We start from the raw sequence: 57,671 nt of genomic DNA, 5'->3' as shown, positions 1-57,671 counted from the left end.
TTGGAATTGGCGGTGCCGAAGAAGGTGCAGGTGCCGGGCGAATGGTAGCTTGCCATCTCGCTCGCCAGCAGTTCGGCCCGCGTCGCCTTGCCCTCGGCATAGAGCTGGCGCACGCGCTGCTTTTCCTTGTTGGGGAGACCTGAGGGCATGGGGCCGGATGGCACGAAGATCACCGGCAGGTGGCCGAAGCGCAAGCTGCCCATCAGGAGGCCGGGCACGATCTTGTCGCAGATGCCGAGCATCAGCGCGCCGTCATACATGGCGTGCGAGAGCGCGACGGCGGTGGAAAGCGCGATCACGTCGCGGCTGAACAGCGACAGCTCCATGCCGGCTTCGCCCTGGGTCACCCCGTCGCACATCGCCGGGGTGCCGCCCGCCACCTGCGCGGTGGCGCCGACCTCGCGGGCATAGAGCTTGAGCCGCTCGGGATAGCGGTAATAGGGGGCGTGGGCCGAGAGCATGTCGTTATAGGCGGTGACGATGCCGATATTGGGGCCGCGCGCCGCCACCAGCGCGGCCTGATCCTCGGGCGTTCCGGCAAAGGCATGGGCAAGGTTGGAGCAGGAGACCGCGCTGCGATCCCCCATGCGATCGGCCTCGCGGGCGATGAGATCGAGATAGGCCGTGCGCGTGGGGCGCGATCTTTCGATCACCCGCCGGGTGACGCGGTGCAGGGTGTCGTTGAGAGTGCTCATGCCCAGTTACTCATGGCCAGTCATTGATGCCCAGTCACTCATGCCCAGTTACTCATGCCCAGTTACTCATGCCCAGTTACTCATGCCACGTCACGCCGTCGCGCTCGGCAAGCGCGATCGCCGCGCTCGGGCCCCAGGTGCCCGCGGGGTAGGGCTTGGGCTTCAATCCTTCCTCGGCCCATTGCTGGCGGATCGCATCGATCCATTCCCACTGGGCTTCGACCTCGTCGCGGCGCACGAACAGGGTCTGGTCGCCCTCGATGAGATCGAGCAGCAGGCGTTCATAGGCGATGCGCCTGACCGCGCCGGTGAAGGCATCGGGCATGGCGATGTTGAGCGGCACCTGGCGCAGGCGGATGCCCTCGCGGTCAAGCCCCGGCACCTTGGCCATCAGCGAGAGGGTGATGTTCTCCTCGGGCTGGATGCCGATGACGAGGCGGTTGGGCTGCATGGTGGCGCCCTTCCCGGCGAAGATCGAATGGGGCACGCAGGCGAACTGGATGATGATCTCGGTCACGCGCTTGGGCAGGCGTTTCCCGGTTCTGAGGTAAAAGGGCACGCCCTTCCAGCGCCAGTTGTCGACATGGGCCTTGATCGCGACGAAGGTCTCGGTTTCGGAAGGCTTGCCCAGCTCCTCGTCATAGCCCGGCACCGGGGAGCCGTTGATGGCGCCGGCGCGGTATTGCCCGGTCACGGTCTCGCCCGCGCCCACGCGCCGCAGGGCGCGCAGCACCTTGACCTTCTCGTCGCGCACCGCGGTGGCATCGAAATGCGCGGGCGGCTCCATCGCCACGAGGGCAAGCAGCTGGAGCATGTGGTTCTGCACCATGTCGCGCAAGGCCCCGGCATCATCGTAGAAGGCGACGCGCCCCTCGAGCCCCACGGTCTCGGCCACGGTGATCTGGACGTGGTCGATATGCGCCGCGTTCCACAGCGGCTCGAACATCAGGTTGGCAAAGCGCAAGGCGAGGAGGTTCTGCACCGTCTCCTTGCCGAGATAGTGATCGATGCGGAAGATGCGGCTCTCGGGGAAGGCCCCGGCCACGGCATCATTGATCGCCCGGCTCGAGGCCAGATCGCTGCCGAGCGGCTTTTCCAGGCACATGCGCACGCTCTCGCCGGTGAGCCCGGCGGCGGCGAGGCCGGCGATGGTGGGGCCGAACAGGCTGGGCGCGGTGGAAAGGAAGATGGCAAGGCCGCGGCCCGGCTTGCCGACCTTGCGGGCAAGCTCGTCATAGCCTTCGCGCTTGGTGGCATCGAGCGTCTGGTAGGAGAGGCGGTTGAGGAACCCCGCCATCTGCCCGCGGCGCTCGGCGGGCAGGAACTTCTCCAGCGCCGCACGTGCGAAGTTCCGGAATTCGCTGTCAGACAGGCTGCTGCGCGCGGTGCCGATGATCTTGAGGTCGCTTGCCAGCAGCCTGTCGGCATCGAGCGCAAACAGGCTCGGCAGCAGCATGCGCTGGGCAAGGTCGCCGGTGGCGCCGAACAGCAGCAGGCGATCAGCGGTGAAGCTCATGACAGCGGCCTTTCCCTCGTGCGCCCTACCTAGGCGCGCACGGGATCATCCGCCAGAGGGCGCATACTTATTCAGATAGGGCGCTTGCCTGTCACGCCTCTGCGGCAGGCCGGCGGGCGAAGATGCCGAAGCCGGCGATGATCGCATAGCAGGCCGCGGGCAGCACCAGCGCAAAGGCAAGGCTGGTTGCGTCCGCGAGCGCGCCGAACATGGGCGGGATGATCGCCCCGCCGCAAATGGCAACGTTGATGATCCCCGATCCATCCGCCGCCCGCGGTCCCAGCTTCTCGCAGGCAAGGCTGAAGATCGTCGGGAACATGATCGCGTTCATCAGCCCCACGGCGAGCAGGCTGTAGCCCGCAAGCGCCCCGGTGGCATTGGCCGAGATCGCAAGGAGGCAGATCGCCCCCGTGGCCACGCTGGCAAGCGCGAGGCCGGGGCTGACCAGGCGCAGCACCGCCGAGCCGATGAAGCGCCCGATGAGCGCCCCGCCCCAGTAGAGCGAGATGAGCTTGCCCGCTTCCTGTTCAGGCAGGCCCAGCACCTGCGGCTGCATCAGGTAATTGACGATGAAGCTGCCGATCGCGACCTCGGCCCCGACATAGAGGAAGATCGAGGCCGCGCCATAGCCGAAGCGCGGGCGCTTGAGCAGCGCGAGGCCCTCGGCGAGGCTGGTGTGCTCGTGCCGCTCGCCCTTGAGTCGGTTGCGGAACAGCCACACCACGCCCGCCACCACCGCCAGCGCCGCGGCGAGGCCGAGATAGCCCTTGACGATCGCCTGGCTCTCGGCGGTGCGATAGGCGGCAAGCTCCGCCCCCGAAAGCTCCGCCGCGCTCACCGTGGCAAGGCTGCCGAGGATGAGGATCGCCCCGAAATATGGAAAGACCGTGGTGCCGAGCGAATTGAAGGCTTGCGCAAAGGTCAGCCGGCTGTGGGTGGTGCGTTCCGGCCCCAGGAGGCTGATCAGTGGGTTGGCGACGATCTGCACCAGCACCACCCCGGTGGCGAGGATGAAATAGGCAAACAGGAACATCGGGAAGGCCGCGGTTTGGCTTGCCGGGATGAACAGCAGGCAGCCCGCCATCATCGTCAGCAGCCCGGCCACCGCGCCGCGCATGTAGCCCAGCCGCTTCACCAGCCGCGCACCCGGGATGCCGACGACGGCATAGGCGATGAAGAACCAGAACTGCACCAGGCTCGCCTCGAAGAAGCTGAGCGTGAAGAGCTCTTTCAGCTTGGGGATGATCACATCGTTGAGGCTGGTGATCCCGCCGAAGATGAAGAACAGCGCAAAGACGAAATAGTTGAGACCCGGGGCATCGACCTGCCCCGCTTGCGCCTCGTATGCGCTTGTCCCTGCGGCCGAAGCCGCGCCTGCACCCGGTGCCAATGCCATTGCTGCTCTCTCTCCCCTTGTCGCGCCCTGTGTCGCGATTTGTGTTGCGAACGTTCACAACGTTGCGCGCGCCTGTCAACCTGCAAGAGCCGCGCGGTGATTTCCAGAGGGAATAGGAATGCAAGCCTCGCGCTTGCGCGCGGAGTGACTTGCGCCCTAGAGAAGCGGGCATGAGCGGGGGTCAAAAGCGGCGACCGACATCCTTCGATGTGGCGGAACTGGCAGGCGTCAGCCAGCCGACCGTCAGCCGCGCCCTGTCGGGCTCGCCCGCGATCGCCGAGGCAACCAGGCGCAAGGTGATCGCCGCGGCAGAGGCGCTGGGCTATTTCGTCGATGAACGCGCCGCGCGCCTCAGGCGCGGCTCCACCGGCACACTCGCGGTGGTGGTGATCTGCCGCGAGGATGACAGCGCCGCCACCATCAATCCCTTTGCCTATGCCCTGCTCGGCAGCGTGTGCGTTGCCGCCTCGCAACGCGGGCTGGAGACGCTGGTGAGCTTCCAGGCCCGCGGCGAGGCCTTCTTCGGCCACTACCAGGAACAGGGCCGCGCCGATGGGCTGATCGTGATCGGCACCACCACCAACGAGGCCGCCTGGGAATATTTCCGCGCGATCGAGGGGCCGGACCGGCGGGTGGCCTATTGGGGCTCGCCCTTCGACGATCTCGATTGGGTACGTTCGGACAACCACGCCGCCGGGCACCTCGCGGTCGAGCACCTGCTCGCCCAGGGCTACCGCCGCCCCTGCTTTCTCGGCGCTCTCAATACCCCTCAGGTGCAGTTCACCGAGCGCTATGAAGGCTATGCCGCGGCGATGCGCGAGGCCGGGCTCGAGCCGTGCCTTGCGCCCACGGTCAAGGCGGCGAGCCGCGAGGAGGAAGGCCGCCGCGCCGCGCGCCGACTGATCGAGCGCGGCGAGGAGGTCGATGCCGTCTTTGCCGCCTGCGATGCCATGGCGCTGGGGGCGATGGAGGCCTTTGCCGATGCTGATATTGCGGTGCCGCATCAGATCGGGGTGATGGGGTTTGACGATCTTCTCGCCGGGCGCTTCAGCCGCCCGAGCCTCACCAGCATCGCCCCCGATCCGGCCGAGGCCGGCGCGGCGCTGGTCGAGGCGGTGCTCGACCAGGCCGGCACCAAGGCGCGCCGCCGGGTGCCGGTGCGGCTGATCGCCCGGGGCAGCACCGCGCGCTGATCCGTCCCCCCTCAAGCGGGCAGGGCAATCAACCGTGGGCGCCGAACTCGTTGGCGATCGCGGTGCCGATCCGCAGCATCAGGCCCTGCGCGCGGGCGATCGGCTCGATATAATCGCGCGCAATCGCGCCATAGCCTTCCTCGCCGCCATCGGGATAGTCGCTCGGCTCATCGAGGGGAAAGTCGCGCGGGCCGGGCAGGCGCACCGGGAAGGCGCGGCGCAGCTGCGCCAGGGCCTCGTCGATCCTGAGGCTGAGCACCATGTCGATGACATCGCGGCGGCTGATGTCGTTGGCACGGCTGAAGGCGGGCACCGCCACCACCTTGAGGAACATGTGCTGGAGCAGCGCGAGGCGCAGCGCCTGAAGCACGCCGATGCGGCGGCGCACCGCCTCGCGTCCCTCGCCCGCGGCCTCACCAGGCATCAGATCGGTGAGGCGGTGGAGCTTGAGCGCATCGATCCTGAGGCGCGAGGCGAGGCGGCGGAACACCCCGGTGCGATCATCCCCCACCAGGTATTCGGCCAGCGCCGAACAGGCAGCGGCAATATGGCTCTCGGTGCCGCGATAGGTCCGGCTGGCCCAATAGGCCGAATTGAACAGCTCGCCATAGGCCGCCACGGTCTTGATGCTGGCGAGTGCATTGGCAGCCAGCACCAGCCGCATGATCTGCCGCCCGCGTGGCGATTCGGCGAGCAGCGCGGCGATCTCCTCGCGGTTGGTATCGGCGGCGGTGCCGATCCCGGCGATCACGTTGACCGGATAGCCAAGCTGCTGGAGGATGGCGTTGTGCGGGATCGCGCGGATCTGGCGCAGGCTCATCTCGCGTTCGGCGGCGATGTCGCTCTGGCGGCGCGAGACCCGGCTGCCGGTGGGATTGAGCAGGCCAAGGCCAAAGGCGGTCACTGCCCGCGCATAGGTGCGGCTGGCAAGGTGCGCCTTCTGGTGCTCCTTGATCGCGCGGTAGAAATCGAGGCTGAGATCGGTGCGGTGATAGAAGGGATCGGCCGGGGCCGAAAGATCGGCCTCGGCCGGGCGCGCCTCGGCAATGCGCAAGAGCGTGGCGAGTGCGAGCTGCGGCGTGGCGAAGAACAGATAGCCATCCCCGCCCTGAAAGCTCACCTCGGGTTCGAGCCTGATGCCAGCACGGGCAAAGCGCCGCCGCGCCCAGGGAGAGAGCGGCCATTCGAGCCGGTCGGCAAGGCTTGCCGGATGGGCGCCGCGGCCCATGCTTTCGCCATGGGTGTTGAACACCAGCGCGGCCACATCGCCAAGCCCGTTGGCGGCCATGGCCTCGGCCAGCCGGCCCTGAAGCCGCTCGATCGCGAGCGCCGCCGGCACCTGGCCGACAAAGCGCCCGGCATCGGAAAAGCCGGTCTGCACCGCCACCCGTCCGCGCCGCCGGGCATAGGCGCGGTAGGCCGGTTCGGCGAGCAGGGCATCGAGAAAGCGCCCGCCATGTTCGAGCGCCGCCTCGGTCTCGAACAGCGGCGAGACATCGACCTTGTCCTCCACCCCGAACAGCCGGGCAAAATAGAGCGCGGCAAGCACCGTGGCGGGCTGTTCGCACTCGGCCACCAGCATCCGGATCGGGGCATCGGCATCGATGTGCTTGAGGATCTGCGCCATTGCCAGGAACTGGCGGATCGCGGTGGAGCTTTCGGTGGCGAGCGCGGCGAAATTGCTGCGCAGGGGCTGCGCCTCATCGACCATGCGGCGTAGCGTGGCAAGCGCGCTCTTGCTGGCAAGGTCGATCGCCTCGCCCTCGCCCAAGCGGCGGCGGATGGCGTTGTGGAGCTGCTTGGCGTTCACCCGGAAATGGATCCAGCCCATGCCCAGGCCATCGGCGCGCATCGCCGCGGCTAGCGTGAGGAGGCGCCGCGCACGCTCAGGCGCGGCGGTTTCGGCCTCGGCCTCGAGCGCGGCGATGAGCGGCGCAAGGCTGAGCAGCTTGTCGGGATCGGGCGCGGTGAGCCGGTTGGCGGCGGCGGCCAGCGCCTCGGCGCTGGAAAGGTCACCGGCAAAATCCGCCGCCCGCGCCCGGGCATAGGCGGAGGCAGCGGCCAGCCGCGCGCCGAGGGGGTGGGCGGGATCGATGCTCTCAAGGCTGGCGGTGTAGCGCGCGAGGCGCTCGGCCTTCTCGGCAATGCGGAAGGCGATCGAAGTGTGCCAGCCGATGTCGGTGCGCCCGTCCATGTCATAGCCGACCCAGGTGGCAAAACGGAAGGGCATGGGCCGCAGCGCGCGCCATTGATCGGGCCAGCGCGCCTCGGCCTCGGCGAGCAGGCTCTCGACGATCACGTCGCGCGCATCCTGCGCCCGCGCGAGCGCGGCCATCGCCGCGCGGTGCTCGGCCGCGAGCGTCACCGCCGGGCGCTCGCCCGGCGCCGGGCTGGCGGGGGGCGGGGCGTCATGCGGGTTCGAGGCTGCAGCGGCCACGGCCTCGGCCTCTGCCTCGGTGAGCAGGAAGGTGGGATGGGCGGTGAAGACGGCGTGAAGCTGCGGGCGCTGCCAGCGGGCGGCGAAGGCAGCGAAATCCTCGTCCGTGGCGGCGAGCGGTGGCGGATCGGCGGGCGGGGTGAGCAGCGCGCGCAGCCGCCGCGCTCGCGCCGCCAGCCCGTCGCGCTCGAGCGCGGCGACGAGTTCGGCGAGATCATCGAGGCTGAGCGTGCCCCCCTCGAGCGCGCGGGAAAGATCGAGCGAGAGCTGGAACACCGGGTTGAACAGCGGGGTCTCACGCGTGCGCTGGTGCAGCTCGCCCAGTCGCGCCTCGAGCTCGGCAATCGTCCTCATGCCGCCTGTCCGTGTTCGCAGAAGAACGCCGCGGCCGCGCCGAACAGGCCCGGCTGGGGGTGGACGATCAGCTTGACCGGGATCTGCGCCATCAGGCTTTCAAACCGCCCCTTGGCGCGGAAGCGCGCGGCAAAGCCCGAGGCGAGCAAGGTCTCGCGGATGCGGTAGCCCAGCCCGCCGGCGATCACCACCCCGGCAAAGCCGCCCTGCGCCAGCGCCAGATCGCCCGCGACCGAGCCCAATGAGAGGCAGAAGCGATCCACCGCCGCCGCGGCAAGGCTGTCAGCCCCGCTGGTGCCGAGGTTCCAGATTTCCACCGCATCGCGTTCGGGCACGGTGCGGTGTTCGAGCGCGGCGAGCGCCTGGTAGATATCGACGATGCCGGGGCCAGCCACCACCCGCTCGACCGAGACGCGCAGGTGCCGCTGGCGCAGCCGGGCAAGGATCGCATCTTCGATCGCATCGAGCGGGGCAAAGTCGATATGCCCGCCCTCGGTCGCCTGCACGCGGTAATAGGAACCAGAGCGGTAGAGATGAGCGACCCCGAGGCCCGTCCCCGGGCCGATCACGCTGATCGTGCCTTCGCTTCCCAGCGGCTGGTCTGGCCCGCACAGGTGGAGGAACTGGCTGTCATCGGCGCGGGCCACGGCATGGGCCACCGCGGCAAAATCATTGACCAGGGTAAAGCGCTCCACCCCCAGCTTCTCGGGGATCAGCGCCGGGCGGATGATCCAGGGATTGTTGGTGAAGCGGATCACCGGATTGGGATTGCCCGGCGTGCCCACCGGCCCGGCGATCGCCATGCTCACCGCACGCGGCAGGCGCCCGCCCTTGCGCGCGCGGAACGCCTCCCAGGCGGTCTGGAAGCTGGCATGATCGGCGGTGTGGAGCGTTTCGGGCGCGTCGAGCGTGATCGTGCCATCGGCCGCGAGGCTGGCGAGGGCAAAGCGGGCATGGGTGCCGCCGATATCGACCACCACCAGCTCGTCCATGGCTCCCCCCGCTGCGCGTCCCTCGTCTCACCGATGCTGCGAAAAGGAGCCATAGCAGGGGCCGCAGGCAAAGCCCACGCGGCATATGTATTCAGCCTCTCACGGCGCGCGCACACCCATTTCCTCGAGCAGCCGCGAGGCGCCATCGACCTTTTCCATGGTCCAGAGCATGAAGCGGCTGTCGACATGGATGGTGCGGTTGATCGCCGGATCATACATCCAGTCGCTCACCACGCCCTCGATCGTGCCGTCGAAGGCAAGGCCGACGAATTCGCCGCGGGCATTGAGCGTCGATGAGCCCGAATTGCCGTTGGTGATATCGACGGTGGAGAGGAAATCGACCGGCAGCGTGCCCAGTTCAGGCGCGGCGTAGCGGCCATAGTCCTTCGCCTTGATCCGTTCGAGCATGGCATCGGGCGCATCGAACTCGCCCCGGCCGGTGTGCTTGGCGATGATCCCCTCGGCAGTGGTGAAGGGCGTCCAGATCTGCCCGTCCACCGCCTTGCCGGTGACCTTGCCATAGGTGAAGCGCAGCGAGCCATTGGCATCGGGATAGAGCACCTTGCCCTGGCTGGCGGCATAGGCGATGCGCGCCTCCATCACCTTGGCGCGGGCCTTCTGCAGCCGCCCGGCGCGCGCCTTTTCTGCCGCTTCGGCGGCCATCGCCTCGTCATGGGTGGCAACCGCAAGCTGGATGAAGGGATCGCTCGAGGCGCGGAACTCCTCCGGGCTCTTGTCAAGCCAGGCAAGGCGCGTGGCGGTGTCGCCCAGTGTGGTCGCGTCATAAAGCGCGGCAAGATCGCGCCCTTCCATGAAGGCATCGAAGCTCTTGATCCGCTCCTCGGCGGGCAGCTTGCGATATTCGGCAAGCGCCGCGGCCCACAGCGCCTGATCAATCTCGGGCACGAAGCGGCGCTCGATGCGCTGCATCGCCTGGGTGATGAAGGCACGGTCGCGCGCCTGATAGCCCGGTTCGCGCTCCTTGTCGGGCTTGGCCTGTTCATTGGCCCAGCGGTAGAGCAGGCGCGCCGCGGCATAGAGCTGGCCGCGGGTCAACAGGCCGCGCCGCGCGTCGGCAAGTTCGGCGGCATTGGCCTCGGCGACGAGCGCGTCGAGCGCGGCAAGCGCCGGGCCATATTGTGCCGCGCGGCCAGGATCGGCGGCGATCCAGGCGCGGAAGCGCGCCTCCTCAGCCTTCTTCTTCTCGACCAGCGAGATCGCCTCGGCCCCGGCAAGCTGCCCGGCGATCTTCTTCTCGTAATTCTCCACCCCCTGGAGCGTTGCGGCATAGGCGATCTTGGCGGCCGGCTTGCCTTCGGTGAGCGCGTCGATCAGGTCGCCATATTCGGCCAGCATCCGCTGCTGATAGGGATAGAGTTCCTCGAAATAGAAGCGCGCTTCCTCAGCCGTGCGCAGCCGCTCGGTCACGCCCGGAAAGCCGGCGACCATGACGAAGTCGCCGTCCTTCACGCCTTCGCGGGCGATCGGCAGGAAGGCCTTGGGCCGGAAGGGCACATTCTCCTTGGCATAGGGGGCCGAGGAGCCATCCGGGGCGACATAGGCGCGGTAGAAGGCAAAGTCGCCGGTGTGGCGCGGCCACATCCAATTGTCCTTCTCGCCGCCGAAATTGCCCACGCCCGCCGCCGGAGCATAGACGAGGCGCACGTCCTTGATCTCGAGCTGCTGCTGGAGCCAGTATTGCGCCCCGCCGAAATAGGCGCGCACATCACAGCGGCGATTGGGCTGGCGCTCGCAGGCGGCGATCAGCGCGGTGCGGTTGGCCTGGAGACGATCATAGCGCGCGCGCCCATCAAGCTTATCGGTGCCCTTGAGCATGGCGGCGGTGACATCGCGCAGATCCTCGATCACATAGATGCGGCTGCCGGGCGCGGCGGGCAGTTCGTCCGCCATGGTCTGGGCGAGAAAGCCGTTGGTGAGATAATCATTCTCGGGCGAGGAATTGTACTGCAGCGATCCGGCCACGCAGTGGTGGTTGGTCGCCACCAGCCCCTGGGGCGAGAGGAAGGCCGCCGAACAGCCGCCGAGCGAGGCGATCGCGGTGAGCGGCGGGCGCTTGAGGTCGCCAAGCGTGCTGGCATCAAGTTCGAGCCCGGCCTGCTTCATCGCGTCAGCAATCGCACCGGTCTGGCTGGGCAGCCACATGCCTTCATCGGCCAGAGCGGCGGCGGGCGAAAGCAGCATCAGGGCCGAAGCCCCGGCATAAAGAAGGGTCTTGGTCATCGCGTTCCTCGTGCGGGCCCTGGGCTGGGCGGTCGGTCGGGAGATCAGGCCGCAAGAACCTCGTCACCCGCCCGTTGTCGTGAGCAATGCCTGTGCCGTTAGGCCAAGGCGGCGCCGGGCGAAAGGGTTGATTGCCGCGCCGCTTCCATGTCGGCGCTCACAGGATTGAGCACCAGCAGCAGCCGCACCCCGCCTGGGCTTCCCGCGATCGGCGGGGAACGGTGGATCGCCGGGCGCTCGGAGGCAAGCCTGCCCTTGAACAGGCCGACATCGAAGGGGGCAAGCTGGTGGATGCGCTGCGGCTCTACCCCGGCCTTGACCCGCGCGGCATCGGCCGCATCGAGCCATTGGGTGCCCTCGCCGAGATAGGTGGTGATGAGCCGGGCGGTGACGTAATCGGCGTGGAACCTGCGGCACGAATCGCTGCGCACCACCTCGAGCCGCAGCGCGAGGCGCGCAAGGCCCATCACCGCGCAGAAGTGCGCGGCAAGGTCGGCCACATCGCGGGTGAGCGCGGCATGCAGCGCGGCTGGTCCGCCAAAGCCCTTGCGCGCCAGCTGCGCGGCGAGCCTTGCGGGCAGGGCGGCAGGGGTAGTGTCAAAGCGCAGATCCTGCGGTGTGCCCGCGACGAGCGGGGCGAGGTCGGCAAAAGGCGCCCGGCGCCAGACCGCAAGGTGGCAATCGGGATCGTGGATCGCGGCGAGGACATCGGGCCTGTCCATCGTTCGGGTCATGCGCGCGCGGCTTGTGGTCATCGAGGGGCAGGGCGGCGAGTGAAACAAATGTTATAACGTCTCCTATTTCAATTGCATCGCGTTGGCAAGCGGCTGGCGGCGCCGGGCGGTGCGCAATGTGAGACGTCATGCGAAAGGCTCTTGCGAATGATTATCATTTCCTCCATGGGGCGGGCAGAACCCCCGCCCGCAAAGGAAGGACCCTGCGCTGATGAAGACCACGCTCAAGCTCTGGACCACGCTCGGCCTCGGCACCGCGCTCGCCGGGGGCCTCATCGCAGGCTGTGCCGATGAGGCGGGCAAGAGTGCTGGCACGGGCGCGACCGCCGGGGCCGATACCGTGACCGAGGCACCCGGCGCGGGCGGCGAGGGCGAGGGCGGGGTGGCGGTGAGCGAGGCGGCGAGCGACCCGGTCGCCTATGGCATTGCCCTGGCAGTGACCGAAGCCCATGTCCTCGCCGCCCGCGATGCCTATGCCGCGGGCCGCAAGGAGGCCGCGGCCGAGATGTTCGCCCATCCTGCCGCCGAAGTTCTGGTCGAGATGGAGCCGGTCTTTGCCAAGCTCGGCGTTGCCGATTTCAAGCCGCTGCTGGCCGAGGCCTCGCTCGCCGCTTCCGAGGGGCGCAGTCTTGCCGAGGTCGACAAGGCCTATGGCGCGATCATCGCCGCGCTGCGCGGCGCAGCGGCCAAGGCGCCCAAGGCCGACAAGTCGCAGGCGCAGGTTGCCATCGGGGTGGTGGCCGACCAGATCGAGCGCGCCAGCGCCATGTATCGCGCCATCGCCCGCGATGATCGCTACGAGCCCTATCTCGATGGCTATGGCTTTGCCCGGGTCGCGGCGAGCCGCTTTGCCGCAGAGGGCGCCGCGATCAAGGCCGAAAACCCCGAGGCCCATGCGCGCATCGCCGCCGCGCTCGACATGCTGGCCAAGGCCTATCCCGCCGCGACCCGCCCGGCCCGCCTCGCGGTCGAGCCCGGGGCGCTTTCGGCGCTCTCGGCCAGGGTGCTGCTGGCCGCCGGCTGAGCGCGCCCCGCCGCTCCGGCTCTGGCGCGCCCAACCTGGCTGGCCGGAGCATTTGTCGAAACGCGACATTCTGCATTCCCGGTCCCGCGCGGGGCGCGAGAATTCTTGTGTTTGCGCTTGGGCGGAGTAGTCTTCGCCCACGGTTGGGTCGCTGGCATCGGGTGAGAAAAGCGCACAGGCGCTCGCGCGGGGCCATGAAAAGACGGGCATAGCGCGGCGGTCGTCGCCCTTTGGGGCTGGCTGCGCGTCAGCTTTTGGGGGGAAGCCTTGCCGCAACATCACAGTTTCGCGCGTCTGTTCTGTTCCCGTCCGCTGGTATCGGCGGACAAGGGTCCTGCGAGTCGCTCCGGCACCCTGCGCGGCGCCTGGCGCGCGCCGGTCTCGGCGCTGGCGCTCGGCCTCGCGCTGATTGCCGGGGGCGCCCCGGCGGCAGCCCAGCAGGTCGCCCCGCTCAACCGCAACGAGCTGGTCCCGCCCGATCAGCGCCGCGAGGAACGCGCCATGACGCTCACCGTCGATGGCGATTTCGAGCGACCGCCCTGCGCGCTCGACCGCAGCGAATTTGCCGAGATCCGCTTCACCGTGAAGGGCGCGCGCTTCAACGGGCTTGAGAAGGTGCCGGGCCTTTCGCTCGGGGCGGCTTTTGAAACCTATGTCGGGCGTGAGCTGCCAGTTTCGGTGCTGTGCGACATCCGCGCCGAGGCCAATGCCATCCTGCGCCGCCAAGGCTATCTCGTCACGGTCGAGATCCCCGAGCAAAGCCTTGCCGATGGCGAGCCTGATTTCAACGTGGTGTTCGGACGGCTGGCGAGCGTGCGCCTGCGCGGCGAGGCCGGCCCTTCGGAGCGGCTGGTGGCAAGATATCTCGAAAAGCTCACCGGCGAGGAGGTGTTCAACATCAACACTGCCGAGCGCTATCTGCTGCTGGCCGACGATCTGCCCGGGCTCGATGTGCGCCTTTCGCTGCGCCCGGCCGCGGGCGGGGCGCCGGGCGATCTTGTCGGCGAGATCGCGGTGGTGCGCCAGCGCGCCATGGCCGATGTCAGCATCCAGAACCTCGGCTCGCGCGCGCTCGGCCGCTTTGGCGGCACGCTGCGGGGCGAGCTTTACGATCTCACCGGCCTTGGCGATCGCACCTCGATCACGCTGTTCAGCACCCATGATTTCACCGAGCAGCAGACCTTTCGGATCGCGCATGATTTTTCGCTCGGCAGCGAGGGGCTGCGGCTCGGCGGGCAGTTCACCGCCAGCTGGGCCGAGCCTTCGATTGCCCTGCCCGGTCTCGACCTTGATTCCGACACGATCTTCTTCAGCCTGTTTGCCAGCTATCCGCTGCTGCGCACCCGTCGCCACTCGCTCAGCCTTGATGCGGGGTTCGACTATGTCGATCAGGACGTGACGGTGAATGCCATCGGCCTCACCCGTGATCGGGTGCGCATGGCCTATGCTCGGCTCGAGGGCGAATGGATCGATGCGCCCTCGGTCCAGCGGGTCGGTGGCTACAGCCCCTATGAGCCGCGCCTGCGCCTGAGCTACGGGATCGAGGCGCGCCGCGGGCTCGATGTCTTCGGCGCCAGCCCCGATTGCCGGCCCAACCTCTTGGGCTGCATCGCCGGCGGGCGGGTGCCGCCAAGCCGGATCGAGGCCGATCCCACGCCCTTCCTTTTGCGCATGGATGCGGGCCTTGAATTCCGGCCGGTGCCGCTCCTTGCCATTGCCTTGACCGGCCAGGCCCAGCTGACCGGCGATCCGCTTCCTGCCTTCGAGGAAATCGCGGCGGGCAACTTCTCGATCGGGCGCGGCTACGACCCGGGTGCGGTGCTGGGCGACAGCGGGGTGATGGGCGGTCTCGAGCTGCGCTACGGCTCGCTCCTGCCCTCGACCACCGCGCCCTTTGCCTTCCAGCCCTATGTCTTCACCGATCTTGCGTATGTCTGGAACGAGGATCCGAGCCGCCGGCCCGGCAATCCCGACCGGCTGTGGTCCGCCGGCGGGGGGTTGCGGATGTCCTGGGCGCAAGGGATCCGCAGCGATCTGTTTATCGCCGTGCCGCTGGCCCGGCCCGACTTGGCGGCCGACAAGGGCGATGTGCGCCTGCTGTTCACGCTGACCGCCCGTCTCTTGCCCTGGAGATTTTGAGATGAACCACCCGATCCGCAAACGATCGCGCCTGCTCGGCAGCTGTGCCGCGGCGGCGCTGGCGCTGGCGCTGGCGATGGCGCCTGAGCGTGCTGCGGCGCAGGGCATCCAGGCTTCGGGCAATGTGGTTTTCGGTTCGGCCAACATCAGCACAACGGGGCCGACCGAGACCACAGTCGAAGTTTTCAGCCCGACAGTGGTGATCGACTGGACGCCGAGCCTTGATGGATCGGGCAATGCGCTGGACTTCATCCCAACCGGTTCAACCGGCATCTTCCAGATTTTCGACGGGCCTGACTTCGCGGTGCTCAACCGCATCCTTCCTTCGCCCAACAATAATGTTGCGGTGATCAATGGTAGTGTGATCTCGCGCATTGTCTTCGATGTGGGCCCGTCGATCACGGCAGGTACTGTGGCCTTCTATTCGCCCACCGGGTTGCTGATCGGCAGCAGTGCCACCTTCGATGTTGCCCGGCTGTTGCTGACCACGCTCGACACCACGCCCACTTCGTTCGACAATTTTCGCCTCGGCGGCACCCTGGTGCTGACCGGCGCTTCCGGATCGACCGCACGGATCCAGATCAACCCCGGCGCGCAGATCACCGCATCGCCCGATAATTCCTACTTCGCCGTGGTCGCCGCCGAGATTGCCATGAGCGGCACCGCGCTTGTCAACGGCAGCCATGCCTATGTCGTGGGCGAGCAGGTCAACCTGCGCTACACAAATGGCCTGTTCGATATCACCGTGCCGCTCGGCACGGCCTCGAGCGGCACGGTGATGACGGTCAACGGCACGGTTGGCGGACCGGCGAGCACCGGGGCGGCGGGCGACAACCACATGATCTATAGTGTTGCCCGTGCCCAGAACGATCCCATCAGCATGCTCTTCAGCGGCAATCTCGGCTTTGATCCGGCGGTAAGCGCGGGGGTGATCAATGGCGAGATCATCCTTTCGGCAAATTACGATGTGGCGCAGCGCGCGGTGGCAGGCGGCACGATCAGCGACGGGATCAACGCGGTGTTCCGCCAGAAGGCCGATCCCAACGCGGTGCGGGCCGATGTCTTGCTGGAGGATTTCACCGCTTCGAGCAGCCTGCTGGCGATCGGTACCAATCAGGTGCTGGCCCGCGCCGCGCAAACCGATGCATCGGTGGCGGGCAACCTTCTTTTGGTGGGACGCGAGAGCGCCGAGCTTACGGCGGTGTTCGGGCGCGACTTCACGATCTCGGGCGATGTGCTGGTCGATGCGCGCGATTACGGCGTGATCAGCTCGACGCTGCAATCGCTCGACGAGATCATCGGCCAAGGCGGCAGCGCGCGCATCCTTGCCGATGCTGCAGGCACGGTTGACATCGCCGGCGACGCCCTGGTGACCGCCGATGGGCTTGGCGGTGCCGATGATCTCAACCTCATCGCCGGCCTGGCGCGCGGGGGCAGCGCCGTGATCGGGGCGAATGACACCGGGCTGGTCAACATCAACGGCGATGCGACCGTCTCCGCGCGCGGCGTTGGCGTCCAGAACTTCGCCGTGACCCAGGGCGCCGAGGCGCGCGGCGGCATTGCGCAGCTTTTTGCCGATGCGGGCGGTTCGGTGAGCATCGGACAGGGACTGGATGTGCGTGCCGATGCCTTGGCCGCCAATGGCCGCCTGGCCAGCCCGTCGAGCGTCTCGGATGGCTTTGGCGGCAGGGCTGCCATCAACCTTCTCGGCAATGACAGTGCGATCACGGTGCTGGGCCTTGCCAGCCTCAATGCCAGTGCCCGCGGCGGCAGTGCCAATGCCGCCGGGGCTGGTTCGCTCGGCGATGCCGGGGAGGCGGTCATCACCATCGAAGGCACGGGCGCGATCAACCTGGGCGCTGACACCACGATCCTGGCCGAGGGTATCGGCGGCGCGAATGCCGGCGGCACCGGCGGCCTTGGCCTTGGCGGGCGCGCCTCGGCCGCGACCTTAATAGGGGGAAGCATCGCTTTCGAAGGAGGCTTCGACGCCAGGGCCAATGGCCTTGGCGGCGCGGGCCAGACCGGCGGGGACGGGTTTGGCGGCATGGCCGGAGCCAATGCCATCATCGGCAGCATCGCCATCGGCACTGATGCCTCGGCCTTCTCGCAGGGTGTGGGTGGCGATGCCAGCTTCGGCTTTGGCGGTGATGGCGGGCAGGGGCGCGGCGGCAATGCCTTTTTCCAGGCTGACGGCACCGCGAGCGAGACCGCGCTTGTCACCATCGCCGGCAATGCCCTCGTCAATGCCAGCGGAATTGGGGGTATCGGCGGGCCAAGCAATGGAGTGGCGATCGGTGCAGGGCGCGGCGGCGATGGCTATGGCGGGCAATTCACTGTGCCGAACCAGGCCGATCCAGCATTCAACAGCGGGGTGTTCCTGCTCGCGGGTGGCGATAATGGCACGATCAGCATCGGCGGGGCGGCTGAGGCCACGGCCCGGGGCTTTGGGGGCACCGGCGGGAGCGGAGCGGGCGCCAACACCGGTGGACCTGGCGGTGATGGCTTTGGCGGGCTGGCCCAGGTGGGCCTCGCGCGGCTTGGCGGCACCGGCGCGATCGGCAATGGCTCGGCCAATCTTGGCAACGTGCTGGCGCAGGCCGATGGGGTTGGCGGGACTGGCGGCATCGGCGCAGGCCCCGCTGCCCCCGCCGGTGCTGGTGGTCATGGTGAAGGCGGCTTTGCGGCGTTCACGCTCAGCGCCGGGCAGGTGGGTGCCAATTCCGTCGCCTTCAGCGCCAATGGGATTGGCGGCTCGGGCGCTTCAGGGGGGCGGGGCCAGGGCGGAACGGCGGCCATGTTCGGTGGGTTTGGGGGGGAAGCAAGCATCACCGAAGCCTTGCTTGAAGCCCGCGGCGAGGGCGGCGCGGCCGAGGCTGGCCTCGGCGGAGAGGGTCGCGGCGGTGTGGCGGCGATTGAGGGCGATGGCCTTGAAATCGGCATTGTCGGTATCGCAGGGCTTATTGCCAGCGCCAGAGGTGGCGATGCCAGCAATGGCCCGGCGGGCAATGCCCTTGGCGGTGAGGCCTATATCGCCACCCTTTCGCCCGACAATGGTGGCGGCGTGACCATTGGCGGTCATGCCCGCATATTTGCCAATGCGATCGGCGGCACGTCCAGCGGCAGTTTCGCCGCCGGCAATGGCACCGGCGGGCTGGCCTATGTCGATGCGCTGGGCGGGGGCAGCGTCACGCTGTCCTCGGCCCAGGTACACGCGGTCGGGATTGGCGGGACAGCCGAAGTCCACGAGGGCGGGAATGGCAGCGGCGGGACGGCCCGGTTGAGTGCGCGCGGCGCTGGCAGCCGGTTGACAATCCAGAACAACGTCCCCTCCGCCTTTGTCGAGACAGCCGGAGGGGCAGCGGTTGTCAATGCCAATGGGATCGGACAGGAAACCGTGGGCGGCGATGGCATCGGGGGTGAGGGACGTGGCGGCCTGCTCACCATCAGCGCCAGCGACGGGGGCGTGCTCAGCCTGCCGGCATCGCTTACCAACGGCTATTTCGCCCGCAGCATCGGCGGCAGCAGCGTGGTGCAGGGCGGGGCAGGCGGGGCTGCCTTTGGTGGGACAATCGAGGTCTTGGCCGACAACGCCAGCCTCGATATCAGCGGCACCATATCCGCCTTTGCCGAGGGTGGGTCTTCGGGGGACATAAGCCTCGACATCACTGGCGGCAATGCCTTTGGCGGTAGCCGCTCGATCCGCGCGATCAACAATGCCACGCTCACCATCAACCCGGCTGGCGGTGCCGCCGGTGCCGAGGGCGGGGATGGATCGGGCAGCGGCAATGGCGGCAATGCCTATGTTGGTCAGAACCTGTTCGAGGTCGATCAGGCCAGTGCCACCATCCTGCGCCAACTGGCGCTGTTCGATCAGTCGGCCGGGGGCAGCGGGCAGCAGGGCGGCAGCGTCTTCAGGGTCAACCCGTTCACCAATCTTGCCGGATCGATCAATCTCAGGCTCAATGATGCCACGCTGGCCGGCAGCGCGGCCACCGTTGGTGCTGCGCAGATCAGCCTTGACTTTGTCACCCGCGGCGGCGCGGGGGTGCTGCGCGGCGGTGATGCGCAGGGGCCGATCATCGATGCCACCATTAACCAGACCAGCGTGGCGAGCGATCGGCTCCAGCTTCTGATCAACCCGATCCTTGTCGGGGGCAATGCCAGCGATCCGGGTGGGATCGGCGGCAATGCCGAAGGCTCGCCGATCAATGTGGTGATCAGCAATTCGCAGTTCAGCCTTCAGGGCAACACCACCTATCCCATTGATCCGGGCAGTGGCTCGCAAATAATTGTCCCGGGGGATATCCTGATCGCCTCGGATGCGCGCGGCGGCAATGGCGGCATAAATGGCAGCGGTGGGACGGCCACCAGCGGTGCTGTCGCGGTGTCGATTGCCAATGCGATCGTTTCTGCCGTGGGCGATCCGCTGGGCACGCCGGGGGTGATGCGGCTGCGCTCGCAAGCGATAGGCGGGCAGGGCGGCGAGGTCGGCGATGCCACCAGCGGTGGGGCTGAGCTTCTACTCAACAATGCGCAGCTTGCCGCGGGCGAAGTTCTGCTCGACACCAGGGCGCTGGCCAGCGGCCCTGCCGGCCAGATCGGCGGAGCGGCAAGCGCCGGGCTTGGCGCGATCACCCTTGCCACCGACAGCACGCTTGCGGCCGATGTGATCGAGATTGCAGCCAGCGCCAGCACTGCAGCCGGGGGATTGGCGGCAGCCGGCACGTCGGTGGTTGAGCTGCAAGATGGCGCGGCCACCAGCCTTGCTGCTCAAAGCTTGCGCCTGCTTGCCGATGCCAGCGGCGCTGCACCGGGTGCTGCGGCCAACCGTGCCGGTCGCTTTGCCGTGCGGGCCAGCAGTGGCAATGCGAATATCGGCACGCTTTCCGCCAGCGCGCTCGGCGATGTCGTAGGCGCTACGCCTTCCGAACTGGTGGCCAGTGGGGGCAATATCAATGTGAGCGATGCGCTGACTGGCACCACTGTCGGGGATCTTCGGATCGTCACCACTGACGGCGCCATAGTCGGCTCGCCGGCTTCCGGAGGAACCACCACTGCGATTGCACTTTCGGCGCGTGGAACAATCGAGACCATCGGCGATGGTAGCGCGACGGGGGGCCTTTCCGGTCAGGCGGTCAATCTTGCTGCGGGCGGCTCGATCCTTCTCGGTGGGCGGATCGGCGCCAACAATGGGCCGGTCAGCCTCTTTGCCAACAACGGCACGGCGCTGCCCGCCAGCCCGGCAGTCGCCGCCGAGATCACAATGAGCAGTGATGCCGCGATCGCGGCCGGCAGCGGTGTGGTGACCGTCCACATGGGCGATGGCGGCGGTGTGCCCGGTCGGCTGAGCGGGGCGATCACCCTTTCCGAGATCAGCGCCGGCACCATCGACGTGCGCAATTTCGGCGCCGATCCCGGCAGCAATATCAACGTGCTGGCAACCGGAGTCCTCACCGCCTCGGGCACGGGCCGCGCGATCGATCTGGCTTCGCTCACTGGCGAGGTCATCAATCTTGCGGGCGATGCGGGCCTTGTCCTTACCGGCGGCGGGCATTTCGGCGTTTTTGCCGCCACTCCTGCCGGTTCGCAGATCGGCTCCTTTGCCAATTATGCCCGGCGCTACAATGTTGCCGATGCCGCGGCCTATGATGCGATTGACCTTGGCGGCAATTTCGCCGCCTTCCGCATCGCCCCGGTGCTCACGGTAACGGCCAATGATGCCAGCCGTTTCTACGGCAATGCCAACCCGGCCTTCACCGCCAGCTATGCCGGGTTCCAGCCTGGTGACAGCATTGCCGACCTGCTCGGCGCGCCCGCGCTCACGACATCTGCGGATGGCACGTCGCCGGTCGGGGCCTACACCATCAATGCCGCGCAGGGCACCCTGGTAAGCCCGCAGGGCTACCAGTTCACCTTCGTCAACGGCACGCTGACGGTGACCCCGCGGCCGATCACGGTAAGCGCGGACAACCTCTCGCGCTTCTATGGCAATGCCAACCCGGCGCTGACCTTCACCGTGGGTGGGCTGGGCCTCGTCAATGGCGACACGCTCACCGGGGCGCTCGCGACCGTGGCCGATGCGACCTCGCCGGTGGGGCCCTATGCGATCACGCAGGGCACGCTGGCGGCGAGCAGCAATTATGCGCTGACCTTCGTCAACGGCACGCTGACGGTGACCCCGCGGCCGATCACGGTGAGCGCGGACAACCTCTCGCGCTTCTATGGCAATTCCAACCCGGCGCTGACCTTCACCGTGGGTGGGCTGGGTCTGGTCAATGGCGACACGCTCACCGGGGCGCTCGCGACCGTGGCCGATGCGACCTCGCCGGTGGGGCCCTATGCGATCACGCAGGGCACGCTGGCGGCGAGCAGCAATTATGCGCTGAGCTTCGTCAACGGCACGCTGACGGTGACTCCGCGGACGATCACCATCACCGCCGCGAGCCTCTCCAAGCTGCTCGGTCTTCCCGATCCGCTGCTCACTTTCACCGTGGGCGGGCTGGGCCTTGTCAACGGCGACACGCTCACCGGCAGCCTCACCCGCGATCCGGGCGAGTTCCAAGGCACCTACACCATCCGCCAGGGCACGCTTTCGGCCGGGCCGAACTATTCCACCACCTTCGTTCCCGGCACCTTCACCATCGAACCCCTGCCGACCCCGGGCGATGTCAACAGCCCGATCTCGCTCGTCCCGGCGATGGGCAGCGAAGACGCGCTCGGTCCGGCGATCGGGGCCGAGGAGCAGTTCGGCATGGACTTCCCCGAACAGCCCGATGCCCAGCTGATCAGCGAGGACCCGCTGCTCGACGAGCCGGTGACGAGCGGCGGCGATCCTTCGCTCTATGGCGGCGGCGAGGCCGCGCCTGCAGGAGGCCAGTGAGATGGAGCAGCACCCCCGCAATCGCCGCAAGATCCTGCCGCTGATTGCGGCGCTGGGCATGGCTTCAGGCCTAGCGCCTGCCCCGGCACCGCTGGCGGCGCGCAGCGCCGAGAGCACCAGCCTTGCCTTGCGCGACACCTTCCCGATCGGCTCGAACGGGCTGTGCGAGGCGCAGATCGTCGCGCCCGAGCCAGGGGCCGGGCTGTTCGACCGTCGCTACACCATCATTTGCCGCGATGCCGCCGCGCCGGTCGGCACCCTGTGGGTGGTGCGCGCGCGGCCTGACACCGATCCTGCCGCCCGCTTCCTCGGCGCGGGGGCCAGCTGTTCCGGCGAGGATGGCGCCGGGCCGGGCGCGGTGCCCGGGCTGGGCGATACCCGGCGCCTGTCCTGCATGCGCCCCGGCAGTGTGCTGCGCACCGATCTGCTGGTCGGTACGCGCGGTGGGCGTACCTATGCCGCCGCCGGGCTTGCTGCCTATGCCAAGGCGCTCGAGCTGGGGCTGGCCTCGCTCGTGAGCGACAAGCCGGTGCCCGGCACGGTGGAGATTCCGCTCACCAGCACCACCGATGCAATCGCCTTTGCCCGCCAGCAGGCCCAGGCGATCGCCGCTGATCAGGCGCTGGTGGAAGCCTATCGCCGTAGCAATGCCGGCAATTTTGCCGAGGCGGCGGAGTTCTTTGCCGCATCGGCAGCAGCGCTGGCCGGACAGGGCGAGATCGAGGCCAGGCTCAACGCCGCGCTGCAGCAATCCAACCTCGGCAATTATGCCGAGGCGCGGCGCCTGTTTGCCGCCACCCGCGAGGCGAGCGCCGCGAGCCCGCTGCTCGCCCGGTTGCAACGCAATTTCGAGGCGATGGACGCGCTCAACCAGAAGCGCCCGCAGGTGGCCCTCGCCATCCTCGAGACCCCGCCCCAGGTCGAACAGACCAATCTTGAAACCCTAAGGGCGCTGCGGATCGACATGTCGCTGGCCAGCCAGCTTGCCAGCGAGACCGATCGGGTCGGCGGGATCTATTCGGACAGCCTCACCCCGATCGAGCGCGCCCGATTGCTCGATGGCCAGCACGCCTATCTCAAGGCCACCGCGCTGCGCCAGCTCGGGCGGACGGGCGAAGCCAAAGATCTGCTGCGCGCTGCCGAGGAAGCCTTTGTCGCGGTGCGTGGGGGGCGGGTGATCTCGGTCGCCTGGCTGCGCGCGCAGGTGCTGGGCGAACTTGCCGAACTGGCCGAGCGGAGCGGCGCCCCGGCCGAGGCCGAGCGGCTGCACGGCCAGGCGATCGCGCTCATCGGCACGGTCTATCCCGGCTCGCCCGCGCTCGGCAGTGCCCGCGCGCAGCTCGCGGGCTTCTACGCCCGCAGCGGGCGGCGCGAGGAGGCGCTCGCCCTCTATCGCACCATCATCGTCGATGCGAAGGGCCGGGCGCTGCCCTCGCTGCGCGCCGTGATGGCACCCTATTTCGCGCTGCTGGTGGGAAACAAAGGAGCCACGGCGGATGGCGCCACAGTGGCCGATCTGTTCGCCGCCAGCCAGCTGCTCCAACGCCCCGGCCTCGCCCAGACCCAGGCCGCGCTGGCGCGCGAGCTTTCGGGTGGGAGCGACGAGGCGGCGCAGCTGTTCCGCTCTGCCACCAATCTTTCCCGGGCGATCGAGCAGCAGCGCCTGATGCTGCTCGAATTGTCGAGCGCGCCGCAGATCAGCCCCCAGCAGGCCACACAGATGACAGAGGGGCAGGCGCGGCTCGAACAGTTGCAGCAGCAGCAGGCCGAGGTGCTCGACAAGCTCGCCAGCTATCCGCGCTACCGCGCGGTGAGCGATGCGGCGATCCCCTTGGGCGAACTCCAGGCGATCCTCACCCCGGGTGAGGCCTATGTGAAGCTGGTCACGCTCGAGCGCGATGCCTATCTCGTCTATATCACCCGCGAGAGCGCCATGGCCTGGCGCGCCGATGCGACCCCGGCCGAGCTTGAGAGCCTGGTTACCCAGATCCGCGAGAGCATCGCCGTGGTCGAGGGTGGGCAGGTGCTCACCTATCCCTTCGACCTGGCCGCCTCGCGCAAGCTCTATGTGCGCCTGTTCGCCCCGGTGGCCGAGGCCCTGCCCAAGGCGCGCCACATCATCTTCGAGCCCGATGGCGCGCTGCTCAAGCTGCCGCTCAACCTGCTGGTCACCGATGATGCCAGCGTCGCCGCCTATCAGGCGCGCATCGCCCGGCCCGGGGCGGACGAGTATGATTTTCGCGGCACCGCCTGGCTTGGGCGCACGGCCCAGATCAGCACCTCGGTTGCCGCCGCCGCCTTCCGCGATGTGCGCGCGGCGCGGCCCTCGGATGGCAAGCGCGCCTATCTCGGCCTTGGCGAGAACACCCCGATCGGCGCCGCCTCGCCCGGGGCGGCGCGCACCCGGGCCGCGCTCGAAAGCGGGGAGAAGTGCCAGTGGTCGCCCAATATCTGGGCGAGCCCGGTCAAGGCCGATGAATTGCGCGTGGCCGCCAACCGCTTTGGCGAGGGTGCGCAGGTGATCACCAGGGATGCCTTCACCGACAGCGCGATTATCGGCCTTGGCGATCTGGCCGAATACCGCATCCTGCACTTTGCCACCCACGGTCTTGTCACCGCGCCGCAGCCCGAATGTCCGCCGCGCCCGGCGCTGCTTACCAGCTTCGATACCGCCGAGGGATCGGACGGGCTGCTCAGCTTTGCCGAGATTTTCGGCCTCAGGATCGATGCCGATCTCGTCATCCTTTCGGCTTGCGACACCGCCGGCAGCGCTACCGTGGGGGCGACCCGCGAGGCCGGGGTGACGAGCGGGGGCGAGTTCGCGCTCGACGGGCTGGTGCGCGCCTTTGTCGGCGCCGGCGGGCGCACGGTGCTGGCGAGCCACTGGCCGGTGCCCGACGAGTTCGGCGCCACCGGCAAGCTGATCTCGGGCCTGTTTGCCGGGGACGGGCAGGAGACCGCCGCAGCGCTCAGGCAATCGCAGCTGGCGCTGATGGATACGGCTGAAACCTCGCACCCCTTCTACTGGTCGGCCTTCGCTGTGGTGGGCGACGGGGCCACCCGGCTGAGTCGCTGAGCGCATGCATGGTCCGGGCGGACTGGGGCCGGGCGGACAGGCGATGAACCCGCCGGCGGCTCCTTCAGCGCTGTCGCTGGGCTGGCTGGCGCGCGGCTGGCGCAACGTGCGCGAGGCCGGCGCGCTGCAACTCGCAGCGACCGTGCTGCTGGTGCTGGCCGCGCTGTTCATCGCCCGCTTCAGCTGGGTACTGCCCTACGGCAAGGTTCCCACCCCGCTCACCGGCGAGGCCGAGCGCGCGCTCTATGACCTCAGGGCCTATTACGCCGCCGATCTCGTCGGCCAGGACGATCGCATCGTCCTGGTGGTCTATACCGATCAGACGTTGATCGCCGCGCGCAAGCGCTCGCCGCTTGATCGCGGGATGCTCGCGCGTGCGCTGCGCAATCTCGATGGCATGGGGGCCAAGGCGATCGGGATCGATATCCTGTTTGATCAGCCCCAGGACGAAGACCCAGAACTTATCGCGGCGCTCAGGGCGATGCGCACCCCGGTTGGCGTCGCCTATGCCAATGTCGCCACCAACAAGGACGATGTGGTCTATGAGCAGCAGCGCTATCTTGAGGACTTCCAGGCGCAGCTGGTCGGCAGCCGGGCGCGTCCGGCGAGCATCCGGCTCGACAACACCTTCGGCGCCACCCGGGTGTGGCCCAGCATCGTGCCCGGCCTGCCGCCGCTGCTCGGGCGGGCGATGATGGAGGATGCGGGCCAGGCCAATCCGCGCTTTGCCACCTATGAGGGCGCGATCGATTACCGCCGCGCCAAGTTTCTCGATGAGCCGCTGTTCGCCTCGCTCCAGATCGATCTGTTCGCCGCTGCCGAGCCCGATCCCGAGGTGCTCGCCTTTCTCGGCGAGCAGATCCGCGGCAAATATGTGCTGATCGGCGGCGACATCGTCGATTATGACCGGGTCGAAACCACCTTCACCTCGATCAACGGGGAAACACCGCCGGGGCTTGCGGTCCATGCCGAGATCATCGCGCAGATGCTCGATGACCGCTATCTCACCCCCATCCCGGTGTGGATGCTGTGGGCCATGGCGGTGCTGGTGGTGGTGAGCGCGGCGCTCACCGCGCTGCTCGAATGGCCGGCGCGGCGGATCGCGCCCTTCGTGGTGCTGCTGCTCGTCGCCTTCATCGGCATCCCGGTCGCCCTGCAGCTTGCCAATGTGGATACCTATGGCCTGCCCGCGGCGGGCTGGCTCCTGGGCTGGATCATCGCCTACACCGCGGTCAATGCCGCGGCGCGCGCAGCGGGCGCGGTGCAGCGCAACTTTGCCACCAGCGCGCTCGGCAAATATATCCCGCGCGACATTGCCCAGGCGATCATCGATCGGCCCGAACTGCTCAGCCTTGGCGGGGAGAAGCGCGCCATCTTCGTGCTGTTCAGCGATCTTGAGGGCTTCACCAAGATGAGCCACGCGATCCCGCCGGAAATGGTGGCCAAGCTGCTCAATCGCTATCTCGACCTTCTGAGCCAGGTGGTGCTCGATCATGGCGGGGTGATCGACAAGTTCGTGGGCGATGCCGTGGTCGCCTTCTGGGGGGCGCCGATTGCCCGGCCCGATGATGGCGAGCGCGCCGCGCGCGCGGGCTATGCGCTGTGGCAGGCGGGCGAGGCCTTCCGCGCCGAGGTGGCGGCGATGGATCCCGATCTGCCGCCGATTGGCAAGACCCGGGTGGGCCTTCATTACGGCGAGGCGGTGATCGGCAATTTCGGCGGTGCCACCCGCATCCAGTACACCGCGCTCGGCGATTCGATGAACACCGCCGCGCGGCTCGAGGCCGCCAACAAGGCGCTCGATTCCGCGGTGATGGCGAGCCGCGAATTCGCCGAGGCCTCAGGCCTCAACTGGTGGCGGGCGATGGGCCGGGTGCAGCTGCGCGGCCGTGCCCGCCCGGTCGATCTGTTTGAACCGGCGCCCGATTTCCCGATCGAGGATCGCGAGATCCTCGCCCGGGCGAGCGCGCTCGCGGCAAGCGATCGCGAGGCTGCTGCCGCGATGGTTTCGGCCGTGGCCGCGCGCCACCCCAACGATTCAGCGCTGGGCAATCTTGCCCGGCGCATGGCTGAAGTGAACGAGGGAGGAGTTTATGTTCTCGGATAGCGTGAAGGCCCGGCTTGCCGCGCTTGCCCTGGGGGCAGCGGCGCTGGCGCTGCCGGCAGCGGCGCTCGCGGGCGTGGTGGTCAAGTCCACCGGCCCTTCGGCAAGCCGCTATGCGGTGGGCACCAAGCTCGACGACAATGCCACCATCACCCTCAAGGAGGGCGATGTCGTGACCGTGCTCACCGCGCAAGGGACCCGGGTCATCAAGGGGGCGGGCACCTTCCGGGTCGGGGATCGGCCGCAGGTGGCCGCGGATCGCTTTGCCTTGCTCACCCGCAAGCGCGCCGCCACCAGGGTGCGCACCGGGGCGGTGCGCGGCGATGCCGAGGAGGTTATCACCAACCCCAATCTGTGGTATGTCGATGTCACCCGCTCGGGCACGATCTGCCTTTACGACCTTGCCACGGTGCGCCTGTGGCGGCCCGGCAACCAGGGCACCTCGACCTACACGATCGCCAATGCCGATGGCTCCGCGCAGGCGCAGGTGACCTTCGATGACACCGTGACCGTCGCCGCGCTCGATCCTGCGCGCCTGCCGATCAGCGAGGCCGGGCACTATGTCATCACCGCACCGGGTGGGGCGAGCGCGGCGCATGTCACCTTTGTCGCCCTGCCCGATGATTATGCCGCGCCCGATGCCTTGGCCGAGGCGCTGATCGCCAAGGGCTGCACCGTCCAGCTCGAAACCCTTGCCAACAGCCTCGAGGCGGCGGCGGGAGGGTGATCGCGGCGCCGCGCGCGCCGGCCGCCTGTCGTTCGCAGCCCGCCGTGTCGCTGGCCGCCTACACCCTCGCGCCCCGCGCGAAACGGCGCCGCTCCGCGGCATCTCGCACCACCAGGGTGATGAAGCCTCGGCGCGACAAGGGGCTTGCCGAAAGGCAGAGGAATCGGCAGGGTGCAAGGAGATCCTGACGCGGTGCTACAAGCAACGGGTCAGTCCCGCTGATAGCCTGCCGCTGGCACCGGTCGGACGAAAGCGCATCTCGGGGGGGATGGGATGACGGGAGTTTGGGCAGACTGCTGGGCACGGCTTGCCGCAAGGCCGCTGGCCGTGCGGGGGCTGGCAGTGATCGGCCTTGCGCTGCTCTATCCGGTCGCCGGCGCGATCGGCAATCCCACCTTCGAGGGCGTGGCAAGCTGCGCCGGATCGACCTGTCATGGCCGGGCCGAAGGCAATGGCGCGGTGGTGCGGCAGGACGAGATCGCCACCTGGCAGGAGCCCTCCTCCCCCGCCGGCGCCCACAGCCGCGCCTATGCCGTGCTGGCTGGGCGGCGCGGACAGCAGATCGCCGCCAGCCTCGGCCTCGGCAAGGCGACCGCCGCTCCGGCCTGCCTCGGCTGCCATTCGACCTATGCGCCCACGGGCCAGCGCGGCGCCAGGTTCACGCTCACCGACGGGGTCGGGTGCGAAAGCTGCCACGGCGCATCGGGCGGCGCGTGGTTGGCCGAACATTATGCCCTGCCCGCCACCCACGCCTCGAACGTGGCGGCGGGCCTCACCCCGCTCGATGATCCGCGCACCCGCGCGAACGTGTGCCTCGATTGCCACTACGGCTCGGCCAAGCCCGGGCAATTCGTCACCCACGCGATGATGGCGGCGGGCCATCCGCGGGTTTCCTTCGAGCTCGATCTGTTCAGCGCGCTGCAGCAGCACCACAATGCCGATGCCGATTACGCCGCGCGCAAAGGGACCTTGAGCTCGGTGCGGCTGTGGGCGGTGGGCCAGGCCGAGGCGGTGCGCCGCGCAGGCCAGCTTTTTGCCCAGCCCCGCTTTGCCATGGAAGGAGCCTTCCCGCAGTTCTATTTCTACGATTGCCATTCGTGCCACCGCACCATCACCGACGGGCCGCACCGCAAGCTCACCTTCGAGACCAATCCCGGTCGCCCGATCCCCTTCGGTAATCCGCCCTTCAATGATGAGAACATCATCATGCTCCAGGCGGTGGCGGGCGCGCTGGTGCCGGGCGAAGCGCGCGCCTTCGAGGCAGCGGCACGCGAATTTCACAAGGCCATGGGGGTGGGCAGCGCCGAGGCGCGCACTGCCGCGCAGGCGCTTGCGGCCCGGGCCGGGGCGCTTTCCGAGGCGCTTGCGGCGCGCGGCTATGGCAGCGGCGAAGCTTTCCGGGTGATCGCGATCATCGCCGGCGAGGCGACCAGCCCGCGCTTTACCGACTATGCCGGATCGGTGCAGGCGGTGATGGCGGTCGACACGCTGCTCAATGCGCTGGTGCGCGAGGGCCGGATCACGCAAGGCGCGGCAACCGGCATCCGCGGCGACATCGCCCGCGCCTACAAGGCGGTGGAAGAGCCCAATGCCTACCGCCCGGCCGATTTCCGCACCGCATTGAAGGCGGCGGCCGGCGCCATCGGAAGGCTGCAATAGCGATGCGGCGCTGGGGGGGAAGCATCGGACTTGCCGCAGCCACGCTGCTGCTGGCCGCGTGCGGGGGCGGGGGCGGCCCGCCCAGCAATGGCGGCGCCACCGGCGGCGCGCCCGCGCCCACGCCCACACCGCCGCCGGCTGGCCAGGTCTTTGCCGTTCCTGCCGCCGAGAGCCTGAGCACCGCTGAGGTTGGCACCATCATCGCCCAGGCCGCCGCCGAGGCACGCGCCCGCGGGGTGGCGGCCACCATCGCCGTGACCGACCGGGTCGGCAATGTCCTTGGGGTCTTTGCCATGCCCGGTGCGGCGCCCACCGCGCGCATCCCCTCGGCGCGCGATGGCAGCAACAATGATGCGCAAGGGCTCACCATCCCCAGCGCCGCCGCGGCGATCGCCAAGGCGATTACCGGCGCCTATCTTTCCAGCGGGGGCAATGCCTTTTCCACCCGCACGGCAAGCTTCATCGTGCAGGAGCATTTCCCCCCGGCGCCCAGCACTCTGGGGCTGGAAAGCGGGCCGCTGTTTGGGGTGCAGTTCAGCCAGCTGCCATGCAGCGACCTTGCCGCCCGTTTGAGCGACGGGTTGATCGGGCCCAAACGCTCGCCGCTTGGCCTTGCGGCCGATCCGGGGGGCTTTCCGCTCTATCAGAACGGCGTGGTGGTGGGCGGCATCGGCGTGATCGCCGATGGCACCTATGGCTTTGATCCCAACGTGCTCGACCGCGACAATGACGTCGATGAGGCGGTGGCGCTCGCTGGCACCGTGGGCTTCGAGGCGCCGGTCAACATCCGGGCTGACCGGATCACCGCCGATGGCACCAGCCTGCGCTACACCGATATCGAATATCCCCAACTCAGCAATGTCGCCGGTGCCAGCTTTGCCAGCACCCCGGGCGCGCTGGTGCCGGTGGCGGGCTATTACAGCGGCGCGGGCCTGCTGGCGGGCGCGGTTTATGGCACCGAAGCTTCGGGCGTGCGGGCTTCCACCGCGGCCGAATTTGCCAATCGCGATGCCTTCGTGCTCAGCAACGGCGCCGGGGTCAATCGCTATCCGGTGCGCGGCGGCAGCGATGTAGGCGATGTGCCCCAGCCTCTCACCGCGGCCGAGGCCCTCCTCATCCTTGAGGAGGCCTTTGCGGTGATGAGCCGGGCGCGGGCGCAGATCCGCCAGCCGCTTGACAGCCGCGCGCAGGTGACGATCAGCCTGGTTGATACCCGCGGGGTGGTGCTCGGCATCGTGCGCTCGCCCGATGCGCCGATCTTCGGGATCGACGTGTCCTTGCAGAAGGCGCGCACCGCCAATTTCTTCTCCGGGCGCTTTGCCGCTGCCGAGCTCCTGGCGGCGAGCGGCGAGGTGCCGCAATTCGTCGCGCGCTTGCGCAGCTTTCTCGGCGATCCCAACGCGCTGACCGGCGGCTTTGCCTTCTCTGATCGGGCCGGCGGCAATCTGTCGCGGCCCCATTTCCCCGATGGCGAGGTCGCCCAGGCCAATGGGCCGCTGTCGCGCCCGATCGACAAGTTCAGCCCCTTTTCCACCGGCCTGCAAAGCGCGCTGGTGCTCGGCAATCTCGCCCAGCACCTCGGCTTCGTTACCGGAGCAAGCGCGCAGGATACGCCGCGCGCCTGCACCAGCCTGCCGGGGGTTGGGGGAGGCAATCCCCGGCTTGCCAATGGCATCCAGATCTTCCCCGGATCGGTGCCGGTCTATCGCGGCGGGCAGCTCGTCGGCGGGATCGGGGTGTCGGGTGACGGGATCGACCAGGATGACATGATCAGCTTCCTCGGCCTCCACAACGGCGCCGCGCGCGCCGGGGGCGGCCTTGGCAATGCCCCGCGCGAGATCCGTGCCGATCGCATCGTCGTTCAGGTCGGCAGCCGCCAGGTGCGGTTGCGCTATGTCAACTGCCCCTTCGCGCCGTTTATCGACAGCACGGCGCAGAACGTGTGCGAGGGGCTCTAGCGTGGCCGTGCTCCTCCCCGCGTTGCTGCTGTTGCAGGCAAGCCCGCCCGAGGAGGTGCTGCCGCCGCTGGCGCCGCCGGGCGAGGCGGCGCCCCCGCGCGATTGGGAGGTGGACATTCCCCCCGTCGATCCCGAGATCATCGAGGGGCGCCAGCGTCCGGGCTATAACGCCCCGCTGCCCGAGCGGATCGAGCAGATGAACGAAGGCGCGGTGCGCGCCCCGCCGCCCGAGGCCTTCCCCACCGAGCAGTTCCCGATCCCTGATCGCTGGCGGCTGATCCAGAGCCTCGGGCTGGTCAAGGAAAACATCCTCGATCCCTACAATCAGAACACCTACAAGGGCGATCGCCCGATCAACCGCGCCAAGGTGCCCTGGCTGCCGATCAAGGGTGATGACTGGTTCTTCGTCGCCAATCTCGTCTCCGACAGCGTCTATGAGCCGCGCACCTTCCCCATTCCCGTGGGGGTGCAGACCACCGACGATCCCGATCGCAACGATGTGTTCGGCAATGATTTCAGCCAGGTCTTCAGCCAGACCTTCATCGCCGGCTTTGCCCTGCTCAAGGGCTCGACCACCTTCAAGCCGCCGACGATCGAATACCGCCTGACCCTTGCCTACAATGTCAACTACGTCACCGTGCCCGAGCGGCGGGTGCTGTTTGTCGAGCCGTCCCGCGGCACCACCCGGCTCGACCATTTCCTCGGGGTGCAGGAAGCCTTCATCGATTACCACTTCAGCCAGTTCGACAACGACCGCTTCGACTTCATCTCGATCCGCGCCGGGATCCAGCCGTTCCAGTCCGATTTCCGCGGCTTCCTGTTCAACGATCAGCAATTGGGCGTGCGCCTGTTCGGCTCGCGTGACAACAACCGCTTCCAGTTCAACCTCGGCGCCTTCTGGCGGCTGGAGAAGGACACCAATTCGGGGCTCAATTCGATCGTCCAGCGCCCGCGCGATGATTTCGTCTTCATCGCCAATGCCTATCGCCAGGATTTCCTCATCCCGGCGCTCACCAGCCAGTTCACCGTCGCCTACAACCGCAACCGCGAGGCCGACGAGATCGAGATCGACGACAATGGCTTTCCGGTACGCCCGGCCTTGCTCGGCACCCTGCGCGGGCGCGACTATGACGTGGTCTATCTTGGCTACAACATGGATGGCCGGATCGGCCGGGTGAACCTCACCGGCAGTTTCTACTGGGCGCTGGGCGAGGATCGCAATTCCTTCTTCACAGACCGTCCGGCCGATATCAACGCCCAGTTCGCCGCGCTCGAGGCGAGCTATGATCGGGACTGGATGCGCTTTCGCTTGTCGGCCGCCTATGCCAGCGGCGATTCCGATCCCTATGACGACAGCGAGGGCGGGTTCGATGCGATCTTCGAGAACCCGGTCTTTGCCGGGGCCGACACCTCCTACTGGATCCGCCAGACCATCCCCTTTGCCGGCGGCGGGCGGGCGGTTGCCGTCAACGGCCGCAACGGCATCCTCAATTCGCTGCGCTCGTCCAAGGAACAGGGGCAGAGCAACTTCAACAATCCGGGGCTGATCCTGATCGGCGCGGGGGCCGATTTCGACCTTACCCCCGAGCTGCGCCTGTCGGCCAATGCCAATCACCTGTGGTTCGAGAACACCTCGAGCCTCGAGGTGCTCCGCAATGAAGGCTCGATCCCGAGGGAGATCGGCTTTGATTTGTCGGCCTCGGCGATCTGGCGTCCCAAGGCGACGCAGAACATCGTCTTTCGCCTTTCGGCCGCGGCGCTGCTTGCCGGGGATGGCTTCAAGGATCTGTTCACCGTCCGGGGCGGCGGCAAGGAATTCGTCTCGGTGCTTGCCAATGTGGTGCTGACCTACTGATGCTGACGCTCGGCCACTCCTTCGCCCGTCATCTTGCGCTTCTGGCCGTTGCGCTGGTGCTGGCGCTCGGCCTGTTTGTCGGCGCGCCCCAGGCCGCCGACAAGGAAAAGCCGGTCAAGCGCGATTACAGCGCGGTCTTTGCCCCGCCGGCCCCGGCACGGCAATCGGTGGCGGAGATGGAGGCCAAGTCCGAAGGGTGCCTCACCTGCCACGTCAAGACCGACGCGCCGACCATGCATGTCAGCCCTGCGGTGCGGCTGGGCTGCACCGATTGCCACGGCGGCAATCCCCGGGTGCGCGGCAATGCCGAGCTGCCGCATGACCACCCCGATTACGTCGCCGCGCGTGACAAGGCCCACGTGCTGCCCAAGTATCCGGGCAGCTGGCATTTCCCCTCCTCGGCCAATCCCCAGCGCTCCTACGCGCTGCTCAACAAGGAAGCGCCCGAGTTCATCAAGTTCGTGAACCCCTCGGACTACCGCGTCGCGCGCGAGGCCTGCGGGGCCTGCCACATCCAGGCGATCGAGGCGGCGGAACGCTCGATCATGGCAACGGGCGCGATGCTGTGGGGCGGGGCGGCCTACAACAACGGGATTCTGCCATTCAAGAACTATGTCCTGGGCGAGGCCTATACCCGCGATGGCAAGCCGGCGCGGATCAACTCCCCGGGCATGGGCGAGGGTGGCAAGCTCTCGTCCGAGCAGGCCGCGCGCGGGGTGCTCGCCGAGATGTATCCGCTGCCCACCTGGCACGTGATCCCGCCGGGAGACATCTTCCGCGTGTTCGAGCGCGGCGGGCGCACCATCAACTCGCAGTTTCCCGAGATCGGCCTGCCCAATCCCACCGGGCAGATCCAGCGGCTCGAGGAGCCGGGGCGGCCCGATCTCAAGCAATCCAACCGCGGGCCCGGCACGGGTCTCAGGGTGGCGATCCCGGCGCTCAACATCCACAAGACCCGCCTCAACGATCCCTTCACCTGGTTCATGGGCACCAATGACCAGCCCGGCGATTACCGCCATTCGGGCTGCGCGAGCTGCCATGTCGTCTATGCCAATGATCGCGAGCCGCGCCATTCGCTGATCTATGCCCAGTATGGGCGCGACGGGCAGACCATCACCGTCGATCCCACCATCGCCGACAAGATCGCGCACGCGCCAGGCTATGGCGGGAAAGGTAAGGGCAAGCACGGCGCTCTGAAGCAGCCGGGCGAGGCGGAAGAAGGCGGCGCGGCAGGCGCAGGTGCGGGCAAACGCGCGGATGATAGCCTGACGGTGAACGGCCAGCCCAAGGAAAAGGGCCACCCGCTTCAGCACGTCTTCACCCGGGCGATCCCCACGGCCCAGTGCATGAACTGCCACATGCACCAGCCCAACATCTTCCTCAATTCCTACCTTGGCTACACCATGTGGGATTACGAGAGCGATGCGCCCTTCATGTGGCCGGAAAAGCAGAAATATCCCACCGCGGCCGAGGTGCGCGCGATCAATGATCGCAACCCAGAAGGTGCTGCCCCCCGAGGCAAGTGGGGTGACATAGATTTCCTGCGCAATGTCTATGACCTCAACCCCAAGCTCAAGGACACCCAGTTTGCCGATTACCACGGCCATGGCTGGAACTTCCGCGCGATCTTCAAGCGCGACCGCGAGGGCAACCTGCTCGATGCCGAGGGGCGCATCGTCGATCCCGATGATCCGGAAAAGTGGCGCAAGGCGGGCGAGGGCAAGTTCGTGCCCCCCGGGGTCAACCCCGGCAAGACCGTGCACCTCATGGACATTCACGCCGAAAAGGGCCTGCAATGCGCCGATTGCCATTTCGAGCAGGACAGCCACGGCAACGGCCTCATCTATGGCGAAGTGGCCAATGCGATCGAGATCGGCTGCAAGGATTGCCACGGCACCGCCGATGCCTATCCCACGCTGCGCACCAGCGGCCCGGCGGCTCCGCCTGAAGGGCACGATCTTGCGCTGCTGCGCAACCCCGATGGCAAGCGCCGCTTTGAATGGATCGAGGGCGAGGATGGGCGGCGCAAGCTGATCCAGCGCTCGATCGTCGATCCAAACCTCGAATGGGAGATGAGCCTCGTCAAGGACTCGGTCGATCCGGCCACCCCCACGTTCAATGCCAAGGCCGCGCGCGCCAAGCTGATGAGCCGCTATGGCGCGGAGACCGGCAATTTCGAGTTCGGCCTCGGCATCGCCGAGGAGGATCGCGCCCACCGCGAGGGCGAGATGGCCTGCTTTACCTGCCACCTGTCGTGGACCACCAGCTGCGGCGGCTGCCACCTGCCGATCGAGGCCAACTGGAAGACCAAGAGCCACCGCTACGAGGGGATCGAGACCCGCAATTTCGCCACCTACAACCCCCAGGTGGCGCGCGACGAGATGTTCCAGCTGGGCAAGCACCAGACCACCAAGGGCAACCAGATCGCCCCGGTGCGCTCTTCCTCGGCGCTGGTGCTGTCATCGACCAACATCAACCGCGAACGCATCTATGTGCAGCAGCCGCCGATCAGCGCGATCGGCTTTTCGAGCCAGGCCTTCGCCCCGCACTTCCCCCACACCGTGCGCCTGACCGAGACCAAGACCTGCACCGATTGCCACCTGTCCGATCAGGACGACAACAATGCCATCATGGCGCAGCTGCTGCTGCTCGGCACCAATTATGTGAACTTCGTCGGGCTCAACGCCTGGGCGGGGCTGGAAGGCGGTATCCAGGCCACCCGGGTGACCGAATATGACGAGCCGCAGGCAGTGATCGGCTCCTATCTGCACCGCTATGCCTATCCCGATTACTGGAAGCTGCATGTCGAGGCCAACGGGCGCGAGCTCAAGAACTGGGTGCGGGGCAAGACCTTCGATGAGAACCTTTCGGGCGAAACCCACCCCTTCGAGGAATTTGTCAACGTGCACGAGGGCACGCGCGATCGGGTCGGCTGCCTGCAACTGCGCGGTGAATATCTGTTCGTGGCCGAAGGGCGGGGCGGCTTTACCGCCTATGATGTCGCCAGCATCGCCAACAAGGGCGTGTCCGAGCGCATCCTCAAGGGGCCGTTCTCGGCGCTGGGGCATGACACCAATGTCAAGACCACCAACGCCACCTGCATGGCGCTGGCCACCAACCAGCCGATCGCCCCGCACCGCAACACGCCCGAGATGCGCGAGATGAACCAGGAACAGCCGTTCCTGCCGATCTACAACTATGCGGCCATCACCGATGCGGTCGAGGGGCTGATCCTTGTCAACGTCAACACCCTTGCCGATGGCGAATTCCGCAACAACAAGCTGCGCCGCAAGGTCTATGCCGACGGTTCGAGTGCGTGGAACCCGGGCGGGGTGCTGACCGGTGCGCGGCACATCGTGCTGGGGGGCGAGGTGGCCTATATCACCGCAGACAAGGGCCTGGTGGTGGTCGATCTCAGCAACCCCGACACGCCCAGGCTCGCGGCGGTGCGCGAGCTTAATGACGCGCGGGCGAGCGCGGTGCAGTTCCGCTATCTCTGGGTGACGGACGCCGAAGGGGTGAAGCTGTTCGACATCACGTCCTTGCGCGATCCGGTTCCCGTGCCCGAGGCGAGCGTGCCGCTCGCCGATGCGCGGCGGCTCTATGTCGCGCGCACCTATGCCTATGTCGCGGCCAAGGCCGAGGGGCTCGTCATCCTCGATGTCAAGAACCCGCGCCGTCCGCGGATCTACCAGCGGGTGACGCTTGACGGGGCGCTCAATGATGCCGAGGACGTGATCGTCGCCAGCACAAATGCCTCGCTCTTTGCCTATGTCGCCGATGGGCGCAACGGGATGAAGGTGCTGCAGCTGACCAGCCCGGAAAGCCAGCCCAATTTCTACGGCTTTTCCCCTGCGCCCAAGCCCGAACTGATCGCCTGGGCGAAGACGCCGACGCCTGCCATCGCCCTGTCCAAGGGCCTCGACCGCGACCGTGCGGTGGATGAGACCGGCGGGCAGATCGCGGTGTTCGGGCGCCTGGGTTCGCGCCCCTTCACCCGGACCGAGATGGAGCGCCTGTTCATGACCCGCGCCGGGGTGCCGTGGAAGGTGAACGACAAGGTCGACATGAACCGCTGGGTCGGCCTTGCCCCCTCAGCCCCGCAGCGCGCCGCCGCGCGGATGAAATAGGGCGCAAGGCAGGCGCGAGCGGGGCAGGGGCGCGGGCCCCGTGCGGTTCTAGAGGCTTGGCGGCAGGCAAGTGGCCCGCGGCAGGGCCTTGGGTGCTTGGCACAGGGCCCAGCGCTATTCGCGCTCGGCAAACATGCCTTCGATCATCGGTTGCAGCCCCGCATGGAAGCGCGCGAGGATCTGCCAGTCGCCCACCCGCTCGTAGTGCGAGACGAGGCTCGCCCCGTCCCAGCGGTGGATGGCATAGGTCGGCGGCTCGGTGGTGATCAGTTCACGGTCATCGGGGGTGTGCTGGTCGATCGGGGACAAATCCATCGCCACCAGTGGCGCGACCGAGGGCGTCACCCCGAGCGGGATTCCGGCAAAGCGCGTGGTGATCTGGCGGTGGAGGTGGCCGCAATGGATCGCCACCACCTGGCTCTGCCCGGCCAGCACCTTGTGCAGGCGCATGATCCACGGCTCGTCAGGCGCCGGGTCCATCCAGTCGATGCCCGCCACCACCGGGGGATGGTGCATAAAAATGAGCGTCGGCTGATCGGGTGCCTCGGCCAGCCGCGCCGCCAGCCAGTCTGCACGCGCCTCGCAGAAGGCCCCGCCGTGGCGCCCGTCCTCGAGCGTGTCGAGGCAGATGATCCTGAGGCCCAATGGTGCCTCGACCACATAGTGCAAAAAACCGCCCTCTGCCGGGGTGACCTGGGGAAAGGCGCTCAGAAGGCCGCGGCGGCTGTCGTGATTGCCCACCATCGGCACCACCGGAAAGGGGCAGTCCTTGAGCAACTCGGCGGCCTTGGCAAAACTCTCATCATCGCCATGATCGGTGATGTCGCCGGTCAGCACCAGCATGTCGGGCCGATTGGGCCCTTCGATCAGGCGGCGATAGGTGGCGCGGAAGCGCACGAGGTTGAGCTCCTCGGGCTTTTCCTCGGGGGCAAAGCCGACATGGATATCGGTCATCTGCGCAATCAGCACAGGGCGGGCGGATGCGGCTTTGGCTCCCATGGCTATTTCCTAGCGGGCCTTGCCAAGGCTGCAACCACGCTGCTTGCCTTGCCGCTCTCGGGAGGCGGCGGCAGCGGCCGGTAATGCGGCGCCTTGCCCTTGGGCTGCCACTGGCCCGCGGGCAGGTGATAGGCGTGGCACATGGCGCATTCGGAAGGCACGATCTTCTTCGTCTTGGCCGCGCTTGCCCCGCGATGGCACTCGCGGCAGCTGGCAAGATCGGGGATCAGGAGGTCGCTGGCAAGCTTCGAGGTGGTGGCCGCATGGCACGAGGTGCACTTTTCCTGCTTGTGCGCCTCGTGGTTGAAATAGCCGCGGGTGAGGAAACGGTCGGGCAGGTTTACGGGGATGAGATCGGCCTGCCCGGTGCGCCCGCGTGTGGGCAGGTGGCACTCGGTGCAGATGCCGCCTTCGGACAGCGCGTTCGAAAGCCCGATATAGGCGCGCACCGGACGCCCGAAATCGGCGGCATAGCCGCCCCCGCTGCCAAGTTGGCCCGGACGGCTGCGCCCCGGGGCGAGCGCCGGGCGCCGCCCGGTGCCGATCCGCGCCAAGTCTTCGGCAAGGTGCTTGATGTCGCCGTGGCGCAGCTTGGCAAAGCCGCCGGCCGCGGTGCGGCCTGAAACGAGGCTGTGGCAGGCCTCGCAGTCTTCTTCCATCTCGACTTCGCCAAAGCCGATGCGATCGGCAGTGAGGCTGTGGCAATCGCTGCATTCGAGCGGCTTGCCATATTGCGCCAGGCTCACCGCCATGCGCGCCGCCCCGCCGCGCGGGTTCATGTGCACATCATGCGGGAACTTGAGCCCGCTGCGCTCGAGCGGGCGGGTATCGAGGCTGGCGCGCACCGGCCGGGCGGCGCCAAAGCTGGCGAAATAGAGCGGGCGGAACTGCGGGTGGGCCTTGCCGAAATCATGCGCATTGGCGAGCGCGGTGTCGGTCAGCCGGGTCTTGAGATCGCGGTGACAATCGGCGCAGAAGGCCTCGCTCGCGGGCTGCTGGCGCACTGCGCCCTCGTGCTCGCTGTGGCAGGCAACGCAGCCGAGCGGCCCTTCCTTGCCGAGGCTCGTGGCGATCCGCCACTGCAGCGCATCGCCGGCCGAAAGCGGCGGCATCCCCTGGGCAAGGCGCGGCATCTTGGCGTGATCGCCGGTTTCCTCGTGGCAGGCGATGCAGGTTTCATCCTGCACGCTTTCAAACGCCTTGACGTGGCAGCTTTCGCAATTGTTGGCGAGGCTCTGGTGCCTCACTGACAGATCGCCGCTGATCCAGGCCCGGTCAAACAGCACCTGGCCCGGCGTCATCCCCTCGGGATCGGGCTTGGCCGGGCTGCGCACAAGGTGGCTGGTCACCGGTACGGCCAGCAGCAAAAGCAGGATCGCGCCTGCGAAGATCCAGCTCATCGCCCGCTTGGACGGCAGCACGCTGGCGAGCGCGAAGCTGCGCAGCACATCGCCCTTGCCCTCCTCGGCGGCGACCTGGCGGATGGTGATGAGCACCCGCCCATCGCTCTCGCGGCTGATCGCGAGCCGGGCCGCGCCAAGCGCGATCTCGCCCCCGGTGCGCGGATCGATGCGAGCCTCGGTCAGCATCCGCCCGTCAAGCCCGAATTCGAGCGTGCCCAGGGCGCGGGCGGCAAGCGTGCCGTCAGCCTGCCGGGTAAGGGCAACGTGGCGCTGCTCGACCGCAAGATCGGGCAAGTGAATGTCGCACTCGGCCGCGCGGCCGATGGTGAGGCTGTCCTGATCGAGCGTCCGCTCGCGGATCAGCTCGCGTCCCGCGGCGGTGAAGTCGATGGTGCGGATCAGGAAAGCCACGCGCGCGCCCCCTCACCAGTAATAGAACACGCTGATGACATGGGCGGTGAGCGCGGCGAGCAGCGCAATGGTGAGCGGCACGTGCACGAACAGCCAGATCTCGAGCAGCGCCCGGATGCGCAGCGCCCCGCGGATCTGCGCCAGCTGTTCGCGCCGCTTCTCAAGCAGCGCGCGCACCCTTTCCGCCGCGCCGGGATCGGCGCTCCCCACCTGGTCGAGCCCCTTGAGGGCGCGCGCCGTGGCGCAGAAGGGATAGCGGCCGGTGAGCCGTGCCAGCGGTCCGCCGGCAAAGGGATCCTGCCCCAGCGCGGCGATCACGAGGTCGGCCTCGGCCCGGCCCAGCGGCTGGGCAGCGGCCTCGAGCTGGCGGTCGATCGCGCCCAGGGCCTCAAGCATCTGCGCCCGGGTCATCTCGCGGCGGTTGGCCGAAAGCGCCGGGGGCAAGGTGGCATAGGCGATCACCCCATAAATGCCGCTGGCGATCACCAGCAGCATCAGCACATAGGCGAGCGTGTGGACGTTCCAGCCGATCTGAAAGCCGGTGTGGAGCGTGCCGATCACGATCAGCGCAAGGCCGAGATAGACATGCGCGGAGGTCCACGCCTTGAGGCTCCAGGCGCCGGGGGTGATCCGCCGCTTTCTCACCCCGAGGAGCGAGAGCCAGACGATCAGGGCAAGACCGATCGTGCCGAGCGTGTAGCCATACCACGAGCCGCCATTGGGCCGCGGCTCCTGATCGATGAGCGCATAGCCGATGATCGCCGCGGCGCTGAGGCCAAGCGCGATCCACAGCCAGCGAAAGCGGCGGTGCTTGAGGAAGCTGACATGATCGGAGTCGCGCCGCCGCTCGTCCTGCGAGAAGCGGCCGGGACCGGCCTGCGCCCTGCGCTGCTTCGCCGCGCTCGCCATTATTCGACATCCTCGGTGAGCTTGGTGAAGGTCAGGAACTTGTCCGGGCTGACGCGGATGGCGGCACCCGTGGGGCAGGCGCGCACACAGGCCGGGCCGCCATCGATCCCGGAACACATGTCGCACTTGATCGCCTGCTTGGCCTTTTGCGCGCCCTCCTTCTCGGCGGCCTTCTTGCGCCAGGCATAGGGTGCCTCGCCCGGGCCGGGCCCCTTGCCGAACAGCATCCATTGCAAGAGGCTCGGCTTTTTCGGCGGCTTGGCGTCCATGCGGATCACGCCATAGGGGCAGTTGCGTTGGCAATTGCCGCAGCCGATGCAGGTTTCATCGATGAACACCTCGCCATCGGGCCCGCGCTTGATCGCGTTGGGCGGGCAGTCAGCCATGCAATGCGGGTGCTCGCAGTGGCGGCAGCTGGTCGGCACGTGGAGATGGGCATAGGTGCGCCCGGCCTCGCGGTCGAGGCGCGAGAGGCCGTCATGGCTGTCGGCACAGGCCCTTTCGCAATTGTCGCAGCCGATGCACAGCGTCTCGTTGATCAGCAGCACGTCGGTGGCTTCGCCAATGCCATTGTCGACGAGGAATTGCGCGGTCTCGGAATAGAGATCGACCGCGCTGGAAAAGCTGTCCTTGCGGCTTTCGATGAAAGCGTTGGTGGCGCGGCGCGCGGCCATGTCCTTGAGCGCGCGCTCGCGCAGCGCCGGGCGCTTGTCGAGCAGGGCAAGGAAGCCCTCTCCCGGCAGGCGGATCACCTCCGACTTGATCGCCGCCTTGACCGTGGCGGTGCGCGCCGACCCGTCGATCGCCGCCATCTCGCCGAAATAGCTGCCGGCGGGCAGATAGGAGAGGAACACCGGCCGCCCGCCAATCTGTTTTTCGACGATCATCGAGCCGCGGCGGATGATGAACACGTCCTTGTCCTCGGCGCCCTCGGCAATCACCACCTCGCCGGCGCGCTTCTCCTCCACCCGGGCCGCTGCGACCAGGGGGGCGACATCCTCGGGGGTCAGCCCCGATCCAAACATTTGCAGCAATTGCCGCTCGATCGAGATCTGCTCGATCGTCTTCTTGGCCGCCGGCACCTGCGATTGCAGCTTGAGCGCGGCGAGGCGCGAGATTTCGACCACGATCGTGTCTTCGGCCGCGCGGATCGTGGCGCCGCGGCGCCGGCCCGAAATGAGGCCGACCTCGCCGAAGATCGAGCCGGTCCCGATCGGCACGGTGATCGAGGGATCGGCCGGGTTGACCTCGACCGCGACCGAGCCGCTGGCGATGCCGAACAGCGAGGATCCGGGCGCGTTGCGTTCGAAGATCACCTCGCCCGCGCGGAAGAAGCGGACTTCGGAATCGAGCATGAACTCGCGCATCTGCAGCGGGTTCATGCCATTGAGGATCGAGACATTGGCGCGCAGGAACTCGAGCCATTCTTCGGTGCTGCGCTTGCCCGGCAGGCCGGCGAACTTGGCCGCAATGATCGGCTCGTCCGCGGGCTTCAGCGCGGTATTGCCGTTGATGAACTCGATGACGTCATAGCCCTGGTTCATGCAGTGCTTGATCAGCGGATAGCCGGCCAGCGCCCCGATCACGAAGATGCCGGGCGCGGTCGATTCGAACACCGGCGAGAGTTTGGGAAAGGCGCCGCGATCCTCGCTGGTGAATTCGATCCCGCATTCCTCGACAAAGGCACGCGGCGGGGCCGAGCCGATGCGCGCGATCACCCGGTCGCAGCGGATGCGCACTTCACCGTCGCGGGTGGCAAGCGTGATCCAGCCCGGCTCGATCGCCTTGGTCTCGGACTCGAAGCGGATGGTGAGCTTGCCCGCCTCGTGATCGGCCAGCAGCGCTTTGACATTGGCGTCTTTGGCGGTGGGAAACTCGGTGCCGCGGTTGAGGATCGACACGGTGTTGCGCTGTGCCGGATCTTCGGCAAGGCCGCGCGCGTTCTCGATGCCCGCATCTCCCGTGCCGATCACGATGATGTGCTCATCGACATATTCGGTCGGATCGTCGAGCTGATACTGGACATGTGGCAGATCGGCGCCGGGGCAGCGCAGGCGGTTGGGATTGCCCTGGGTGCCAATGGCGAGGATGACGTTTTCGGCCATCACCACTTCGCCATTGGTCAGCTCAATCGCATAGGGCGGGGCGTGGCGCTGGATTTCCTTCACGCTCCTGCTGCCATCGCGCGCGCGGGTGACGATCTGTTGCACGCTGCCGGGGATCGGATCGCCGGTGCCGCGGATCGCCTTGACCTCGGCGTGGAACTTGACGTTGACGGGAAAGTCGCTGACTGGCCCTTCGTGGCGCGGAACCAGCGGATTTTCCACCCGCAGCTGACGGTTCCAGATGCCCAGGATGGTTTCGCGCTTGCCCGCCTCGAATGCGATATCCGACCGCAGCACCAGATTGGCGGGCGTGGCCATCACGTGCTTGCCCTTCTGGTACTTGAAGATGGTATCGGAGAGGTGATCGGTCTTTTCGAGGAGCACGTGGCTCATGCCGAGCGCGGCTGCATGCGCCGCCGCGCTGATGCCGGCGGGGCCCGAACCGATGATGGCAACCTTGTACATGCCGGCCAACTATCCTTCCCCCCTGCGGATAGGTCGCTCACCGGCCTTCACCATAATCAAAACCGTCCCCGATGCCAGCGCGAATTGCCGCCGCTCAGCAAGGATGCTAGCGGGATGGCCATGGCAGGGGCGATGATGGACAACACAGGCAAGCGGCCTGCAGGCGGGGGCGGCAATACACGGGCAGGCTGGCTGCTCTTGGGCGGGGCGCTGGTGCTGGCGGCCGGCTCGATCGGGTTCAACCTCATGGGGCGGGACAGCGCCGCGCCGGTGGCCGCCGAGGGCACGGGCGCACCGAGCATCGACCAGCTGCGCGCCGCGGCCGAAGCGGCCAAGGATGACGCCCGGCCCTGGACCGAGCTGGCCTTTGCCTATTTCCAGGAAAGCCGCTTCGACGAGGCGGCCGCGGCCTATCGCCGCGCGGTGGCTATCGATCCCGAGGCCGCGGTGCTGTGGTCGGCGCTGGGCGAGGCGCTGGTGATGGGATCGAAGCGCGATCCGCTTCCGGCCGAGGCGCTCCAGGCCTTCGAGAAGGCGCTGGCGCTCGATCCGCAGGATCCGCGCGCGCGCTATTTCCTCGCCGCCAAGAAGGATCTCGACAAGGATCATGAGGGCGCGATCGCCGATTGGCTGGCGCTGCTCGCTGATACGCCCCCCGGCGCGCCGTGGGAGGCCGATCTGGTGCGCACCATCGAGCAGGTCGGCCAGATCAACAAGATCGATGTTGCCGCACGCATCGCCAAGGCGCAAGGGGCGCGCAAGCCGGCGCTGCTGGCCCCCGGATCGGGCAGCGTCGCGGGCGAGGCCGCCTCGCCCAATGTGCGCGGGCCGAGCGCGGCCGAGGTGGCAGCGGCGAGCCGGCTGAAGCCTTCCGAACAGCGCCAGATGGCCGAGGGCATGGTCGCCCAGCTTGAGGAGCGCCTGAAAAGCCAACCGAAAAACCTCGATGGCTGGGTGATGCTGATGAGGAGCCGCATGACGCTGGGTGAACCGGCCAAGGCGCGGGCTGCGCTCGAGGCGGCGATCAAGGCCAACCCCGGCGCAGCGGCACAGCTCAGGGAGCAGGCCGCCGCGCTCGGCGTGACCTAGCGCGGTGGGCAGGCGCGGCCCGGGCGGGCCACGCCCCCGCCCTAGAGTCAGACCACCCCGAAGGCCAGCATCGCATCGGCAACCTTCTTGAAGCCGGCGATGTTCGCGCCCTTCACATAGTCGATATAGCCGCCGCCCTGATCGCCATAGCGGATGCAGGCATCATGGATGCCCTTCATGATGTCCTTGAGCATCTGCTGGAGCTCCTCCTCCTTCCACGAGCGGCGCTCGGAGTTCTGGCTCATCTCGAGGCCCGAGACCGCCACCCCGCCCGCGTTCGAGGCCTTCCCCGGCGCGTAAAGGATCTTCGCCGCCTTGAAGGCATGCACCCCGTCGAGATCGGTCGGCATGTTGGCGCCTTCGGACACCGCCTTGCAGCCATTGGCGATGAGCGTCTTGGCATCCTCGCCCAAGAGCTCGTTCTGCGTGGCGCAGGGCAGGGCGACATCACACGGCACGCCCCAGGGGGTCTTGCCGGGGTGGAAGGTGGCGCCGGGGAAGGCCTCGACATATTCCTCGATCCGCCCGCGGCGGTGGGTCTTGTGGGCCTTGACCCAATCGATCTTTTCCTGGGTGATGCCATCGGGATCGTGGATGAAGCCGCCCGAATCCGACAAGGTGAGCACCTTGCCGCCCAGCTGCACGATCTTTTCCGCGGCGTGGGTGGCGACATTGCCCGAGCCTGAGATCACCGCGGTCTTGCCCGCGACGCTCTCGCCCTTGGTCGCCAGCATGTTCTCAAGGAAATAGACCGCGCCATAGCCGGTCGCCTCGGTGCGGATCAGCGAGCCGCCCCATTCCAGCCCCTTGCCGGTGAGCACGCCGTTCCAGTGGTTGGTGATGCGCTTGTACTGGCCGAACATGAAGCCGATCTCGCGCCCGCCCACGCCGATATCGCCCGCCGGCACGTCCACATCAGGACCGATATGGCGGTAAAGCTCGGTCATGAAGGACTGGCAGAAACGCATGATCTCGCGCACGCTCTTGCCCTTGGGGTTGAAGTTGGCGCCGCCCTTGCCCCCGCCCATGGGCAGGCCGGTCAAGGCGTTCTTGAAGGTCTGCTCGAAGGCGAGGAACTTGAGCACGCTTTCATTGACCGATGGGTGAAAGCGGATGCCGCCCTTGTAGGGGCCGATGGCATTGTTGTTCTGCACCCGCCAGCCGCGCTGGACGCGGATATTGCCGTTGTCATCCTCCCAGCACACCCGGAAGGAGACCACCCGGTCCGGCTCGGCGATGCGGCGGAGGATCTGCTGGGCGTGGTATTCTTCCTTGTCCTGGATGAAGTCGAAGATGTCCTCGGCCACCTCCTGCACCGCCTGCACGAATTCGGGCTGGTGCGGATTGCGCTTCTTCACGCCCTCCATGAAGCCATTGAGGTCGACGTGATCGGTGACTGCCATGATTTCCCCCCCACAAATAAAGCCTGGCCGGTGTATGCGCCCGATAGAGACTCCGCTTGTCTGTTTGCGGCATTTTATCGGCGCAAAGCCGCCCGCTGGCAAGGATGATCGGGGCGGGGCGGGGGAGCGTCAGATTGCGGCGCTGAAGCCTTTGGGCGCATCCTGGCGATAGGCGTCGAAAAGCGCGGCGATGACGCGGGCATAGGGCACGCCCGCGGGCAGGATGGCAAGGCGGGTGCCCGACAGCCGGGCAAGGCCGGCGGCAATGAAGGGGGCAAGGCGCGGCTGCGCCTCGGTCATGAGGCAGGGGGCAAGCGCGGCCTCGCCGTGGCACAGCAGCGCCTCGATCACCTCTCCCCTCAGGCGATCCTCGGCCGAGCGGACGATGCCTTGGCTCGCCGACAGGCGCCCCTCGGCGCTCAGCTGGCGATAGCGCCCGGTGTGCTTCTCGTTCTGCGCGATCAGCGCCGGAAAGCAGCTGATCGCGCTGGCTCCGAGGCCAAGCAAGACCTCCGCCGGATCGTCGGTAAAGCCCTGGAAATTGCGCCTTAGCCGCCCGGCGCGCCCGGCGCGGGCGAGCGGATCGTGGGGCAGGGCAAAGTGATCAAAGCCGATCGGCTCATAGCCTTCGGAGACCAGAAAGCCATGGGCCTCAGCGGCCATGGCAAAGCGCGTCTCGGCCCCTGGCAGAGCCTCGGTCGGGATCAGCCGCTGGCGCGGCACGAGGTGCGGCACATGGGCATAGCCGAACACGGCCAGCCGATCGGCCCCCAGCCTCACCGCCTGGGTGAGCGTATCGGCAAGATCGCCGAGCGACTGGTGCGGCAGGCCATACATCAGATCGAAATTGAGCGATTTCACCCCGGCGCGGCGCAGCATCTCGGTGGCGCGCGCGATCATCTCCAGGGGTTGCACCCGCCCGATCGCCTGCTGGCAATGGGGCGCAAGCGTCTGCACCCCAAGGCTTGCGCGGGTAAAGCCGACCGCCCCGATCGCCCGGCCCCAATCGGGGGTGAGGCTACGCGGGTCGATCTCGATCGACCAGTCGGGGGCATGGAGCGGGAAATGGGCATGAAGCGCATCGACCAGGGCGATGAGCTCGACCGGAAGGATGGCATTGGGGCTGCCCCCGCCAAAGGCGATGCGCCGCACCCTTGCGCCTGCAGGCAGCAGGCTGGCGAGGGTCGCAAGTTCCTGGTGCAGCGCGGCAAGATAGCTTTCGACGCGCGCGCGGCGCCCGGCCGCGCCGGTGTTGCAGCCACAATAGTGACAGATCGCCTCGCAAAAGGGGATGTGAAGATAGAGTGAGATGTCGCCGTCAGCCCTGGCAATCGCGCGCTCGATGCTGCCCGGCGCCAGCGGGCCGAAATCGGCGGCGGTGGGATAGCTGGTATAGCGCGGCACCGCGCGGGCGAGGAGTTCGGGGTGATAGGGCCACATGGCACCGATCAAGCAGGGCGTCGCTCAGCTGTCCTTGCGCTGGATCAATTTGGCGGCGCGTTCGCCCGCGCGGCAGGTGCCGGCATGGCAGCCCTTGGGATGGCAGGGGCGCTGATCCTGCGCCGGGGCCTCATTGCCCAACGGCAGGGTGATGGTTCCACCGTTGCACAGGCGTGCGGTGATCGCGGCGCGCGGGGCGGGCAGGGGGCCGAGCATCACCGGCACCAGCGCCGCCAGCGCCAGGCCCAGCGCCGGGGGGATCATGAGCCGGTCTCCTCGTCCTCGATGAGGATGCGCGCGGCGGCCCCGTCGAGATCCTCATATTGCCCATCGCGCAGCGACCACAGGAAGGCGGCCAGCCCGGCCAGCCCCATGCCGAGCGCGATCGGGATGAGGAAGGCAAGCCCGGTCATGCCTGCGCGCTCCGGGCAAGGCGCAGGGAATTGGCGATCACCACCAGCGAGCTGGCCGACATGGCGATCGCGGCAATGAGCGGGGTGACGAGCCCGGCGAGCGCGAGCGGCACGGCGAGGAGGTTGTAGGCGATGGCAAAGGCAAAGTTCTGCCGCACGATCCGCATCGTCCGGCGCGCGACCTTGACCGCGTGCACCACCGGCATCAGCGTCTCGCCGAGGAACACCGCGTCTGCCGCCTGGCGGCTGGCGTCCGAGGCGGTGCCGGGCGCGATCGCGGCATGGGCGGCGGCAAGCGCCGGGCCATCATTGAGGCCATCGCCCACCATCAGCGGGCGCTGGCCGCTGGCCTTGAGCGCCTCGAGCGCGGCGAGCTTGGCCTTGGGGCTTGCCTCGGCCTCGGCCTCGAGCCCGAGCGCGGCAGCGAGCGCGGCGACCGGGCCGGCACGGTCGCCCGAAATGAGGCGCGGCGCGAGCCCCATGCGCCGCAGCGCGGCGAGCGCCTCGGCGGCATCGGGGCGCAGCGGATCGGTGAAGGTGATGGTGTAATGCCGGGCGCCGATGCAAAGGCTCGCGGCAAGCTCGGCGCTCTCATTTTGTGCGCGTTCGAGCGCGACCGGCACCCCCTGCCAAATCCCGGCGAGCCCGGTCCCGCCGGTCTCGACGATGTCTTCAACCGCCGCCGGGGTCACGCCTGCGCGCCGCAGGCTTTCGGCAAGGCCGCGGCTCAGCGGATGGCGGCTCGCCTGGGCAAGGCCCAGCGCCACCGCCCGCGCTTCGGGATCGAGCGCGCCGATCTCGGCCCGCGGGCTGCCAAGCGTGAGCGTGCCGGTCTTGTCGAGCACCGCCACGTCGCATTCGGCCAGGCGTTCGAGCGCGCTGCCATCCTTGATCAGCACCCCGCGCCGCATCAGCGCCCCGGCCGCCACCACCTGGGCTGCCGGAACCGCAAGCCCCATGGCGCAGGGGCAGGTGATGATCAGCACCGCAATGGCGATGGTGAGCGCCTGGTGCCAGCCCGCCCCGGCGAGCATCCACCCGACAAAGGCCAGCGCGGCAAGGCTGTGCACCGCCGGGGCATAGAGGCGGCTCGCCCGATCGGCGATGCGGACATAGCGGCTGCGCGCCTGCCCGGCCTCGTCCATCAGCCGGGCGATTTCGGCAAGGGCGGTGTCCTCGGCCACGCGGGTGAGACGAATGCGCAAGGGCGCGCCAAGGTTGATCGCCCCGGCGTGCACGGCGCTGCCCGGCCCGACCGGCTCGGGCCTGCTTTCGCCGGTGAGCATGGCATTGTCGAGCGTGCTGGTGCCCGCGATCACCTCGCCATCGGCGGCAAGCGCCTCGCCCGCGGCGAGCAGCACCAGCATCCCCGGCTCAAGCTCGCTGGCATCGAGGCGGCGGGTGCTGCCATCCGGGCCGATCACGCTGGCGCTTTTGCCCATGCGCGAGAGCAGGGCGCCGATCCCGGCGCGGGTGCGCGCGCGCATCATTGCATCGAGCGCGCGCCCGGCGAGCAGGAAGAACAGCAGCATCACCGCGCTTTCAAAATAGGCGTGGCCGCCGCCGCTGATGGTCTCGTAGAGGCTGAGGGCGCTTGCGAGGATCACCCCGATCGCAATCGGCACATCCATGTTGGTGCGCCGGTGCGACAGCGCTGCCCAAGCGCTGGCAAAGAAGGGCTGCCCGGCATAGGCGATCACCGGCAGGGCGATGAGCGCGGAGAGCCAGTGGAACAGCGCCCGCGTGGCGCCATCGGCCCCGGCCCAGATGCTCACCGAAAGCAGCATCACATTCATCATGCCGAAGCCCGCCACCCCAAGCGCGCGCAGCAACCGGCGCTGTTCGGCCTCGTCGCGCGAGTGCGGGTTGTCGCTGATCGGCTGGGCCTCAAAGCCAAGGCTAAGGAGGGCCGCCGCGAGCGCATCTTGCCCCAGTGCAGGATCGTGGCGGATCGCGACCTGGCGGGTCGAGAGATTGGCGCGGGCCGCGTGGATGCCGGGGGTGCGCGGCAATTCGCGCTCGATCTTGCCGATGCACCCGGCGCACTTGATCCCGGGCACGGCAAGGCGGGTGGTGCAGCAGGCGGTCGCGTCCGCAGCGGCGCTGAAGGTGGCGGCCGGGGCGTTCATGAGAGGTCGCTCTGCCCGGCCCATTGCTGGCCTTGCGCACGGATCGCGAGGCGCACCCGCCAGCGCCCCGGGGCCAGCGCCTGGGTCGAGCGCCAGCGCCCCTCGCCCAGCGGCACAAAGGCAAGCTGGGTGGCCTCGCGCGGGCCGAGCGGGCGCTCGGCCGCGGCGGTGATCGCGGCGCTTTCGGGCACACGGGGCGCCGTGATTTCCACCCACCCGCCCGCGGCGCGGCGCACCTCCACCTGCCAGCCCAGCGCCGCGGTGGCCTTGGCCCGGGTGAGCCAGGCATTGTAGTTCTGGCTGGCGGCATAGGAATTGTCGACCACGGTGCCGTGAAAGCTGCTGACCGCCAGGCTGGCCATCAGCACATTGACCGCGATCACCACGGCAAAGCCGCCGATCAGCACCCAGGCCATGTGCCTGCCGGTGAAGGCCCTGTGGTTTGCCATCATTCACTCCCCGGCATGGTGAAGGTGGTCGCCGCCTCGTCGCGCTCGCGCTGTTCATCAAGGCTGGTGAGGCGGAAGGCAAAGGCCCCGGCACTGGTGCCGGGCGGCACGGTGACATAGGCGCGCACCAGCCGGGTGGCATTGGCAGGCACGGCGAGGATCTGCCTCGGCGCGGCCTGATCGCGGGAGATGCCATCGGTCCACATCACCGCGCCATCCGCAAGGCCGACAAGCGCGACCTCCATCTGTCGCGGGCGCGCTTCCATGTTGCGCAGGCGCAGGGTGTAGGCGTTGCGCACCGAGCCATCCTTCATCAGCATGTAGGGCGGATTGCGATCGGGCGAGACGGTGAGATCGGTGTGGCTGCGGGTGCCGAGCGCGAACAGCAGGCCAGCCCCGATCCCGGCCCAGATGGTGAAATAGATGAGCGTGCGCGGGCGCAGCAGCGCCTTCCACGCGGGCATGGGCGCAGCGCCGGCGGCTTCGGCCTTGCACTGTTCGAGCGTGGCATAGTCGATCAGCCCGCGCGGGCGTCCGATCTCCTTCATCACCTTGTCGCAGGCATCGATGCACAGTGCGCAGGTGATGCAGCCGATCTGCTGACCCTGGCGGATGTCCACCCCGGTGGGGCAGACGGCAACGCACAGGTTGCAATCGATGCAGTCGCCATATTGGCCGGGGTTCTTCGCCGCCTTCTTGAGGCTGCCGCGCGGTTCGCCGCGCCAGTGCTTGTAGGTGACGATCAGCGATTTTTCATCGAGCATCGCGGCCTGGATGCGCGGCCAGGGGCACATGTAGATGCACACCTGCTCGCGCATGAAGCCGCCCAGCCAGAAGGTGGTGCCGGTGAGGATCGCCACCGTGGCATAGGCCACAGGCGGCGCCTCGCCATTGATGAAGGCGCGCGCCAGCGTGGGGGCATCGGCAAAATAGAGGATCCACGCCCCGCCGGTGAGCAGGCTAATGACGAGATAGACGCTCCACTTGGCGCCGCGCCGGGCAATCTTGGCTGCCGTCCACGGCGCTTTGTCGAGCCTGATCCTGGCGTTGCGATCGCCATCGAAGAGGCGGTCGATGTGCTGGAACAGATCGGTCCACACCGTCTGCGGGCAGGCATAGCCGCACCAGGCCCGCCCCACCGCCGAGGTGACGAGGAACAGGCCGATCCCAGCCATGATCAGCAGCCCGGCGACGAAATAGAACTCGTGCGGCCAGATCTCGATATCGAACATGTAAAAGCGCCGGTGGGCAAGATCGACCAGCACCGCCTGATCGGGGGCATAGGGGCCGCGATCCCAGCGGATCCAGGGGGTGACGTAGTAGATCGTCAGCGTCACCAGCATCACCAGCCATTTGAAGCGGCGAAACGGCCCGTCGATGCGCTTGTTGTGGACGGTCTTACCCTTTTCATAGAGCGCGCTGCCCATGAAGCCGACCTCGGCCTGCCCATCAGCGCCGGGCGCGGCGGACGGGCCGAGCGCGCCCGCCCAGTCCCTTTGCGAAGGGCCGGGTTCGGCCTGCCCGGAAGGCTGAGCGGGCGGGGCGGGGCGGGCGATCTCGTCGGCTTCAGCCATCAGGGTTGGCCTTTCTGGCAGGGGTGTCGGCCGCAGCGCTGGTGGCCGTAGCAGGGCTGGCAGCCGGGGCCTGCTGGCCACCGCCGCGCGAGAAGACATAGGCGGCGAGCATCTTGATCGTCACCGGATCGAGCCGCCCCTGCCAGGCCGGCATCACCCCGTGGCGCGGGCCGAGGATCTGCTGGCGCACCGCGGCCTCGCTGCTGCCATAGAGCCAGATCGCATCATTGAGCGCAGGCGCGCCCATCGCCGGGTTGCCCTCGCCGCCCGCGCCGTGGCAGGCGGCGCAGTTGTCGGCAAAGACCTGCGCGCCCGCCGGGCTGGGCCTCGCCTTGCCCGAGAGCGAAAGCACGTGGCGCGCCACCGCGCCCACCTGCCCGGCATCGAGCACCCCGGCAAAGGCGGGCATGAAGTTGACCCTTGTGGCCTCATCGGCCTCCCAGCGGATGCCATGGGTGATGGTATATTCGATCTCGGGCAGGGTGCCGCCCCAGATCCAGTCATCATCATTGAGGTTGGGATAGCCGTGTTCCTGGTATCCCGCCGCGCCCGCACCGTGGCACTGGACGCAATTGACCTTGAAGGCCGCCGCCCCGCCGGCAATCGCGGCCTGCATCAGTTCGGGGCGCGCTGGCAGCGCCTCGATCGGGGTGGCGGCAATCTGCTGAAAGGTGCCCTGACGTGCGGCTTCGGCTGCGGCAAGTTCCTTGGCGAGCGCACCGCGGCTCGACCAGCCGAGCGTGCCCGCGGTGGCGCGGTCGATCAGCGGCCAGGCCGGATAGAGCACCACATAGATGAGGCTGAAGATGATCGTGGCATAAAAGGTCCACAGCCACCAACGCGGCAGCGGGGTGTTGAGCTCCTCGATCCCGTCCCATTCATGCCCGACGAATTCGGTCCCGGTGGGCGCGTCAATCCGCTTGTTGGCCATGGTTTTCATCCTTGAAAATCAGATTCTTCGCTGCGTCCACATGGGTCTTTGCGCCGGGGCGGAAGGGCCACAGGCACAAGGCCAGATAGAGCGCCACCATCGCGGCAAGGCCGTAGCTGTCGGCAAAGTGGCGCAAGGTTTCGTAGAGGCTCACCGGCCCTGCTCCTTGCTGAGGACTTCCTGCGCGGCGGCGCTGTTCACATCGACGAGTGTGCCGAGCATCTGGAGATAGGCGATCAGCGCATCCATCTCGGTCACGCGGGCCGGATCGCCATCGAAATCGCGGATCTGTGCCTTGGGATAGCGGGCGGCGAGGTCTCCGGCATCGGCCTCGGGATCGGCCTGGGCGATGAGATCGGCCTCGGCCTTGGCGATGTCGGCATCGCTGTAAGGCACGCCGAGCCGCCGCAGGGTTGTGAGATTGGCGGCCACATCGGGCACCTTGAGCGGGGTTTCGGCAAGGAAGCGGTAGGAGGGCATGATGCTCTCGGGCACCACCGAGCGCGGGTCCTTCAAATGCTGGACATGCCAGGCATCCGAATAGCGCCCGCCCACCCGGGCAAGATCGGGCCCGGTGCGCTTTGATCCCCACTGGAAGGGGTGATCATACATCGATTCCGCGGCGAGGCTGTAATGGCCGTAGCGCTCGACCTCGTCGCGGAACGGGCGGATCATCTGGCTGTGGCAGACATAGCAGCCTTCGCGGATGTAGATGTCGCGTCCGGCCAGTTCGAGCGGGCTGTAGGGGCGCATCCCTTCGACCTTCTCGATGGTGTTGTCGATCCAGAACAGCGGCGCGATCTCCACGATCCCGCCCACCGCCACCACCAGAAGCGTGACGACGGAGAGTAGGGTGATGTTCTTTTCAAGCTTCTTGTGGCTCTCGAACACCTGGGAGTGAGGGGCATTCTTGGACATTGTCTCGTTCCTTTGCGCCCGGGCCTATTCGGCGGGCTCGGCGGCAGGTTGGGGCAGGAGCGGGCGGTCGGCGGCGGCATCATGCGCCGTCTCGCCCAGCGGCGCCTCGTCGCGCTGGCGCCCGGCGATGGTCATGGCGAGGTTGAAGGCCATGATCGCAGCGCCGGCGAGGTAGAGCAGCCCGCCCACCATGCGCAGCACATACATGGGGTGGAGCGCGGCGACGGTATCGACGAAGCTGTTCACGAGGTAGCCATCGGCGCCATATTCGCGCCACATCAGGCCCTGGGTGATCCCCGCCACCCACATGCTGGCGGCGTAGAACACGATCCCCAGCGTCGCGAGCCAGAAGTGCCAGTTGATCATCTGCAGGCTGTAGAGCCGCGCCTGCCCCCACAGTCGCGGGGTGAGGTAATAGAGGCAGGCAAAGGTGATCATCCCGTTCCAGCCGAGCGCGCCGGAATGGACGTGGCCGATCGTCCAGTCGGTGTAGTGCGACAGGGAATTGACCGCCTTGATCGAGAGCATCGGCCCTTCAAAGGTGCTCATCCCGTAAAAGGCGAGGGCGAGCACCATCATGCGGATGATCGGATCGGTGCGCACCTTGTCCCAGGCGCCGTTCAGCGTCATCAGCCCGTTGATCATACCCCCCCAGCTCGGCATCCACAGCATGATCGAGAACACCATGCCGAGCGTCTGCGCCCAATCGGGCAGGGCGGTGTAGTGGAGGTGATGCGGCCCGGCCCAGATGTAGAGGAAGATCAGGCTCCAGAAGTGGATGATCGAGAGGCGATAGGAATAGACCGGGCGCCCCGCCTGCTTGGGCACGAAGTAATACATCATCGCCAGGAAGCCGGCGGTGAGGAAGAAACCCACCGCATTGTGGCCATACCACCACTGGGTCAGCGCATCCTGCACGCCCGCGAAGGCGGAATAGCTCTTGGCCCCCAGCAGGCTCACCGGCAGCGCGAGGTTGTTGACCACGTGCAGCATGGCGATGGTGATGATGAAGGCGAGATAGAACCAGTTGGCGACGTAGATATGCGGTTCATGACGCCTGAGGATCGTGGCGACATAGACCGCAAGGTAGGCGACCCACACGATCGTGAGCCACAGATCGACATACCATTCCGGCTCGGCATATTCCCTGGACTGGGTGATGCCGAGCAGATAGCCAGTGGCCGCCAGCACGATGAACAGCTGGTAACCCCAGAACACGAAGCGCGCGAGGCCGGGAAGCGCCAGCGTGGTGCGGCAGGTGCGCTGCACCACATAGAAGCTAGTCGCCAGCAGGGCATTGCCACCAAAGGCAAAGATCACTGCGCTGGTGTGCAGGGGGCGCAGCCGCCCGAAATTGAGATAGGGCTCAAGGTTGAGCCAGGGAAAGGACAGCTGCGCCGCGATCACCACCCCGACCAAAAGGCCGGCAAGGCCCCAGAACATGGTGGCGATCACGCCCCAGCGCACCACATCATCATCATAGCGGCTCGGCCCCGGAGGCATGCGGAAGATGCTCTGGGCTTTGGCCAGCGGGTCATAGGTGCCCAGCGTGGCGATGATCAGGATCACGGCGACCAGCGCCACGATGCCTGCGTGGATGGCAAAGCCCCGATCCGGGGTCAGCGCGATGGCACAAATGGCTGCGAGCAGGACGAGCGCCCAGACCCCCAGCCGCTTGACGACTGTTTCCATGATGTGTGTCCCTTCCGTCGGCCTGCCTTAGCAAGCTCCCGTCATCCCTGTTGTTGATCTAGATCAAAAATCGGCGGTTTGTGTGGGCCCGGTCTTGCACCTGGCTCCGGACGCCCCGCCAGCCGGGTGAGCGCGGCGACATCGGCAAGGCACACCTTGGCGCGCCCCTCGGTCGTCACCAGTCCTGCCTCGCGCAGCTCGGTGAACTGGCGGCTCACCGTCTCGATGGTGAGGCCCAGCGCATCGCCGATGTCGCGGCGGCTCATCGGCAGGGTGAAGCAGCACGGCCCGGCGGTGCAGCCGGCGAGGCGATCGGCCATCGTGACGAGGAAATCGGCGACCCGCGCTGTGGCCGACTTGTGTCCCATCTGCATCACCCGCGTGCGGCTGCGGTGCAGCGCCTGCAGCGCACGGGTGAGCACCGCGCGCAGCACCGCCGGGTCTTGCTGGGCGATATCGAGGAAGCGCTCGGCCGGAAAGACGATCAGCGCGCTCGCACTGAGAGCGACGAGGCCAAGATTTCCCCCGCAAGCACCGACTTCGCAGCGCAGCAGCGCGACCAGATCGCCGGCAAAGTGGAAGGAGAGCACCTGGCCACCGGGCATGGCTGTGGTGGCGCGCTCTGCCACCGGTGCCACCAGCTTGGCCGCGCCGCTGGCAAGGAACACCAGCCGATCGGCCTCCCGATCACAGCCGAGCCGCTCGCCGCGGGCAAGCTCCACCCGCGTGCCGATTGCGCAGAGCCGCGCCGCCACCGCGCTGGCCTGCGCTTCGGGCGGCAAGGCTTCGCAGAAGGCGCCGAATCCGGCCTGCGTCGCAAGGGGGCTGATGCTCGCCATGATGGGCGCCAATGGCCCATGGGTGAGTGTCGGTCTTTGACCCGGATCAATGAGCGCGGCATTGCCCAGAGGCTATCGGCCCGCCCACAGGCAGCAAACACCCTGGGCCGCGACGGGCGGCCACTGCTGCCCAAAGAGGATGGACGAATGAAGACCCTGCTGATGCTCGGCGGCGCGGCCCTGGCGCTCGCCGCCACCCCGGCGCTCGCCCAGAACCCGGATGAGGGGCGCGCCGGCGATATCCAGATCAAGCTGCTTGGCACCGCGGTGCTGCCCGATGGCAAGATCACCGACATCAATGTCAACCTGCCCGGCCTGCCTGCCACCACCCAGACCAAGGCCGATGACAATGTCGTGCCGACGCTCGCGGTGGAATATTTCTTCACCGACAATGTCTCGCTCGAAACCATCGCCGGGGTGACCCAGCACGATGTCACCGCCACCGCGGGCCTGCCGCGCGGGAGCGAGCTGGTCTCTGACGCGCTGCTGCTGCCGGCAACGGTGACGGCCAAGGTTCACTTCGACCTTGGCGCGGCGAAGCCCTATCTCGGCGCCGGGGCAGCCTGGTTCATCTGGCTCAAGGACAAGCCCGGCGCGGCGACCTTGCCGCTTGGCGTCACCGACACCGATCTTTCGGACGAACTGGGCGCGGTGCTCCAGGCCGGTATCGACATGCCGGTGGGGGACAAGGGGCTTGGCCTCAGCCTTGATGTGAAGCGCTATTTCATCGACACCACCGCACGCTGGCGGGTCGGCAACACGCTTGCGATCGAGACAGAGCACAAGCTTGATCCCTGGGTGATCAGCGCTGGCCTCGCCTGGCGCTTCTGACGCACTGCTCGGCGCTTCTTGCAACCCCGCTGGCCCCATGGCTGGCGGGGTTTTGCCTGCGCTTTGTAAGACCTTTGTCTGACTGCGCCTTGCGTGTAGCACGGGCTGAGGCAGGGCAGGAACAAGGGAGAGTCGAGATGATCCATGCCGTCGAGCGGCCCCGGGCCAGCGTCCCCACCCATTGCACCGCCGAGCAATATGCGGCGATGTATCGCGCCTCGCTGGACAACCCGGATGCCTTCTGGCTCGACCAGGCACGGCGGCTCGACTGGGTGCGTCAGCCCAGCCGCGGGGGCGAATGGTCCTACGATCCGGTGGCAATCCAATGGTTTGCCGATGGGCAATTGAACCTGTGCCACAATGCGGTTGATCGCCACCTGCCGCATGATGCGGGCCGCACCGCGCTGATCTTCGAGCCGGACGATCCGGCCGCGCCCACCCGCCGCCTCACTTATGGCGAATTGCACCGCGAGGTGGTGCGGATGGCCAATGCGCTCAAGGCCCTGGGCGTCAAGCGCGGTGATCGGGTGACGATCTACCTGCCGATGATCCTTGAAG

Annotated in this window: 37 protein-coding genes (2 of these 37 running past the window's edge); 14 read left to right on the top strand and 23 right to left on the bottom strand. The window is 67.7% G+C overall.

Annotated features, from left to right (window positions below):
* The 3 genes from edd to G524_RS0114265 all read right to left on the bottom strand — a co-directional run.
* Window positions 1-695, bottom strand: the 5' end (the start) of a protein-coding gene (edd, locus tag G524_RS0114275) for a phosphogluconate dehydratase (RefSeq protein WP_027444297.1). Its footprint begins 1,132 nt before the window's first position; only the first 695 of its 1,827 coding nucleotides appear in the window; the start codon lies at window positions 693-695; its stop codon lies beyond the left edge, outside the window.
* Window positions 696-771: 76 nt separating this feature from the next.
* A complete protein-coding gene (gene zwf, locus G524_RS0114270) occupies window positions 772-2,211 on the bottom strand; it encodes a glucose-6-phosphate dehydrogenase (RefSeq protein WP_027444296.1) in 1,440 nt (479 codons plus the stop codon).
* Window positions 2,212-2,302: 91 nt separating this feature from the next.
* Complete coding sequence (locus tag G524_RS0114265; protein WP_027444295.1) at window positions 2,303-3,607, bottom strand: sugar MFS transporter; 1,305 nt, start codon at window positions 3,605-3,607, stop codon at window positions 2,303-2,305.
* A 170-nt stretch (window positions 3,608-3,777) separates the two neighbouring features.
* On the opposite strand from G524_RS0114265, the gene G524_RS0114260 reads away from it, so the two are divergent.
* The gene (locus tag G524_RS0114260) at window positions 3,778-4,800 is read left to right on the top strand and encodes a LacI family DNA-binding transcriptional regulator (protein ID WP_027444294.1); all 1,023 of its coding nucleotides are present in this window, start codon (window positions 3,778-3,780) and stop codon (window positions 4,798-4,800) included.
* A gap of 28 nt (window positions 4,801-4,828) precedes the next feature.
* Here G524_RS0114260 and G524_RS0114255 read toward each other — a convergent pair whose 3' ends face one another.
* The 4 genes from G524_RS0114255 to G524_RS16445 all read right to left on the bottom strand — a co-directional run bounded on the left by G524_RS0114255 (window position 4,829) and on the right by G524_RS16445 (window position 11,558).
* The gene (locus G524_RS0114255; RefSeq protein WP_027444293.1) at window positions 4,829-7,591 is read right to left on the bottom strand and encodes a phosphoenolpyruvate carboxylase; all 2,763 of its coding nucleotides are present in this window, start codon (window positions 7,589-7,591) and stop codon (window positions 4,829-4,831) included.
* Window positions 7,588-8,583 carry a glucokinase gene (locus G524_RS0114250; protein WP_027444292.1) on the bottom strand — a complete coding sequence of 332 codons (996 nt, stop codon included), beginning with the start codon at window positions 8,581-8,583 and terminating at the stop codon, window positions 7,588-7,590. The genes G524_RS0114255 and G524_RS0114250 overlap by 4 nt, the downstream gene beginning before the upstream one ends.
* A 99-nt stretch (window positions 8,584-8,682) precedes the next feature.
* A complete protein-coding gene (locus tag G524_RS0114245; RefSeq protein WP_027444291.1) occupies window positions 8,683-10,824 on the bottom strand; it encodes a S46 family peptidase in 2,142 nt (713 codons plus the stop codon).
* A gap of 98 nt (window positions 10,825-10,922) precedes the next feature.
* Window positions 10,923-11,558, bottom strand: a complete 636-nt coding sequence (locus G524_RS16445) for a DUF1826 domain-containing protein (protein ID WP_169447856.1) — start codon at window positions 11,556-11,558, stop codon at window positions 10,923-10,925.
* A gap of 211 nt (window positions 11,559-11,769) precedes the next feature.
* Between G524_RS16445 and G524_RS0114235 the strand changes: the two genes are divergently transcribed.
* From G524_RS0114235 to G524_RS16120, 10 genes are all read left to right on the top strand, one after another.
* Complete coding sequence (locus G524_RS0114235) at window positions 11,770-12,582, top strand: hypothetical protein (protein ID WP_027444290.1); 813 nt, start codon at window positions 11,770-11,772, stop codon at window positions 12,580-12,582.
* Window positions 12,583-12,849: 267 nt separating this feature from the next.
* A complete protein-coding gene (locus tag G524_RS0114230) occupies window positions 12,850-14,721 on the top strand; it encodes a ShlB/FhaC/HecB family hemolysin secretion/activation protein (protein ID WP_245561390.1) in 1,872 nt (623 codons plus the stop codon).
* A 1-nt stretch (window position 14,722) separates the two neighbouring features.
* A complete protein-coding gene (locus G524_RS0114225; protein WP_027444288.1) occupies window positions 14,723-21,604 on the top strand; it encodes an MBG domain-containing protein in 6,882 nt (2,293 codons plus the stop codon).
* Window position 21,605: 1 nt separating this feature from the next.
* On the top strand, window positions 21,606-24,680 hold the full coding sequence (locus G524_RS0114220) for a CHAT domain-containing protein (RefSeq protein WP_084625211.1): 3,075 nt from the start codon (window positions 21,606-21,608) through the stop codon (window positions 24,678-24,680).
* A gap of 43 nt (window positions 24,681-24,723) precedes the next feature.
* Complete coding sequence (locus G524_RS0114215) at window positions 24,724-26,787, top strand: adenylate/guanylate cyclase domain-containing protein (protein WP_036858076.1); 2,064 nt, start codon at window positions 24,724-24,726, stop codon at window positions 26,785-26,787.
* A complete protein-coding gene (locus G524_RS0114210) occupies window positions 26,774-27,511 on the top strand; it encodes a hypothetical protein (RefSeq protein ID WP_027444285.1) in 738 nt (245 codons plus the stop codon). The genes G524_RS0114215 and G524_RS0114210 overlap by 14 nt, the downstream gene beginning before the upstream one ends.
* 273 nt (window positions 27,512-27,784) lie before the next feature.
* Window positions 27,785-29,170, top strand: coding sequence for a multiheme c-type cytochrome (locus G524_RS0114205; RefSeq protein WP_051221311.1), 1,386 nt, complete (start codon window positions 27,785-27,787; stop codon window positions 29,168-29,170).
* Between the two features lie 2 nt (window positions 29,171-29,172).
* A complete protein-coding gene (locus G524_RS0114200) occupies window positions 29,173-31,128 on the top strand; it encodes a heme-binding protein (RefSeq protein WP_027444283.1) in 1,956 nt (651 codons plus the stop codon).
* Between the two features lies 1 nt (window position 31,129).
* Complete coding sequence (locus tag G524_RS0114195) at window positions 31,130-32,983, top strand: hypothetical protein (RefSeq protein WP_156894115.1); 1,854 nt, start codon at window positions 31,130-31,132, stop codon at window positions 32,981-32,983.
* Complete coding sequence (locus G524_RS16120) at window positions 32,983-37,113, top strand: hypothetical protein (RefSeq protein WP_051221310.1); 4,131 nt, start codon at window positions 32,983-32,985, stop codon at window positions 37,111-37,113. Before G524_RS0114195 ends, G524_RS16120 begins: the two co-directional genes overlap by 1 nt.
* Window positions 37,114-37,227: 114 nt before the next feature.
* On the opposite strand, the gene G524_RS0114185 is transcribed toward G524_RS16120, so the two are convergent.
* The 4 genes from G524_RS0114185 to G524_RS0114170 are packed head-to-tail and all read right to left on the bottom strand — an operon-like array spanning window position 37,228 to window position 43,405.
* Window positions 37,228-38,112: a phosphodiesterase gene (locus G524_RS0114185; RefSeq protein WP_245561388.1), complete on the bottom strand. Its 885-nt coding sequence runs from the start codon at window positions 38,110-38,112 to the stop codon at window positions 37,228-37,230.
* Between the two features lie 2 nt (window positions 38,113-38,114).
* Window positions 38,115-39,926 (bottom strand): cytochrome c3 family protein, encoded by a 1,812-nt coding sequence (locus G524_RS0114180; protein WP_027444280.1) that lies wholly within the window; start codon window positions 39,924-39,926, stop codon window positions 38,115-38,117.
* Window positions 39,927-39,938: 12 nt separating this feature from the next.
* Complete coding sequence (locus tag G524_RS0114175; protein ID WP_027444279.1) at window positions 39,939-40,835, bottom strand: hypothetical protein; 897 nt, start codon at window positions 40,833-40,835, stop codon at window positions 39,939-39,941.
* Window positions 40,835-43,405, bottom strand: a complete 2,571-nt coding sequence (locus tag G524_RS0114170; protein WP_051221309.1) for a cyclic nucleotide-binding domain-containing protein — start codon at window positions 43,403-43,405, stop codon at window positions 40,835-40,837. Before G524_RS0114170 ends, G524_RS0114175 begins: the two co-directional genes overlap by 1 nt.
* A gap of 114 nt (window positions 43,406-43,519) precedes the next feature.
* On the opposite strand from G524_RS0114170, the gene G524_RS0114165 reads away from it, so the two are divergent.
* Window positions 43,520-44,494, top strand: a complete 975-nt coding sequence (locus G524_RS0114165; RefSeq protein WP_342662469.1) for a tetratricopeptide repeat protein — start codon at window positions 43,520-43,522, stop codon at window positions 44,492-44,494.
* A gap of 47 nt (window positions 44,495-44,541) precedes the next feature.
* Here the strand turns inward: G524_RS0114165 and gdhA are convergent, their stop codons facing one another.
* The 12 genes from gdhA to G524_RS16440 form a co-directional block, all read right to left on the bottom strand.
* A complete protein-coding gene (gene gdhA / locus G524_RS0114160) occupies window positions 44,542-45,897 on the bottom strand; it encodes an NADP-specific glutamate dehydrogenase (RefSeq protein ID WP_027444276.1) in 1,356 nt (451 codons plus the stop codon).
* A 129-nt stretch (window positions 45,898-46,026) separates the two neighbouring features.
* Complete coding sequence (hemN, locus tag G524_RS0114155) at window positions 46,027-47,337, bottom strand: oxygen-independent coproporphyrinogen III oxidase (protein ID WP_027444275.1); 1,311 nt, start codon at window positions 47,335-47,337, stop codon at window positions 46,027-46,029.
* A 24-nt stretch (window positions 47,338-47,361) separates the two neighbouring features.
* On the bottom strand, window positions 47,362-47,601 hold the full coding sequence (locus G524_RS16115) for a hypothetical protein (protein ID WP_036858073.1): 240 nt from the start codon (window positions 47,599-47,601) through the stop codon (window positions 47,362-47,364).
* Window positions 47,598-47,750 (bottom strand): cbb3-type cytochrome oxidase assembly protein CcoS, encoded by a 153-nt coding sequence (gene ccoS, locus G524_RS0114145; RefSeq protein WP_027444274.1) that lies wholly within the window; start codon window positions 47,748-47,750, stop codon window positions 47,598-47,600. Before ccoS ends, G524_RS16115 begins: the two co-directional genes overlap by 4 nt.
* Window positions 47,747-49,879, bottom strand: coding sequence for a heavy metal translocating P-type ATPase (locus G524_RS0114140; protein WP_027444273.1), 2,133 nt, complete (start codon window positions 49,877-49,879; stop codon window positions 47,747-47,749). The genes ccoS and G524_RS0114140 overlap by 4 nt, the downstream gene beginning before the upstream one ends.
* A complete protein-coding gene (locus tag G524_RS0114135) occupies window positions 49,876-50,328 on the bottom strand; it encodes a FixH family protein (RefSeq protein ID WP_156894114.1) in 453 nt (150 codons plus the stop codon). Before G524_RS0114135 ends, G524_RS0114140 begins: the two co-directional genes overlap by 4 nt.
* Complete coding sequence (gene ccoG, locus G524_RS0114130; RefSeq protein WP_027444271.1) at window positions 50,328-51,755, bottom strand: cytochrome c oxidase accessory protein CcoG; 1,428 nt, start codon at window positions 51,753-51,755, stop codon at window positions 50,328-50,330. The genes G524_RS0114135 and ccoG overlap by 1 nt, the downstream gene beginning before the upstream one ends.
* 139 nt (window positions 51,756-51,894) lie before the next feature.
* Window positions 51,895-52,833 carry a cytochrome-c oxidase, cbb3-type subunit III gene (gene ccoP, locus G524_RS16110; RefSeq protein WP_036858071.1) on the bottom strand — a complete coding sequence of 313 codons (939 nt, stop codon included), beginning with the start codon at window positions 52,831-52,833 and terminating at the stop codon, window positions 51,895-51,897.
* Window positions 52,814-52,987 (bottom strand): CcoQ/FixQ family Cbb3-type cytochrome c oxidase assembly chaperone, encoded by a 174-nt coding sequence (locus G524_RS0114120; protein WP_027444270.1) that lies wholly within the window; start codon window positions 52,985-52,987, stop codon window positions 52,814-52,816. The genes ccoP and G524_RS0114120 overlap by 20 nt, the downstream gene beginning before the upstream one ends.
* A complete protein-coding gene (gene ccoO / locus G524_RS0114115; RefSeq protein WP_027444269.1) occupies window positions 52,984-53,751 on the bottom strand; it encodes a cytochrome-c oxidase, cbb3-type subunit II in 768 nt (255 codons plus the stop codon). The genes G524_RS0114120 and ccoO overlap by 4 nt, the downstream gene beginning before the upstream one ends.
* A gap of 24 nt (window positions 53,752-53,775) precedes the next feature.
* Complete coding sequence (gene ccoN, locus G524_RS0114110) at window positions 53,776-55,443, bottom strand: cytochrome-c oxidase, cbb3-type subunit I (RefSeq protein ID WP_027444268.1); 1,668 nt, start codon at window positions 55,441-55,443, stop codon at window positions 53,776-53,778.
* Between the two features lie 41 nt (window positions 55,444-55,484).
* Window positions 55,485-56,282, bottom strand: coding sequence for a Crp/Fnr family transcriptional regulator (locus tag G524_RS16440; RefSeq protein ID WP_051221308.1), 798 nt, complete (start codon window positions 56,280-56,282; stop codon window positions 55,485-55,487).
* Between the two features lie 147 nt (window positions 56,283-56,429).
* On the opposite strand from G524_RS16440, the gene G524_RS0114100 reads away from it, so the two are divergent.
* Window positions 56,430-57,113, top strand: coding sequence for an OmpW/AlkL family protein (locus G524_RS0114100; RefSeq protein ID WP_027444267.1), 684 nt, complete (start codon window positions 56,430-56,432; stop codon window positions 57,111-57,113).
* Window positions 57,114-57,250: 137 nt separating this feature from the next.
* Window positions 57,251-57,671, top strand: the start of a protein-coding gene (gene acs / locus G524_RS0114095) for an acetate--CoA ligase (RefSeq protein ID WP_027444266.1). 1,505 nt of this gene lie beyond the right edge of the window; the window shows 421 of its 1,926 coding nt (coding positions 1-421); it begins with the start codon at window positions 57,251-57,253; its stop codon lies off the right edge, out of view.

Origin of the sequence: Erythrobacter cryptus DSM 12079 (assembly GCF_000422985.1) — a bacterium.
GTDB classification, from domain to species: domain Bacteria; phylum Pseudomonadota; class Alphaproteobacteria; order Sphingomonadales; family Sphingomonadaceae; genus Erythrobacter; species Erythrobacter cryptus.
The sequence above is the reverse complement of the archived record's forward strand: the minus strand, read 5'-3'. Positions and strand labels throughout refer to the sequence as shown.

Excerpts from the sequence above, each read along its gene's own strand:
- zwf (WP_027444296.1), bottom strand. The coding sequence starts at position 2,211 with ATGAGCTTCACCGCTGATCGCCTGCTGCTGTTCGGCGCCACCGGCGAC.
- G524_RS0114265 (WP_027444295.1), bottom strand. The coding sequence starts at position 3,607 with ATGGCATTGGCACCGGGTGCAGGCGCGGCTTCGGCCGCAGGGACAAGC.
- G524_RS0114260 (WP_027444294.1), top strand. The coding sequence starts at position 3,778 with ATGAGCGGGGGTCAAAAGCGGCGACCGACATCCTTCGATGTGGCGGAA.
- G524_RS0114255 (WP_027444293.1), bottom strand. The coding sequence starts at position 7,591 with ATGAGGACGATTGCCGAGCTCGAGGCGCGACTGGGCGAGCTGCACCAG.
- G524_RS0114250 (WP_027444292.1), bottom strand. The coding sequence starts at position 8,583 with ATGGACGAGCTGGTGGTGGTCGATATCGGCGGCACCCATGCCCGCTTT.
- G524_RS0114245 (WP_027444291.1), bottom strand. The coding sequence starts at position 10,824 with ATGACCAAGACCCTTCTTTATGCCGGGGCTTCGGCCCTGATGCTGCTT.
- G524_RS16445 (WP_169447856.1), bottom strand. The coding sequence starts at position 11,558 with ATGACCCGAACGATGGACAGGCCCGATGTCCTCGCCGCGATCCACGAT.
- G524_RS0114235 (WP_027444290.1), top strand. The coding sequence starts at position 11,770 with ATGAAGACCACGCTCAAGCTCTGGACCACGCTCGGCCTCGGCACCGCG.
- G524_RS0114225 (WP_027444288.1), top strand. The coding sequence starts at position 14,723 with ATGAACCACCCGATCCGCAAACGATCGCGCCTGCTCGGCAGCTGTGCC.
- G524_RS0114220 (WP_084625211.1), top strand. The coding sequence starts at position 21,606 with ATGGAGCAGCACCCCCGCAATCGCCGCAAGATCCTGCCGCTGATTGCG.
- G524_RS0114215 (WP_036858076.1), top strand. The coding sequence starts at position 24,724 with ATGAACCCGCCGGCGGCTCCTTCAGCGCTGTCGCTGGGCTGGCTGGCG.
- G524_RS0114210 (WP_027444285.1), top strand. The coding sequence starts at position 26,774 with ATGTTCTCGGATAGCGTGAAGGCCCGGCTTGCCGCGCTTGCCCTGGGG.
- G524_RS0114205 (WP_051221311.1), top strand. The coding sequence starts at position 27,785 with ATGACGGGAGTTTGGGCAGACTGCTGGGCACGGCTTGCCGCAAGGCCG.
- G524_RS0114200 (WP_027444283.1), top strand. The coding sequence starts at position 29,173 with ATGCGGCGCTGGGGGGGAAGCATCGGACTTGCCGCAGCCACGCTGCTG.
- G524_RS16120 (WP_051221310.1), top strand. The coding sequence starts at position 32,983 with ATGCTGACGCTCGGCCACTCCTTCGCCCGTCATCTTGCGCTTCTGGCC.
- G524_RS0114185 (WP_245561388.1), bottom strand. The coding sequence starts at position 38,112 with ATGGGAGCCAAAGCCGCATCCGCCCGCCCTGTGCTGATTGCGCAGATG.
- G524_RS0114175 (WP_027444279.1), bottom strand. The coding sequence starts at position 40,835 with ATGGCGAGCGCGGCGAAGCAGCGCAGGGCGCAGGCCGGTCCCGGCCGC.
- G524_RS0114170 (WP_051221309.1), bottom strand. The coding sequence starts at position 43,405 with ATGTACAAGGTTGCCATCATCGGTTCGGGCCCCGCCGGCATCAGCGCG.
- G524_RS0114165 (WP_342662469.1), top strand. The coding sequence starts at position 43,520 with ATGGCCATGGCAGGGGCGATGATGGACAACACAGGCAAGCGGCCTGCA.
- gdhA (WP_027444276.1), bottom strand. The coding sequence starts at position 45,897 with ATGGCAGTCACCGATCACGTCGACCTCAATGGCTTCATGGAGGGCGTG.
- hemN (WP_027444275.1), bottom strand. The coding sequence starts at position 47,337 with ATGTGGCCCTATCACCCCGAACTCCTCGCCCGCGCGGTGCCGCGCTAT.
- G524_RS16115 (WP_036858073.1), bottom strand. The coding sequence starts at position 47,601 with ATGATCCCCCCGGCGCTGGGCCTGGCGCTGGCGGCGCTGGTGCCGGTG.
- ccoS (WP_027444274.1), bottom strand. The coding sequence starts at position 47,750 with ATGACCGGGCTTGCCTTCCTCATCCCGATCGCGCTCGGCATGGGGCTG.
- G524_RS0114140 (WP_027444273.1), bottom strand. The coding sequence starts at position 49,879 with ATGAACGCCCCGGCCGCCACCTTCAGCGCCGCTGCGGACGCGACCGCC.
- G524_RS0114135 (WP_156894114.1), bottom strand. The coding sequence starts at position 50,328 with ATGGCAAACCACAGGGCCTTCACCGGCAGGCACATGGCCTGGGTGCTG.
- ccoG (WP_027444271.1), bottom strand. The coding sequence starts at position 51,755 with ATGGGCAGCGCGCTCTATGAAAAGGGTAAGACCGTCCACAACAAGCGC.
- ccoP (WP_036858071.1), bottom strand. The coding sequence starts at position 52,833 with ATGGCCAACAAGCGGATTGACGCGCCCACCGGGACCGAATTCGTCGGG.
- ccoO (WP_027444269.1), bottom strand. The coding sequence starts at position 53,751 with ATGTCCAAGAATGCCCCTCACTCCCAGGTGTTCGAGAGCCACAAGAAG.
- ccoN (WP_027444268.1), bottom strand. The coding sequence starts at position 55,443 with ATGGAAACAGTCGTCAAGCGGCTGGGGGTCTGGGCGCTCGTCCTGCTC.
- G524_RS16440 (WP_051221308.1), bottom strand. The coding sequence starts at position 56,282 with ATGGCGAGCATCAGCCCCCTTGCGACGCAGGCCGGATTCGGCGCCTTC.
- G524_RS0114100 (WP_027444267.1), top strand. The coding sequence starts at position 56,430 with ATGAAGACCCTGCTGATGCTCGGCGGCGCGGCCCTGGCGCTCGCCGCC.